The organism is Chryseobacterium sp. JUb7 (assembly GCF_024806495.1).
Lineage (GTDB): Bacteria > Bacteroidota > Bacteroidia > Flavobacteriales > Weeksellaceae > Chryseobacterium.
Map to the genome: position 1 here is coordinate 57,672 of NZ_JANUFF010000007.1, position 57,671 is coordinate 115,342.

61 protein-coding genes (2 of these 61 cut by a window edge) are annotated in these 57,671 nt (G+C 34.2%); 27 read left to right on the plus strand and 34 right to left on the minus strand.

Annotated elements, in window-relative coordinates; all coding sequences use genetic code 11:
* From M2373_RS13990 to M2373_RS14035, 10 genes are all read left to right on the plus strand, one after another.
* Positions 1-373, plus strand: the 3' portion of a protein-coding gene (locus tag M2373_RS13990; RefSeq protein WP_259111666.1) for a M3 family metallopeptidase. It extends 1,685 nt beyond the left edge of the window; only the last 373 of its 2,058 coding nucleotides appear in the window; its start codon lies beyond the left edge, outside the window; the stop codon is at positions 371-373.
* A 246-nt stretch (positions 374-619) separates the two neighbouring features.
* A complete protein-coding gene (locus M2373_RS13995) occupies positions 620-2,104 on the plus strand; it encodes a T9SS type A sorting domain-containing protein (protein WP_259111667.1) in 1,485 nt (494 codons plus the stop codon).
* Between the two features lie 122 nt (positions 2,105-2,226).
* Entirely contained in the window at positions 2,227-2,427 is a 201-nt protein-coding gene (locus M2373_RS14000; RefSeq protein ID WP_259111668.1) for a YqaE/Pmp3 family membrane protein, read from the plus strand.
* A gap of 68 nt (positions 2,428-2,495) precedes the next feature.
* Positions 2,496-3,227, plus strand: a complete 732-nt coding sequence (locus M2373_RS14005) for a bifunctional 2-polyprenyl-6-hydroxyphenol methylase/3-demethylubiquinol 3-O-methyltransferase UbiG (RefSeq protein WP_259111669.1) — start codon at positions 2,496-2,498, stop codon at positions 3,225-3,227.
* Positions 3,228-3,281: 54 nt separating this feature from the next.
* Positions 3,282-3,947 carry a hypothetical protein gene (locus tag M2373_RS14010; protein WP_259111670.1) on the plus strand — a complete coding sequence of 222 codons (666 nt, stop codon included), beginning with the start codon at positions 3,282-3,284 and terminating at the stop codon, positions 3,945-3,947.
* Between the two features lie 51 nt (positions 3,948-3,998).
* On the plus strand, positions 3,999-4,382 hold the full coding sequence (locus M2373_RS14015; protein ID WP_259111671.1) for a hypothetical protein: 384 nt from the start codon (positions 3,999-4,001) through the stop codon (positions 4,380-4,382).
* Between the two features lie 93 nt (positions 4,383-4,475).
* On the plus strand, positions 4,476-5,561 hold the full coding sequence (locus tag M2373_RS14020; RefSeq protein WP_259111672.1) for a serine hydrolase: 1,086 nt from the start codon (positions 4,476-4,478) through the stop codon (positions 5,559-5,561).
* 47 nt (positions 5,562-5,608) lie between these two features.
* Complete coding sequence (locus tag M2373_RS14025) at positions 5,609-5,986, plus strand: VOC family protein (RefSeq protein ID WP_259111673.1); 378 nt, start codon at positions 5,609-5,611, stop codon at positions 5,984-5,986.
* A gap of 121 nt (positions 5,987-6,107) precedes the next feature.
* Entirely contained in the window at positions 6,108-6,725 is a 618-nt protein-coding gene (locus M2373_RS14030; protein WP_259111674.1) for a hypothetical protein, read from the plus strand.
* A gap of 128 nt (positions 6,726-6,853) precedes the next feature.
* On the plus strand, positions 6,854-9,238 hold the full coding sequence (locus tag M2373_RS14035; RefSeq protein ID WP_259111675.1) for an outer membrane beta-barrel family protein: 2,385 nt from the start codon (positions 6,854-6,856) through the stop codon (positions 9,236-9,238).
* Between the two features lies 1 nt (position 9,239).
* Here M2373_RS14035 and M2373_RS14040 read toward each other — a convergent pair whose 3' ends face one another.
* Both M2373_RS14040 and M2373_RS14045 read right to left on the minus strand, forming a co-directional pair.
* Entirely contained in the window at positions 9,240-9,596 is a 357-nt protein-coding gene (locus M2373_RS14040; protein WP_259111676.1) for a hypothetical protein, read from the minus strand.
* On the minus strand, positions 9,596-9,733 hold the full coding sequence (locus M2373_RS14045) for a hypothetical protein (RefSeq protein ID WP_259111677.1): 138 nt from the start codon (positions 9,731-9,733) through the stop codon (positions 9,596-9,598). The genes M2373_RS14040 and M2373_RS14045 overlap by 1 nt, the downstream gene beginning before the upstream one ends.
* Before the next feature lie 90 nt (positions 9,734-9,823).
* Between M2373_RS14045 and M2373_RS14050 the strand changes: the two genes are divergently transcribed.
* The 6 genes from M2373_RS14050 to M2373_RS14075 all read left to right on the plus strand — a co-directional run bounded on the left by M2373_RS14050 (position 9,824) and on the right by M2373_RS14075 (position 14,525).
* Complete coding sequence (locus tag M2373_RS14050; RefSeq protein WP_259111678.1) at positions 9,824-10,450, plus strand: TetR/AcrR family transcriptional regulator; 627 nt, start codon at positions 9,824-9,826, stop codon at positions 10,448-10,450.
* A gap of 298 nt (positions 10,451-10,748) precedes the next feature.
* Positions 10,749-11,948 (plus strand): tyrosine--tRNA ligase, encoded by a 1,200-nt coding sequence (gene tyrS / locus M2373_RS14055; RefSeq protein ID WP_259111679.1) that lies wholly within the window; start codon positions 10,749-10,751, stop codon positions 11,946-11,948.
* 53 nt (positions 11,949-12,001) lie between these two features.
* Positions 12,002-12,547 carry a hypothetical protein gene (locus M2373_RS14060; protein WP_259111680.1) on the plus strand — a complete coding sequence of 182 codons (546 nt, stop codon included), beginning with the start codon at positions 12,002-12,004 and terminating at the stop codon, positions 12,545-12,547.
* Between the two features lie 162 nt (positions 12,548-12,709).
* Positions 12,710-13,177 (plus strand): DUF2628 domain-containing protein, encoded by a 468-nt coding sequence (locus tag M2373_RS14065; protein ID WP_259111681.1) that lies wholly within the window; start codon positions 12,710-12,712, stop codon positions 13,175-13,177.
* A 423-nt stretch (positions 13,178-13,600) separates the two neighbouring features.
* On the plus strand, positions 13,601-14,071 hold the full coding sequence (locus M2373_RS14070) for a hypothetical protein (protein ID WP_259111682.1): 471 nt from the start codon (positions 13,601-13,603) through the stop codon (positions 14,069-14,071).
* A 16-nt stretch (positions 14,072-14,087) separates the two neighbouring features.
* Positions 14,088-14,525 carry an N-acetyltransferase gene (locus tag M2373_RS14075; RefSeq protein WP_259111683.1) on the plus strand — a complete coding sequence of 146 codons (438 nt, stop codon included), beginning with the start codon at positions 14,088-14,090 and terminating at the stop codon, positions 14,523-14,525.
* Between the two features lie 29 nt (positions 14,526-14,554).
* On the opposite strand, the gene M2373_RS14080 is transcribed toward M2373_RS14075, so the two are convergent.
* The 4 genes from M2373_RS14080 to panD form a co-directional block, all read right to left on the minus strand.
* A complete protein-coding gene (locus M2373_RS14080; RefSeq protein WP_259111684.1) occupies positions 14,555-15,223 on the minus strand; it encodes a TerD family protein in 669 nt (222 codons plus the stop codon).
* 3 nt (positions 15,224-15,226) lie between these two features.
* Entirely contained in the window at positions 15,227-15,802 is a 576-nt protein-coding gene (locus M2373_RS14085; RefSeq protein ID WP_259111685.1) for a TerD family protein, read from the minus strand.
* Between the two features lie 176 nt (positions 15,803-15,978).
* A complete protein-coding gene (locus tag M2373_RS14090) occupies positions 15,979-17,055 on the minus strand; it encodes a lysylphosphatidylglycerol synthase transmembrane domain-containing protein (protein ID WP_259111686.1) in 1,077 nt (358 codons plus the stop codon).
* Between the two features lie 3 nt (positions 17,056-17,058).
* The gene (gene panD / locus M2373_RS14095) at positions 17,059-17,409 is read right to left on the minus strand and encodes an aspartate 1-decarboxylase (RefSeq protein WP_055984500.1); all 351 of its coding nucleotides are present in this window, start codon (positions 17,407-17,409) and stop codon (positions 17,059-17,061) included.
* A 399-nt stretch (positions 17,410-17,808) separates the two neighbouring features.
* Between panD and M2373_RS14100 the strand changes: the two genes are divergently transcribed.
* Positions 17,809-18,123 (plus strand): HU family DNA-binding protein, encoded by a 315-nt coding sequence (locus tag M2373_RS14100; protein ID WP_259111687.1) that lies wholly within the window; start codon positions 17,809-17,811, stop codon positions 18,121-18,123.
* A gap of 198 nt (positions 18,124-18,321) precedes the next feature.
* On the opposite strand, the gene pdxH is transcribed toward M2373_RS14100, so the two are convergent.
* Positions 18,322-18,963: a pyridoxamine 5'-phosphate oxidase gene (gene pdxH, locus M2373_RS14105; RefSeq protein ID WP_259111688.1), complete on the minus strand. Its 642-nt coding sequence runs from the start codon at positions 18,961-18,963 to the stop codon at positions 18,322-18,324.
* A 24-nt stretch (positions 18,964-18,987) separates the two neighbouring features.
* On the opposite strand from pdxH, the gene M2373_RS14110 reads away from it, so the two are divergent.
* Positions 18,988-19,536, plus strand: coding sequence for a YqgE/AlgH family protein (locus M2373_RS14110; RefSeq protein WP_259111689.1), 549 nt, complete (start codon positions 18,988-18,990; stop codon positions 19,534-19,536).
* A gap of 113 nt (positions 19,537-19,649) precedes the next feature.
* A complete protein-coding gene (locus M2373_RS14115; RefSeq protein WP_259111690.1) occupies positions 19,650-20,231 on the plus strand; it encodes an N-acetylmuramoyl-L-alanine amidase in 582 nt (193 codons plus the stop codon).
* Positions 20,232-20,316: 85 nt separating this feature from the next.
* Here M2373_RS14115 and M2373_RS14120 read toward each other — a convergent pair whose 3' ends face one another.
* The 10 genes from M2373_RS14120 to M2373_RS14165 form a co-directional block, all read right to left on the minus strand.
* A complete protein-coding gene (locus M2373_RS14120) occupies positions 20,317-21,126 on the minus strand; it encodes an aminotransferase class IV (protein ID WP_259111691.1) in 810 nt (269 codons plus the stop codon).
* Positions 21,127-21,203: 77 nt separating this feature from the next.
* Positions 21,204-21,590: an START-like domain-containing protein gene (locus M2373_RS14125; protein ID WP_089737601.1), complete on the minus strand. Its 387-nt coding sequence runs from the start codon at positions 21,588-21,590 to the stop codon at positions 21,204-21,206.
* 280 nt (positions 21,591-21,870) lie between these two features.
* Entirely contained in the window at positions 21,871-23,046 is a 1,176-nt protein-coding gene (locus M2373_RS14130) for an aspartate aminotransferase family protein (protein ID WP_259111808.1), read from the minus strand.
* A gap of 455 nt (positions 23,047-23,501) precedes the next feature.
* On the minus strand, positions 23,502-24,083 hold the full coding sequence (locus M2373_RS14135) for a hypothetical protein (RefSeq protein WP_259111692.1): 582 nt from the start codon (positions 24,081-24,083) through the stop codon (positions 23,502-23,504).
* A gap of 8 nt (positions 24,084-24,091) precedes the next feature.
* The gene (locus tag M2373_RS14140; protein ID WP_259111693.1) at positions 24,092-25,843 is read right to left on the minus strand and encodes an OstA-like protein; all 1,752 of its coding nucleotides are present in this window, start codon (positions 25,841-25,843) and stop codon (positions 24,092-24,094) included.
* A 3-nt stretch (positions 25,844-25,846) separates the two neighbouring features.
* Positions 25,847-26,320, minus strand: coding sequence for a Fur family transcriptional regulator (locus M2373_RS14145; RefSeq protein WP_048511068.1), 474 nt, complete (start codon positions 26,318-26,320; stop codon positions 25,847-25,849).
* Between the two features lie 69 nt (positions 26,321-26,389).
* On the minus strand, positions 26,390-28,381 hold the full coding sequence (locus M2373_RS14150; RefSeq protein WP_259111694.1) for a KUP/HAK/KT family potassium transporter: 1,992 nt from the start codon (positions 28,379-28,381) through the stop codon (positions 26,390-26,392).
* A 122-nt stretch (positions 28,382-28,503) separates the two neighbouring features.
* Entirely contained in the window at positions 28,504-29,484 is a 981-nt protein-coding gene (locus M2373_RS14155; RefSeq protein WP_259111695.1) for a pyruvate dehydrogenase complex E1 component subunit beta, read from the minus strand.
* 109 nt (positions 29,485-29,593) lie between these two features.
* Positions 29,594-30,013 carry a DUF2147 domain-containing protein gene (locus tag M2373_RS14160; protein ID WP_259111696.1) on the minus strand — a complete coding sequence of 140 codons (420 nt, stop codon included), beginning with the start codon at positions 30,011-30,013 and terminating at the stop codon, positions 29,594-29,596.
* A 171-nt stretch (positions 30,014-30,184) separates the two neighbouring features.
* Positions 30,185-32,116, minus strand: coding sequence for an LTA synthase family protein (locus tag M2373_RS14165; RefSeq protein ID WP_259111697.1), 1,932 nt, complete (start codon positions 32,114-32,116; stop codon positions 30,185-30,187).
* Between the two features lie 114 nt (positions 32,117-32,230).
* Here M2373_RS14165 and M2373_RS14170 point away from each other — a divergent pair, with 114 nt between their 5' ends.
* The 5 genes from M2373_RS14170 (at position 32,231) to M2373_RS14190 (ending at position 35,784) form a co-directional block, all read left to right on the plus strand.
* A complete protein-coding gene (locus M2373_RS14170) occupies positions 32,231-32,944 on the plus strand; it encodes a phosphatidylcholine/phosphatidylserine synthase (protein ID WP_259111698.1) in 714 nt (237 codons plus the stop codon).
* Between the two features lie 93 nt (positions 32,945-33,037).
* Positions 33,038-33,802, plus strand: coding sequence for a 3'-5' exonuclease (locus M2373_RS14175; RefSeq protein ID WP_259111699.1), 765 nt, complete (start codon positions 33,038-33,040; stop codon positions 33,800-33,802).
* A 4-nt stretch (positions 33,803-33,806) separates the two neighbouring features.
* Positions 33,807-34,205 carry a DUF2007 domain-containing protein gene (locus M2373_RS14180; RefSeq protein ID WP_259111700.1) on the plus strand — a complete coding sequence of 133 codons (399 nt, stop codon included), beginning with the start codon at positions 33,807-33,809 and terminating at the stop codon, positions 34,203-34,205.
* A 475-nt stretch (positions 34,206-34,680) separates the two neighbouring features.
* The gene (locus M2373_RS14185) at positions 34,681-35,286 is read left to right on the plus strand and encodes a fumarylacetoacetate hydrolase family protein (RefSeq protein ID WP_259111701.1); all 606 of its coding nucleotides are present in this window, start codon (positions 34,681-34,683) and stop codon (positions 35,284-35,286) included.
* Between the two features lie 60 nt (positions 35,287-35,346).
* The gene (locus tag M2373_RS14190; protein WP_259111702.1) at positions 35,347-35,784 is read left to right on the plus strand and encodes a universal stress protein; all 438 of its coding nucleotides are present in this window, start codon (positions 35,347-35,349) and stop codon (positions 35,782-35,784) included.
* An 81-nt stretch (positions 35,785-35,865) separates the two neighbouring features.
* On the opposite strand, the gene M2373_RS14195 is transcribed toward M2373_RS14190, so the two are convergent.
* Positions 35,866-36,099 (minus strand): DUF6341 family protein, encoded by a 234-nt coding sequence (locus tag M2373_RS14195; RefSeq protein WP_259111703.1) that lies wholly within the window; start codon positions 36,097-36,099, stop codon positions 35,866-35,868.
* 42 nt (positions 36,100-36,141) lie between these two features.
* On the opposite strand from M2373_RS14195, the gene M2373_RS14200 reads away from it, so the two are divergent.
* Both M2373_RS14200 and M2373_RS14205 read left to right on the plus strand, forming a co-directional pair.
* Positions 36,142-37,047, plus strand: a complete 906-nt coding sequence (locus M2373_RS14200) for a DUF6427 family protein (RefSeq protein WP_259111704.1) — start codon at positions 36,142-36,144, stop codon at positions 37,045-37,047.
* 5 nt (positions 37,048-37,052) lie between these two features.
* On the plus strand, positions 37,053-37,637 hold the full coding sequence (locus tag M2373_RS14205) for a DUF3109 family protein (protein WP_259111705.1): 585 nt from the start codon (positions 37,053-37,055) through the stop codon (positions 37,635-37,637).
* 130 nt (positions 37,638-37,767) lie between these two features.
* Here the strand turns inward: M2373_RS14205 and M2373_RS14210 are convergent, their stop codons facing one another.
* The 7 genes from M2373_RS14210 to M2373_RS14240 form a co-directional block, all read right to left on the minus strand.
* Positions 37,768-40,623 carry a pitrilysin family protein gene (locus tag M2373_RS14210; protein ID WP_259111706.1) on the minus strand — a complete coding sequence of 952 codons (2,856 nt, stop codon included), beginning with the start codon at positions 40,621-40,623 and terminating at the stop codon, positions 37,768-37,770.
* Between the two features lie 167 nt (positions 40,624-40,790).
* Positions 40,791-41,489: a hypothetical protein gene (locus tag M2373_RS14215; protein WP_259111707.1), complete on the minus strand. Its 699-nt coding sequence runs from the start codon at positions 41,487-41,489 to the stop codon at positions 40,791-40,793.
* Between the two features lie 106 nt (positions 41,490-41,595).
* Positions 41,596-42,930, minus strand: a complete 1,335-nt coding sequence (locus M2373_RS14220; protein WP_259111708.1) for a trigger factor — start codon at positions 42,928-42,930, stop codon at positions 41,596-41,598.
* A gap of 140 nt (positions 42,931-43,070) precedes the next feature.
* Positions 43,071-43,661, minus strand: coding sequence for a hypothetical protein (locus M2373_RS14225; protein WP_259111709.1), 591 nt, complete (start codon positions 43,659-43,661; stop codon positions 43,071-43,073).
* Positions 43,662-43,712: 51 nt separating this feature from the next.
* Positions 43,713-46,097, minus strand: a complete 2,385-nt coding sequence (locus M2373_RS14230) for a TonB-dependent receptor (RefSeq protein ID WP_259111710.1) — start codon at positions 46,095-46,097, stop codon at positions 43,713-43,715.
* 171 nt (positions 46,098-46,268) lie between these two features.
* The gene (locus tag M2373_RS14235) at positions 46,269-46,625 is read right to left on the minus strand and encodes a hypothetical protein (RefSeq protein WP_259111711.1); all 357 of its coding nucleotides are present in this window, start codon (positions 46,623-46,625) and stop codon (positions 46,269-46,271) included.
* Between the two features lie 284 nt (positions 46,626-46,909).
* On the minus strand, positions 46,910-48,838 hold the full coding sequence (locus tag M2373_RS14240; RefSeq protein WP_259111712.1) for an ABC-F family ATP-binding cassette domain-containing protein: 1,929 nt from the start codon (positions 48,836-48,838) through the stop codon (positions 46,910-46,912).
* Between the two features lie 218 nt (positions 48,839-49,056).
* On the opposite strand from M2373_RS14240, the gene M2373_RS14245 reads away from it, so the two are divergent.
* Positions 49,057-50,220, plus strand: a complete 1,164-nt coding sequence (locus M2373_RS14245) for a histidine decarboxylase (RefSeq protein WP_259111713.1) — start codon at positions 49,057-49,059, stop codon at positions 50,218-50,220.
* A 66-nt stretch (positions 50,221-50,286) separates the two neighbouring features.
* Here the strand turns inward: M2373_RS14245 and M2373_RS14250 are convergent, their stop codons facing one another.
* The 9 genes from M2373_RS14250 to M2373_RS14290 form a co-directional block, all read right to left on the minus strand.
* Complete coding sequence (locus M2373_RS14250) at positions 50,287-51,624, minus strand: DUF2235 domain-containing protein (RefSeq protein ID WP_259111714.1); 1,338 nt, start codon at positions 51,622-51,624, stop codon at positions 50,287-50,289.
* Positions 51,625-51,779: 155 nt separating this feature from the next.
* Entirely contained in the window at positions 51,780-52,457 is a 678-nt protein-coding gene (locus tag M2373_RS14255) for a response regulator transcription factor (protein ID WP_259111715.1), read from the minus strand.
* Positions 52,441-53,163, minus strand: a complete 723-nt coding sequence (locus tag M2373_RS14260; RefSeq protein WP_259111716.1) for a sensor histidine kinase — start codon at positions 53,161-53,163, stop codon at positions 52,441-52,443. The genes M2373_RS14255 and M2373_RS14260 overlap by 17 nt, the downstream gene beginning before the upstream one ends.
* Positions 53,164-53,204: 41 nt before the next feature.
* A complete protein-coding gene (locus M2373_RS14265; RefSeq protein ID WP_259111717.1) occupies positions 53,205-53,744 on the minus strand; it encodes a hypothetical protein in 540 nt (179 codons plus the stop codon).
* Positions 53,745-53,833: 89 nt separating this feature from the next.
* Entirely contained in the window at positions 53,834-54,574 is a 741-nt protein-coding gene (locus M2373_RS14270) for a hypothetical protein (protein ID WP_259111718.1), read from the minus strand.
* Between the two features lie 80 nt (positions 54,575-54,654).
* Positions 54,655-55,275: a DUF5715 family protein gene (locus M2373_RS14275; RefSeq protein WP_259111719.1), complete on the minus strand. Its 621-nt coding sequence runs from the start codon at positions 55,273-55,275 to the stop codon at positions 54,655-54,657.
* A 127-nt stretch (positions 55,276-55,402) separates the two neighbouring features.
* Positions 55,403-55,948 (minus strand): hypothetical protein, encoded by a 546-nt coding sequence (locus M2373_RS14280; protein WP_259111720.1) that lies wholly within the window; start codon positions 55,946-55,948, stop codon positions 55,403-55,405.
* Between the two features lie 92 nt (positions 55,949-56,040).
* Positions 56,041-57,030 carry an acyl transferase gene (locus tag M2373_RS14285; RefSeq protein ID WP_259111721.1) on the minus strand — a complete coding sequence of 330 codons (990 nt, stop codon included), beginning with the start codon at positions 57,028-57,030 and terminating at the stop codon, positions 56,041-56,043.
* Between the two features lie 164 nt (positions 57,031-57,194).
* A protein-coding gene (locus M2373_RS14290; protein WP_259111722.1) for a UDP-2,3-diacylglucosamine diphosphatase crosses the window boundary here: on the minus strand, positions 57,195-57,671 show its 3' portion. It continues 336 nt past the right edge of the window; the window shows 477 of its 813 coding nt (coding positions 337-813); the start codon falls outside the window, past its right edge; it ends in the stop codon at positions 57,195-57,197.

Here is a 57,671-nt window from a genome sequence, read left to right on the forward strand (position 1 = left end):
CGGATTGCTTGATATGAATTACCATACTAAAGTTGATGAACTGGCAGGTAAAACGGTGAAAGAATTTGAGGATCATTACACAAAAGCGACCCAATTGTATCCTGCTAACCCTGAAACAGCGATGAGTCCTAGTTTCTCCCATATCTTCCAGGGTGGATATTCTGCGGGATATTACTCTTACAAATGGGCTGAAGTTCTGGATGCCGATGCTTTCCAGTATTTTAAGGAAAATGGAATTTTTAATCCTGAAATTGCCGCAAAATATAAAATCCTTCTTTCTTCTGGCGGAACAAAAGATCCGATGGAGCTGTATAAGAACTTCAGAGGAGGTGAGCCTAAAGTGGAAAGCCTACTGAAAAGAGCATTTGGATAAATACTAATAGGGTTAGTATTTTTAATCTTCAGCAGATTTTGCACAAATAGGATTAAAAATTACTAAAATGAATGCTCAAAATAAATATTAAAAAAATGAAGTCTTTCCGGGCTTCATTTTTTTTGATTATTGCATTTCTATTATGCTAATAAATGTAATATTTACTGTTTTAATACGTAGACTTTTCCCTATTTTTGCACCTTAACATTAGCTTCTGCTAAAAAAAAACACTTATATTTTTTAACCATGAATAAAAAACTATTTTCTGCAGCGTTTGTTGCACTGTTATCACTTCATTCTATAAAAGCACAAATCAATTTAATCAAAAAATTTTCTGATGTTCAGGTTCCTAGTGCATTTTCTGTACATAAAGGAAAACTATATTTTATGGGAAGAGAAGAAAACACGTCCAATACAGAAATGTGGGTATATGATTCCAGTCTGTCTGTTTCTGCCACCAATCCTAAACTTTTGGTAGATCTTGACAATGATCCTGCTACCGGGACTTCTCCGAAAAATTTCACCACTTATAATGGAAAACTGTTCTTCAGCAATAATCTGAATACCTATTCGTACGATGATACATTACCCATTTCTGCAACAAATCCAAGAATAATAGGCCCTCGAGGAAATTCACTACGTGTTTTTGATAATAAATTATTTTATGAAGAGGCCGTTAACAGCCCTATTTCAATCTGGACTTTTGATGATAATTTACCGGTAAGCGCCACCAATCCTAAAAGACTTGTCGAACCTAATGTGAACGCAATCATGACCAATTTCGGTTTTGTCAGTGCTGTTTTTAATGATAAATTATACTTTAACGGCAGAACAACAAACAACAATAATTCTGAGCTTTATGTGTATAATCCGGCAGTAGCAACCTCCGCGACGAACCCGAGCAGAGTTTACGATATCAATCCCGGAAACAACGGATCTTTTCCCGGCGGTTTTATTACATACCAGAACAAACTGTATTTTACGGCAAATGATGGAACAGGAGAAGAACTTTGGATGTATAACGGGATAAATAATCCGTCAAAAGTATATGATTTTGACACCTCACCTTACGGAGGGCTTGCCTATTATAAAACATTGTACAATGACCAGATGTATTTTGCTGCTCATAACAATACAGTCGGAACCGAGCTTTGGAGATATAATGGAGTCAACACGCCACAGCTTGTAGCAGATATCTATCCCGGAACTGAGTATTCGATTCCAAGAAACCTTACTGTATTTAACAACAAGCTTGTTTTCGATGCTACTAATGGAGTCAACGGCCGGGAAATCTGGGTTTACGACAGCACACTTGCAACCTCTTCTTCGAATCCTAGACTGATAGATATTTTCCCGGGATCAGGAAATGGATTTGATACGGCAAGTACTTTTGTAGTGTATAATGATATTCTTTATTTCGGAGCAAGAACAAGCAGTTCCAATGCCGGGCTGTTTTCTATTCAGGCAAGCTATTTGTCTACTTCGGAAACAGAGTCTGTTTCAAAAGCAGACATTAAAATTTATCAGAACCCATCCAGTGAAGAAGTCACTGTAGAAAGTGCCGAAAACCTACAGGAAATACAGGTTCTTAGCGCTATCGGACAGAATATTATGAAACTGGCTCCTAACAGTAAAAAGGAAACAGTTTCTTTAAGCAACAAAGGCTTATATTATTTTGTAATCAAAACTGCTAAAAATAATAAAATTGTAAAGAAAATTATGGTTAAATAACCTTCTTTGATCTTTTCAAATACAATACAGTCTCTGGAGTTTTCAGAGACTTTTTTATGTCCAATAGTATTAATTTGTAAATTGCATCTTAATTAACAATATAATAAACTCAATCATCGATCATGTTACTAGCCATCTTACTTCCCTTTCTGTCTTTCATGTTTCGTGGAAAAGTTCTTACAGGAATTATTTGTCTGATTTTACAAATCACTTTAATTGGGTGGCTTCCGGCTGCTATCTGGGCTGTTTTGTCTTTAAATAACGAAAGAGCCGACAAAAGAAACGAAAGATTAATCCGAGCCATGAGGGAGAATAAAAGATAATTTGTTCCGTAAACAATGAATGGTAAAAGCCTTAGCCGATGCTCATACAATAAGCTAATTATCAAATTATGAAAGAAAACAAATACGATAATCCATCATTTTTTGAACAATACAGTAAAATGCATCGTTCTCAAAAAGGTCTTGAGGGTGCCGGAGAATGGCATGCTTTAAAACGGATGCTGCCCGACTTTTCAGAGAAAGAAGTCCTAGATCTGGGCTGTGGATTTGGATGGCATTGCCGATATGCAATAGAAAACGGAGCAAAATCGGTAATCGGAATTGATCTTTCGGAAAAGATGCTTGAAAAGGCAAAGGAAATAAACGGTCTGGAAGGCATTACTTACGAAAGAAAAGCATTAGAAGATCTTGATTATTCCACAGAAAAATTTGACCTTGTTTTAAGTTCTCTTACCTTTCATTATATAGAATCATTTGATACGATCGCAAAAAATGTCTATCAATGGCTTAAGCCAAACGGGCATTTTGTATTTTCGGTAGAGCATCCTGTTTTTACTGCTCAGGGAAATCAGGATTGGATTTACAATGAAAATGGTGAAATTCTTCATTGGCCCGTTGATGATTATTTTATTGAAGGAATGAGAAATACTTCATTCCTCGGGGAACATGTTGTAAAATATCACAGAACATTAACCCATTATCTTATGGCTTTATTAAAGCAAGGTTTCACCATCAAAGAAATTATAGAACCTGAACCCAGTAGAGAAATGCTAGCTGAATTTTCCGGAATGAAGGACGAACTGCGCAGACCCATGATGCTCCTGATTTCTGTAGAAAAATGATATCATATTACGGATTGAAAAATAAAATATTCAAATAAAAAACCATCAGCCATTATGTTTAATTTTTTCAGGAAAAAAAAAGCAAAGGTAACTATCAATTCTATCTCTATTCCACATTTCGGGTGGAATAAAGTAGAAGAAAATGACTCCAGAATTGTTTGGGTAAATCCTGAACAAAGTGCTTTAATCTCTTTAAATTTTTTCGATATTCAACCTGATATACCGACTGTAAAAGATCTCGGTTTTTTGAAAAAATTCTACCGAAGAAACATTTCTACTTCCAATAGCGGCATCATTGAGGTTGCTCTTCTTGATGTACATCATATTCCAGGTGTAAAAACTATTTTTAAAATTCCCCAACCTGAGGGCGGAATGACCTATATTTCCTCCATCACGATTCCTTTTGAAAACTGTAGCTTCGTCGTAAAAGTACAGGCTGCTGAGGTTGATGTAACAGGTATCAGAGATGCTTTCGTTTTAGAAAAACTTTTGAGTTCAGGTGAAATAAATTTTGAAAATGACCAGCTTCAAAACTGGTTCGAAGGTCCTTACGATCCTACTTTTAAAGAAGGAACTCCTATGAACCGATCTGAACATGAACAATATGATGTAGAATTTCCTCAACATCCTTTATCTATTGCTCGGGCTTTGATCAATCAGGCAGGTCGTGAGATCATTTTCAAACCTGAAATCAAAGAACTTGCAGCTTTCAGGAAGTAAAAAGACGACCCTAAAACCATACAAAAAATAAAAAATCAGCAATTTAAAAAAATGAATAATATAGTTCTAAGATTAGAAAACGTAAAAAAACTTCAGGCAAAAAGATGGGAAAATGAAGATCACTGGGATGAGCTGAATGATCTTTTAATCAAAGAATTAGATGAAATTTTACTGATCGAACCTGAAAATACCCCAGCATTAATCAATATCGGAGCGATCTATTCTGATATGGGAGAAAACGAAAAAGCTTTAGAATACTTAAAAACTGCATTAAAACTGGGATCTAAAGATAAAAACCTTTATATCAATCTGGCTATTGTGATGGTTTATATGGAAAAACATCAGGAAGAGTATCACGAATATCTTGAAGAGTCTGAAGATAAAACTGAAGACCCTCTTACTTTTAAAGCCTATTTCGATCCTCAGTCACATTAAAAAGTAACATTTACACATAAAAAACTACCAATCCTTTAAGAAATTAAAGGATTTTTTCTTTCCTAGTTTTTAATAAACCAAATTATAATAACCGTGCAACCAATTACCAAATCAGCCTGCTTAGCGACCTTGCTATTATTTCAGATCTTTTATTCTCAGAAGATATCTAAAAAACTGGAATATAAAATTGACAGTACTATTTTATCTGAATTTAAAGATAAAGACGAACCCGGTGGAGTTTTTATGGTAGCTCAGAAAGGGAAAAATCTGTATAGAAAAGCATTTGGAAAGGCTAATCTTGAACTGGAGGTGAATATGACTCCGGATCATGTTTTTCAGATCGGTTCCATGACAAAACAATTTACGGCGATTTCTATACTGATTCTGGAAGAACAGGGAAAACTTAATGTAAATGATCCCATTTCAAAGTATATTAAAGACTATCCTTCAGGCGATAAAATCACCATTCACCATTTGCTGACCCATACTTCCGGAATTAAAGATTTCACAAAAATGAAAACCCTCTCATCGATTGCCCAAAAAGACATGAAACCTGAAATAATGGTAGATTTCTTCAAAAATGAACCTGTTGATTTCGCACCAGGAGAAAAATTTGAATATAATAATTCAGGATATGTGGTGTTAGGCTATATCATAGAGCTGATTTCGGGAGATTCTTATGAAAGCTTTATCAAAAAAAATATTTTCGAAAAAGCAGGAATGACCCATTCTTATTATGCAACCGATCGACAGATTGTACCTAAAAGAGCCTATGGATATCATAAAAAAGAATCTGGATATGTGAATAAAACAATGATCAGTTTCAGCATTCCATTTTCTTCCGGGTCCCTTATGTCGACTGTTGACGATATGCTGAAGTGGCAGAATGCTTTATCACAAAATACCTTATTAACCTCAATAGAATCACAAAAAGCCTTTCAGAAATACACATTGAATAATGGTGAAAAGTTTACCTATGGATATGGATGGCACCTTAAAGATATCAACGGAATATCTACCAGAGAACACGGTGGAAGCATTTTTGGATTTAAAAGCATGGGCGTTTACATTCCTGAACAGGACATCTATGTCATTGGATTCAGCAACTGCGACTGCCACTCTCCCACTGAGATCACGAGAAATATAGCAAAAATGGTTTTGGAAAATATGAAAAATTAATCACAATTAATTAAATTAAAAACAGTCTGAAAAATTAAAAATCACCTATGAAGACCAACCCTGTTATTTATTTTGAAATACCGGTTCATGACCTGATTCGTGCCGAGCAATTTTATACTTCTGTTTTCAATTTTAATTTTGAAAAGGAGATCATTGATCATTATGAAATGGCTTTATTTCCATTTGAAGAAACAAAAAGCGGAATTACGGGAGCATTAGCAAAAGGAGATGTATACCAACCCACAAAAAAAGGAATCATCATTTATTTTAAAACTGAAAATATCGATCTTACTTTAGAAACAGTCTTAAAACATGGTGGAAAAATTTTATATCCTAAAAGAATCGATGAAAAATATGGCTTTGCTGTAGCAGAATTTGAAGATTCTGAAGGAAACAGAATTGCGTTACATGAAACGATACATTAAAAAAAACAGAATATCATCATTTGACTTTGATGAAACAAATTAAATAATATACTCAATTTATGTAAAATTTTTCGCTACCTTAGTCTGAGAAATCACCAAAAACAAGGCATTACATAACATTATGGCAGAAGAACTTTTTTTCATAAAAACCAACCCTGTTGCTGCAAAAATTAATTTGTACAATAAGATTTGTCGTGAAGAAACTCAGGTTCTTAATTTTTTAAAAAATGATAAAAAAACCAGCCTGGAAATTATTAAAAACAAACTGACTGAGTCCGTTGAAAGCCTTAATAAGGAAGAACTCATATCAATAATAGACTGGTTTGAAAACGAGTATCAATCCGACAAAGAAGAAATAAAAACTCAGCTTTTCATTAATGGAATTGATGTTTTTTATGAGATTCCCCAGAAAGATCATGTGGATAATTTTCAAAAAATACTGTCTGATTACGAAAAAAATGCTCAATGCCATTTAAACTTCACGTTCAATTGTGACAGTTTTAATCAGTTTTTGATTTATGGAATATTTTATACAGGAATGGTCATTCAGGGTGAAGAAAATATTTTATCCCGGTATCTGAAATACGATCATCAGAAATTATTCTCTCTTGCGGAAAATCAGTTTAGTCTCAATGGTGTAGACAAAGGAAATACAGATCATCTTTACCGCTATTTTACTGACCTTTATGACTTAACCAAGTTTTATAAAGGAAATATCATGAAACTTCATAATGATTAAAAATCTCTCTCATCAGAAGCCATTCTTCTAGTTTTTTATCCATTATTTTTTTTAAGATTAATAAAATTATTTTCATCATAATGTAACATCACTCACCATTGAATTGTCATTAGAGTAAAACATTACTCATGAATAAAAAACTCGTTTTTCTTTTAAGCTTGGCATCTTCACCTTTTCTTTTAGCTCAAAGCATTGAAGGCACCATTACTGACAGAGAAAATAAACCATCTGCAGAAACTGAGATTCTGGTCACAAAAGATGAGTTAAAGTTTTCTGCTATTACAGATGAAAAAGGGATTTTTAAAATACCGCTTAAAGAAAATGGAAATTATTTACTTGAAATTATCAAGGACGGAATAAAAACCAACAGCGAAAAAATTTCAGTTACCGGAAATACGAAAAAAGATTTTACCCTAAAAGAAGAAGCTCCTGCAACCGAGCAGAAAATAGAAGGAGTAACTATCACCGGGAAGAAAAAACTCTTTGAAAGAAAAGTTGACCGGTTGGTTTTCAATGTCGAAAATTCTGTTGCTTCACAGGGAATCGATGCGATTGAAGCATTGGCAAAGACTCCGATGGTACGGGCTACCGATGATGCCATTTCTATTGCAGGAAAAAGTAATGTGGCCATTATGGTCAATGACAGACTTTTGAATCTATCCGGCCAGGAGCTCATCAATTATTTAAAAACATTACGTTCAGACGATATTGCAAAAATTGAAGTCATCACAACCCCGCCGGCAAAGTACGAAGCGGAGGGAAAAAGTGGACTTATTAATATCATTCTGAAGAAAAACACCAACTTAGGCTGGAATGGCTCCCTTCAGACTTCAGGAAGCTATTATTGGGGAAGACCTGCTGTTTCTACGAGAAGCGGGGTCAGTTTTAACTATCAGGGAAATAAACTTTCTGTAACAACAAATCTATCTTTGGGAGACAATTTCTGGGAAAATACCTCTTATAATTACCTTAGTGGAACCAACGGCTACAACAATTACTGGAACACCGATACAAAAAGCTCCAGTAATTACCGCTATAAAGGCGGAAATGTAAAAGCTGAATACAAGCTGAATGATAAAAACCTTGTCGGAATCAATTACAATTATTCCTATAGCAACCCTTTAGAAAAAGGAGAAAGCCGCTCAAAAATTTTCAGTGGGACCGATCAGAAAGATGTAGCTTCCAACTATCAGAATTTAAACAAAAGAAATGTTCATAACGCTTCCGCTTTTTATGATCTTAAACTTGACACACTGGGAAGTAAGTTAAGCTTATCTGCTAATCTGATGCTGAATAATTCTGATGCCCGGAATTTTTATAATACCATTACAAACACTACAATTTCAACCTTTGCCAACCCAATCAGTAAGTACAGAATCTACTCCGGTCAGGCAGATCTTGAGAAAAATTTTAATAAGATCAAAACAGAATGGGGGGCAAAATATACAAAGATTAAAAACGATTCAGAATTTAATTTTTTTAATATCGAGGATAATCATTTTATCATCAACGAAGGACGAACCAATACTTTTCTTTATGATGAAGAAAATTACGCAGTCTATGCTTCTGCAGGATTTAAAATCAGCGAAAAATGGGATGCTAAAGCAGGAATCCGTTATGAATATACTCGACTTGAAGGAGTCTCTATGAATGATGATACATCAGCAAAAATAAAGTATGGTAAATTTTTTCCAACCGCTTACATAAGCTATAAAGCCAATGATAACAATACTTTTTCACTCAACTATTCCAGGAGGATTAGCCGTCCGTATTTTGGAAATTTAAATCCTTTTAAGTTTTATACTTCCGAATTTGAATACAGCACCGGAAACCCGTATTTATTACCTTCTTTCTCGGATAATTTTGAATTTGGATATGTTTTTAAGAATAATTTTAATGTGACACTTTATTATAATTATAACAAAGACAACTGGGACCGAATTCAATATTTGGAAGGAGCCGATCTGAAATACAGCATCGTAAAGAATTTTTATAATGAAAATCAGGCAGGAATTAATATTAGTTATAATTACAACAAATTAAAATGGCTTGAATCCAATGCTTTCGTCAATGGTTTTTATGCCAAATCAAATTCTTATGATCCGGATGCTCTGGCAGCGCCGGCCGGTTATGGTGCCAACTTCAATCTTGACAATAATTTCTTCCTGAACAAAGAAAAAACACTTACTCTGATGCTTGGACTATGGGGAAATATCCCCAACCGAAGCGGAAATACTTATTTTAACGGAAATGCATCTGTATACACAGGCATGAAACTGAATCTAATGCAAAAGAACCTGATGATCAATCTTTACATGAATGATGTTTTCAACACCAACAGATCAAAAGGAACAGAATATTATGCGACTTACGATGCAGTTTATTACTACAAGGGCATTACAAGAAACCTTTATCTTTCTGTAACCTATAAATTCGGAAACAACAATATCAAGGGAGCAACAAAACAGGTAAAATTTGAAGAATCAAGCAGAGCCGGGGGAAATGGAAATTAACCTAAGAAATGACTGAAGTTTTTTTTCTGAAAAAATAATACCCCAATCCACCGATGGAATAAGCAACGATATCAAAAACATCTCCCGTAAATCGATCTGAAATCATCGGACAAAAAACTTCAAATAAAAAAGATATATACAAAATTGATGTCAGTATAAATTTCAAATCGGGTTTCCATCGGAAGCCCGGTATTTTGTTGACAATATACTCAATAAGATACGCATACATTGGTATGGTAATCAAATCCGTCAAATAATTATTGATAACGGGAATAATTATTCCGTTTTTTCGCAATAGAAATATAATAAGCCACATGGAGAGCCCTGATAAAAATCCGATAGAAAATTTTCTGTCCATTACATATGAAAAATAGCCATAATAATTCCCACAATCACCTGAACTATTTTTACCACAATTTCCTGAGGTTCTTTTTTACTGTTTTCTGACTGTTTCCCATCTTCTTTTTCATAATTAAACATTTTCTTCCCTTCCATATTTTAGATTTATATGGACAAAGATATTAAAATTAGAACAATTGTTCTAATTTTAATATTATTATTTAAAACTCTCTTATATTTGGGGGCATGAAAACCAAGGAAAAGATTTTAATAACAGCTTTACGTTTATTCAATGACAAGGGCTACCATGCGGTTACAACGAGGCATATTGCTACAGAATTGTCGATGAGTCCGGGAAATCTGCATTATCATTTTAAGCATTCTGAAGACCTTGTCAAACATCTTTTTAATGATTTGAAAGTTAAAATGGATCATCTTCTCGAAAATTTAAAAAACATAGAATATAAAGATCTTGAAACCCTTTATCATTATATAATTTCTACTTTTGAGATTTTGTATTCTTATCGATTTATATTTCTAAACTTTGTTGACATCCTAAGACAAATCCCCGAAATAGAATCTCAATACAAAAACTTAAATATCAGCAGAAAAGAAGAATTCCAATCTATTTTTTCAGATTTTCAAAAAAATAAAATCTTTAAAGAAAATATCCCCATCTTTATTTTAGACAGCCTCGTTACCCAAATTTTTATCATAGGAGATAATTGGATTGCATATAATAGCTTAACTCTAAAATTAAACAAAGAAAAAGCCCTTCAACAATATTCTGTAATTTTTTTAAACTTATTTTACCCCTGGCTGAATGATGATCAAAAAAAAATATACGAACTGAAATACATCACAGAAAAATAAAAGGTATTTATTTTATTCATTGCAAAGTCCCCGTCAATAAAAATCATATAAAATTATGACAGCAAAGGAAGCCCTTATTCAATCCCGTGATGTTTGGATGTAAATAAATCTTTATCTTTGCAAAACAATGAAGCACTTAAATAACATATTACGTCTTCCATTTTTCAGCGAATATTATAACCCGTTCTATCGTTCGGGAATATTTTCTATAGCTGCAATTCAGTAAAAATTTAATCTAAATTTATATAGAGCCCGGACATTTGTGTTCGGGCTTTTTTATGTCTAAAAACTTATCAAAATGCTCAATCAATTAAAAGAAAATGTAGAAATTATTCTACCGGAAAACGGCTTACAACAGAAAATTCAGCAAGCCGAAGAAGAAAACAGAAAACTTATCATCAAACTGGGTTTTGATCCTACCGCTCCGGATTTACATCTGGGTCATGCCGTGGTATTGAAGAAATTAAAGCAATTTCAGGATCTAGGACATCGGATTATCATCATCGTAGGAAGCTTCACCGCAAGAATCGGTGACCCTACCGGTAAAAACAAGGCACGAAAACCTTTAACAGGAGACGAAGTTCAGCATAATGCCCAAACCTATATCAACCAGCTTTCAAAGATCATTGATGTAGAAAAAACAGAAATTGTATTTAATTCCGACTGGCTGGATGCATTGAATTTTTCAGAGGTCATTCAGCTCATGTCGAAAGTAATGGTCGCTCAGCTCATGCACCGAACAGATTTTAATAAAAGGTATACAGAAAACACTCCCATTGCCATGCATGAACTCGTTTACCCTATTTTACAGGGATTTGATTCTGTTCAGATTAAATGCGATATTGAAATGGGCGGTACTGATCAGCTTTTTAACTGTACCATGGGAAGACAGCTACAGGAAAGCCATCATCTGTCACCACAGATTGTCATGTGTATGCCTTTACTGAAAGGGCTTGACGGCAAAGAAAAAATGAGTAAATCTTTGAATAATACCATAGGACTGACCGATGAGCCTAACGAAATGTTTGGAAAAACCCTATCAATCCCCGATTCTTTAATTAATGAATTTATTGACCTGGCAACAGATTTTTCATCTGAAGAAAAGCAAAACCTGAAATTAAAAATCGAATCCGGAGAAAACCCAATGAATATAAAAAAACTCATTGCTAAAAATATCATTTCTCAATATCACACATCGGAATTGGCAGAGAAAGCAGAGGAATTTTTCAGTAACCAGTTCCAAAATAAAAATTTTGAAGAGAAAGTTTTTGAGCCCGTCTTTATTAATTCATTGTCTCATATAAACAATAAAATAACATTAATAGATCTTTGTCAGCAATTAAAAAACAACGAGAGTAAATCATTCATCCGACGGTTGATTGAAAATGGCGGAGTTCAAATCAACAACCATAAAATAATCAATTCTAATGAGGAAATAGAAGTAATACAACACACAAAAATCAAAATTGGAAAAAGAAGTTTCTTTGAACTTTTGTAATAATGAAAAATAAAATAGATTTTTTAATATCTTAGTCAGAATAAGGAAATCCAATGACCCAAAAAGAAATTTTCAGAATTATAGAAGAGGAACTTCATGAGCAGAATGTAAAAACGACCATTTCTGAAGATGAAATCATATGGCTGGATCATTATGGTGCCGAGAACTTGGTATCTGGTTTTGCCATTGCTATTGGAAATAATGAAATGCTTGCCTGGTGGCAGCAGAATGAAGTGGGTAATGATCAGGTAAAAATGAGAATAAGAAAAGATCTCATTGTGACTTGGCGTCCTCCGCTTAATACGATGTCTATGCCCTCATCAGGAGCTTCTTTTATTGAATTCTGTGGTAATTCTTTAATTTTGAAATATAGAGATAAGCATCGCGCAAGAATTTTCATTTTCAATATCAATACATTAAGAGCAGAAGAAATTTTTTCAGAAGGATTTCAAAAAGTTATAAAATTAATTGGCAACGAATTATTTATCCGTGATTATCTTGGTGATGAAATATTGAAAATAACCATATATCCTGAATATTTTGAAAAAGAAAATATTGATCATGATTATTTAATTACAAGAAATATTAATCTGGACTAAAACAATAAAAATATAACAGAATATAGTTCAAATTATGGTAGATATTCCTCCAGAAGACTCTCTGATCTTTATTGTGGATTAGAAAAAACACTTTTGCCTGGAAGAACTTGAGAATTGGGTTGAAATAATACATTTTCTTATTTTTGCCATTCAAAATTATCCATGAAAAACAATATTGAACTATACGAAACCTTTTTCCAGGAAAGAAAAGATTATTACATCAACAAACTAAGTAAATTTGAAAATAATGAAAAATTAACGTTCAACTATGCTACTTTAATTTTTGGATTTTTTTGGTTTCTTTATAGAAAAATGTATTGGGAAGCAATATTCATTTATTCATTTATCCTTATAGAAACATTATTTGAAAAATACTATTTACTTCGTATTATTGGGGAGGACAAGACTAATGCTTTCAGTATTATTTTTACAATTACTTTTTTAATCTGTATCGGATTTTCTGGAAATTATTTGTATTTAAGAAAAGCTAACAGGATTGTTAATAAAGCTACTGACAAATACAAAGAGACAGATCAGCAGACGAAATTTGTTTTAAAGAAAGGAGGAACAAGTTTTGTATTTATTGGGATTATACTAGCATTAATAGTAATAATTTTCATTTTGCAGTAGAAGTGAGCTTTAATCTTAAATATTGTAAAGCACAGAAAGTGACAGCGACTTCTTAACCTTATGCTTGAGTATTTTCAGGCTTCGGCAAAGAAGAATCTTATTTTTAATGATCATAAAGAGGTAATGTCTGAATTTAAAACCTGGATTAAAGAAAATTCTAAATAAAAGTCTACCTTTATATGTGATAATGATGGTTTTGACTGGATATTTATCTATTCGTATTTTTCATTATTTCACGGGAGAAATGCTTTTGGCTATTCCTTGAGAAAACTCTTTTATTTTTATTTTGGATTAGAAAAAAGATACATTTACATCTGAGAAAACAGGACACACCTACCATCCCGTTGATAATGCCGAATGAAGGGTTTATTATATATGCAAAGAGATGGTTGAAAATTAGTTTGGGTTAAAAATTAGTATGTTATGAAAAAATTATTACCAATTATGTTTTTTATCGTTTTTTTCACCTTAAGTAATGGACAGGTTGATAAAGAGAAAACAATCAATAGAATTGAGCAAGAAATTAAAGGAAATCGTATTTTAAAATTAGAAGATTTAAAAGAAGATCAAAGTCCTATTTACGAAAAAACTACGATTTATCTGAATGAAAAAACTCCCATTTTAATCATCAAAGAAAGTAATTCGATTATCAATGCTCGTAATGCAGATGGTACAAGGTCTTCAACAATCACTAATACTTCTGCTAAATTTTATATCACTAACTGGGAAAAAGATGGATACATAAGAGTTGGAGAAATCAAGCATGAATTTAAAAAGTATGATAATACAGTCAACGGAAAAACTAAAACGTCTCAAATTCCGATGCCTGAAGATTACACATTCAGCTTTGATAAAAAAGAAGTTGAAACGGTTATAAATAACCATAACTTTTAAGCTTAAATATTATTCAATGAGCTTTAATCTTCAATATCGTAAAGCCACAGAAAGTGACATGAATTTTTTAATTCATTTAAGGGAAAAAACGATGAGTGAGCATTATATCAGCTCGAACCTTCCTGCAACAAGAGAAGTTCATACTCAAAGAGTTCTGTATGAATATGATAAAGCAAATATTGTTATTTTTAATAATGAGCCGATCGGGTTGCTGAAAATCAACAGAAATAAAGATACTATTTATATTATTCAGCTACAGATTGATCCGGGCTTACAAGGAAAAGGTATTGGAAGATTTATTTTAACCGAAATCATTGAGGAAGCTAAAAACAGTCAGAAAACAATAACTTTAAGTGTACTGAAAACCAACAAAGCCCAACATTTATATTCAAGTCTGGGATTTGTAATCATCGATGAAAACGACGATTCCTATTTTATGGAGTTTCAAAAATAAAAAAGTATGCTTTTCAGCATACTTTTTCTTTATTTATACGAATAAGGAACGAGAACATCAATAAAATTATCGGTTCGATGAGGTTCGCCCAAAGCTCTGAATTTCCAGTCTCCGTCATGCCGGTATGCTTCTGCAAAAACCATAGAACACATTCCATTCATACTGGCATCACCTGACAGGCTGAATTTTGTAATCTCTTTTCCTCTGGCATCAACGGCTCTGATAAATGCATTTTCTATCATTCCAAAGTGTTGCCTGTTGGTATTTCCCTGATAAATGGAAACTACAAAAACAATTTTCTCATACCGCAGAGGCAGCTTATCCAGCTGAACAATAATCTGCTCATCATCGCCATCTCCTTCTCCGGTTCTGTTATCTCCCGTCAGCCAGATATTTCCGCTTGGATGTCTCATGGAATTAAAGTAAATAACATCACTTTCGTACAGAACGATATTCTTTCCGTTTTGTCTTTGCAAAGTTTTTCCCATATTGGCTACTTTGCCGTTTTTATCAAGAAGAAACGCAATGGCATCAAGATCATATTCCGGGGCACTGCCAAACAGTTTACCGAAAAAACCTCCTGATTTCCGGACATCCCATCCCAATCCTATGGTAACTTGTGAAAGGTCGTATGCATCATCTCCTTTCTCATTCTTTCTGAGATTGATCGTCTGCCCTTTTTGTAAATTTATAGCCATATATTATTTTATGATTTGTCCTTTGTAATATTTTTCAAGGAAGAAACCAAGATCAGCTCTGTAGCCTATTCCTGAAGCTTCAAATTTCCAGCTTCCACCACGTTTGTACAGCCTTCCGAATTCCACTCCTGTTTCAATGGAAAAATCTTCATCCAGCTCGTATTTTGCAATTTCCTGATTGGTAACATTGTCGATAATTCTGATATATGAATTCCTCACCTGTCCGAAGTTTTGTTTTCTTCTTTCAAAATCTTCGATAGTGACTACAAAAAGAATCTCCTCTACTCTAGAATCTACTTTTTCAAGATCAACAACGATGGATTCATCGTCATCTCCATTGCTGTTTTTACCGCTTGGATCATCACCTGTATGTTGTAACGCTCCATCGGGAGACTGCAGATTATTGTAAAAAACAAAATACTCTTCACTTACCAGTTTTCGGTCTCCATCGATCATAATTGCTGAAGCATCCAGGTCAAAATCATATCCTACTCCATCATTAGGATCCCAACCCAAACCGATTGTCATTTTTGTAAATCCAAGTTCAATTCTTTGTCCTTTCTGTAAGTTAATTGCCATAATAATATTTCTGTTGTTTCCTCTAAGATAGGGCAGATTTGGGAAATTTCCAAAATATTTCAGGGTAAAAATAATGTGAATTGTCAATTATTAAAAAATAAATTAACCGCCATCTGTCCAATGAAAAAGTCCGGTCTTTATGACCGGACGCTATATATTATAATAAAGTTTAATGTTTAAATTTTGTGATCGGTAACCACTTTATTTCTTTCCTTTGCCAGCATGGGAATAGAAATTAATCCCATCACAAGCATAATGGTTATCTGCAGTGGCAATGAAATAAATGAATAAGTCAATCCAACCTCACCCCCAATTTCGCCACTTTTTCCCATAGAAATAAATAACGCCATAAAGCCATATTTCATCGCTAAGTTAAAAGCTCCGATTCCGCCACTTGCCGGAATAATCATCCCGAATGTCCCAACTACAAGAATCAGAAACCCGTCTGCAAAAGCAAAATCTGAAGTTTCAGGAAGGGCAAAACATACTAAATATGCCGCAAAATAGTAAGAAACCCAAATTGCTATTGTATAAAAAATAAACTTAGCTTTCTGCTTTAATTTAAAAATTGAAGTCAGTCCCTGGAAAATACCTTTTCCAAAATTAATTAAACTTTCTTTTTTGTATTTATAAAAAATGATTAGTCCTACTATTATTAAAAGACCTATAATAATTTTTAAAGAAGAATAAAATGTATCAAAATCATCAACTCCGATTTTAATCATTTGTCTTTCAAAAAAGTTAGGTTCAAATTTTTCCTTTTTATCTTTTTGTTCAGTCACAAAATTGTAGAAAGAAAGAATAGCATTAAATTTAAATACTAAAGTCAATCCCAAAAAACCAACCATACATACAAGATCCACGACTCTTTCCAGAATAATTGTCCCGAAAGATTTATCAACCGGAACTTTCTCCACTCCGTACAAAGCTGTCGCTCTTGCCACCTCGCCACTTCTTGGAATGGTAAGATTCATTAAATAGCCAAACGAAATTGACCATAGTGAATTAGAATTCGAAATTTGGTGTCCCATGGGTTCCAGCATCAGATTCCAGCGTATCGCCCTGAACCAGTAAGCTGAGATTCCAAAACATGCTGCCAGCAACACCCACCAATAATTGGCCTTAGCCAGTGATTTCTGAATAACTTTAAAATCCAAACCCTTAAGGGCAAACCATAAAAAAAAGCCTGCAAAAGCAAGCGATATTACTATTGTTAAAATTGATTTTAAAGGACTCTTTGATTTTTTCTCCATCGATTATGTCAAAAGGTTTGTTTTTTCATCCGGAAAAACAATCTTTGGCTGGAAAGTTTGTGCCTCCTCGGGAGTCATCTGAGCATAGGCAATGATAATAATGATATCATCTCGCTGCACTTTTCTAGCTGCAGGGCCATTCAGACAAACCTCTCCGGATTTTCTTTTTCCTTTGATAACATACGTATCAAAACGTTCTCCATTGTTTACATTAACGATATAAACCCTTTCTCCTACTACCAATCCAGCAGCTTCAATAAGGTCTTCATCTATCGTGATACTTCCAATATAATTAAGATCCGAAGCCGTAACTCTTACCCTATGAATCTTAGACTTAAAAACTTCTATTAACATGGTGCAAATTTATTAATAAAAATTTATAAAATGAGCTTTTACCATGATTTTAAAACTACCAGATACACAGGAGTTTATTTTTATTAAAAACATTATTTTCAAATTTTAATTACAAAATCAATAACCATATCGGTAAAAACATTAATACTTTATACAAAATTCAGGATTTAATAAATGTAAAAAATAAAATACATTTTTTGCTAAAGTCAATACACATAAGCATTTGGCACGATTTTAGTAAGCTGTAACGTAGATTTTTCGTGAAAAGCCAAATTATCATATTTTAATTATTTTTCGCAAAAATTACAAAAATTGTACAATTTTTAATAAAAAAATTGCACAATTAGAAAATAGTATTATATTTGCTATAATTACGAACTAACTTTAATATTAAAAATTATGAACAAGTCTGAATTAATCGACGCAATCGCAAAAGATGCAGGTATCACTAAAGTTGCAGCTAAGGCTGCTTTAGAATCTTTCATTTCTAACGTAACTTCTACTTTAAAGAAAAAAGACGGAAAAGTTTCTTTAGTAGGATTCGGTACTTTCTCAGTAGCTGAGAGAGCTGCTAGACAAGGTATCAACCCTGCAACTAAAAAGCCAATCAACATCGAAGCAAAAACTGTTGCTAAGTTCAAAGCTGGAGCTGATTTATCTACTGCCGTTGCTACTGCTAATGCACCTGCTGCTGCTGGTAAGAAGAAAAAATAATCATTCAGATTACAAAAAATTCAAGGCTGCTTCTATTGAAACAGCCTTTTTTATGTTTTTATAATTTTTATCATCAAATTATACCTTTAGATTATCAACGATTAAAGTTTAAACGAGTTGTTATTATCAAAAATGCTCTGAAAACTCAGCATTACATTTCTAATACGAAGTATAAATATTAGTTTAACCGTTGTTAAATCAAGGTGCCAGGCGTGAGATTTCCCAGTCCAAATCATCTAAAGTATAAATAATTCTGTCATGAAGTCTGTTTGGTCTTCCCTGCCAAAATTCTATTTCATAAGGTTTTGCAATATAGCCACCCCAGTTTGCAGGTCTTGGCACTTCGGTATTTTCAAACTCTTTTTCCAATTCCTTTAATTTTATTTCTAGGTATTCTCTATTTGGAATAATCTTACTTTGCGGAGAAACTGCAGCCCCCAGCTGACTGCCTTTCGGTCTTGAATGGAAATATCCGTCACTTAAATTTTCAGCAACTTTTTCCAAATCTGCTTTAATGATAATTTGTCTTTCAAGGTTGGGCCAGAAAAAATGAAGACAGGCTTTATGATTCTTTTCTATTGCTTTTCCTTTTCGGCTGTCATAATTGGTATAAAAAATAAACCCTTCATGCGTATAAGCCTTTAACAAAACCATTCTTGTACGTGGACAGCCGTCGTTTTCCAAGGTAGAAACGGCCATTGCATTGGCTTCAGAAATATTAGGATTCTCACTTGCTTCCAGAAACCAATCTCTGAATTGTTCAATGGGATTTTGTTTTATCTCACTTTCAATAAGTTGGGATTTCTCGTACACTTTTCTTTGGTCGTGCAGGTTTTCCATAAATATTTTTTATTAAATTTGAGTATGAATTACTCATACAAAGGTAAAATATTAATTTCCACGCCTGACATTTCCGGAGATATTTTTTCCAGATCAGTTGTCTTGATGATTGAGCATAACGAGCATGGAGCCTTCGGATTAATATTGAATAAAAAAAACAGCCAGATGAGTAGCAAGTTCAAAAATTTCTTTGATTTCAAGATTGAAGTTTACGATGGCGGTCCTGTAGAAAATGACAAGGTTTTCTTTATTGTAAAAGGTAAAAAAGTAACCGAAATTTACACTGATATTTCCAATGAATTCTATCTTACAGAAGATATTGAAAACATCATCAGCGCTGTTCTGAGTCAGGAACTGAATATTGATGATGTTAAGATTTTTTCAGGCTATTCCGGATGGTCTGCAATGCAACTGGATAATGAGGTTCAAAAAAAGTTCTGGACGGTAGTAGACGTGTATAATCTTGACTATACTTTACCCAATGATCAAACTCTTTGGAAATCTATTATGCAGAATCTTGGTGGTGAATACCTTCTATGGGCGAATTCTCCTGAAGATATTTCATTAAATTAATTTCAAATATTACTCAATTCAGCGGGATATATAAAATTAACAAACTTTAAGAATCCGTTAACCAATTTTCACAATATAATTCCCGTTATTTGATAAACCAAAAATCACTGAAAATGAAAGGAATCAAATTACTTGCATTATCTCTTTTTTCAACAGCTTTTTTATCATTTACACCTGTTAAAAAGAAGTATATTGTAGTAGATGCCGGTCATGGAGGAAATGATTTGGGTGCCAACGTTAATGGAATCGCAGAAAAGGATATTGTTTTAAATATCGCAAAGCAAATCCATGAGATCAATGAGAGTCAGGAAAAATATGAAGTTTTCTTGACAAGAACTTCCGATGAATACAAAACTCTTACCGAAAGAACGGATAAAATCAACGAACTGAGCCCGGTTATGGTAATTTCTCTTCATATGAATAGAACACCAGAAAATGACACTCAGAGACAAGGTCATGAGCTGTTTATTCAGCAATCTGAAGATTCTAAAAAAATTGCTGATAAAATCACTCAGAAATTAGGAAGCTGCAGCGTTGCAGAGCGTGATCTCCATATGTTAAGAGAATCTAAGTCTCCTGCAGTTTTAATAGAGCTTGGGTATCTTAACAACAAAAAAGACAGAGAATATCTGTCGAGTGAAAAAGGACAAAAAGAAATCGCACAAAAATTCGTCGATCTTTTCAACGAATACTAAAATAAAAAACAAATTCTGATCTATTCAGAATAAAACCCGGTAAAGGACTTTTGGAACTTTGTTGTTTACCGGGTTTGTCAATTTTCTAGAAACTTTTTTTCCATTTTTTTACCATTTCTAAAAAACGGCTGTTTCCGAAAGTTTTATTTCTAATCTTTCCTACAGAAAATATACCCTTCTCTTCGGAAATCAATAAAATTTCTTCTGCTTTCTGAGATTCAAAAGCAATAATCTCGTGCTCCTGAATGTCTGCCAGTTTATTTTTATGTAAAAAAGTAACAAAATTTTCCATAAAAGGAGAAATGTAGGCCCCTTCCGTTTGTTTCGGAACTTTAATAACCTCGCCTTCTAAAAATAAAAGATTTCCTGAAGTAGCGCGTGCTATCCTCTTATTTGGATTAAGAAGAATAACGTCATCAAGATCATTTTCCTGGGCATAAATTGCACCGTAAATATTTTCCGGACAATGAACCCTGATATTGCTTAAAAGATTGTTATTTACATTAATTTCTTTAATTAAATCCAGCTCCAGAGGTCTTTGGTGAGTTTCCAGCACATCTTCTATTTCCACGACTTCATAAAAGTAGGAAACAGAAGATTTGGACAGCGTAATCCCATCCGAATTTCTATACACCTGAAAATTGATAATCCCGTTTTTTATTCCTTTTCCGTCGATAATATCTTTTTGAAAAAGTGACTGAAAAAACTCCAGTGTATATGTTAAAGGAATATTCATTCTTATCTTTCTCATAGAAGCCATTAAGAAAAAATAGCATTCCTCATCCATAATGAGTTTAGCCTCTCTGATAAAGAAAGAAACCTTTACAGCATCTCCCAAAAGAAACGCTCTGTTCTGAACATTTAATTCACCTGATGTAAAATATTGATTTTCCAATTTTTGATCTGATTTATTTATAAAAAAATAATGAACGATAAATCGTTCATCAGTTTTACCATTTAATACAGTTTATATTAAGCTGCACCTAGTTTTATTCTAAGGTTTTCAATAAGATTCTCCCAATACATTGCATTTTCATCTTCATCACCTTCTTCACAGAAATCTGTAATATTTAAAGCTAAATCTTCTGTAATATCATCAATTGTTATCGTCATTTCAAAGAAGTTTTTTGTTCCTTCATCTTCTTCCCATCTGAAACGTACGAAACCTTCAGGCTTATATCTAATTAAAGTGGCCTTCTCAGCAGGTCCTCCTCCCCAGCTGAAAAAGAAGTCATCACCTTTCTCTGTCACCTCATCCGCAAACCATTCAGACAATCCTTCTGCAGTCGCCAGATATTCATATAAAATCTCTGATAGACAATGCATTGGAAATTCGTAATGGACTTTATGTTTCGCCATATAATCTTTGTTTTTATCGTCCCGCAATATATAAATTAATTTTTTTATTACACAAAAATGTGTTTACTTTTTTACATAATCTTCATGATATTTGTCAGAGATTTTTAAATGCTTGTTTAACTTGTATTTTAACAACATAAGTCTACTTTCAAGCCTAAAAAAAACTCTTCAGACTGAAGAGTTTCTATGCTTGAAATTCCGTTAATAACCGCAAAACTAGAGATTGAAATTTTACTTTTTAGAAATGAAAAATTAATTCTTTACTTCGATCACCAATTCATTATATTTCATTTAAAACCTCCAAAATAATTTCACAGCCTTCTCTTATCTCTTCTTTAGAAATTGTCAATGGAGGAGAAATCCTCAGATATTCATTACGGTAAAGCTGCCAGAAAACAATCAATCCTTTCTCCATACATCTTTTGGCAACTTCAAGAGTATAATCCGGAGTTCCAAGATTTACTGCCAACATCAGTCCTTTCCCATTGATATTTTTAATTTTCGGATGAACAAGAAGTTCTCTGTATAATTTTTCCTTTTCATTCACTTCGTTCATTAATCCACTTTCCAGGACTTCTTTTAAAGTAGCATAACTTGAAGCAGCAATTAAAGGATTTCCGCCAAAAGTTGTAATGTGTCCTAATTTTGGAGAATGTGCCAGGGTTTCCATAATTTCGCGTGAACTCATAAAAGCTCCTACCGGAACACCGCCACCCATTCCTTTTCCCATCACCAAAATATCAGGAACAATCCCGAAATGTTCAAAAGAGAATAACTTTCCGGTTCTTCCGAATCCCGGCTGAATTTCATCAAGAATTAAAAGAGCTCCCACTTCCTCGCATCTTGTTTTCAATCTGATCAGATAGTCATCATTCGGAACTAAAAAACCGGCTGCCCCCTGAATTGTTTCTAAAATAACACAAGCAGTCTTTTCAGTAATTTTATCGAAATCATTTTCGTTATTAAATTCAATAAAACTGACCATGGGTAATAAAGGACGAAATTCTCTTTTATGAGTCTCATTCCCTGAAACACTTAGTGCACCATGTGTATTTCCGTGATACGAATCTTTAAAAGAAACGATTTCTTCCCTTCCGGTATATCTTTTAGCCAATTTTAAACTTCCATCGATTGCTTCTGCTCCACTGTTAACCAAATAAGTAATTTCTAACGAATCCGGAGTAGCTTCTGCCAGAAGTCTGCATAATGCTACCGGTTTTTCCTGAGCATATTCTCCGTAAACCATGACGTGCAGATATTTGTCTGCCTGTTCTTTAATAGCCTGAACAATTTTCGGATGCGAGTGTCCCAGAGTATTTGCAGAAACTCCGGCTACAAAGTCCAGATATTTTTTACCGTTTGTTCCATAGATATAGCTTCCTTCAGCTTTTTCCACTTCAAAGCCTGCAGCAAATTTGGTAGTTTGTGCCTGGTATATAAAAAAGTCTTTTTGCATTTCCATTTTCCTGAAAAATTTTAGCAAAACTAAAAAACATTCGTCAAACGCCGAAATTATACCGATAGAATAAAAAAATCGCTCTCAATAAAGAGAGCGATCCACCAAATCACAAAATATTAATTAGATTTCAAATCTTAACCTGATATAAATATATAAAATAAAACAATTCAAAATAACAATTTAATAAAATTTTAATAAAAACTTTAAACATAATGGAATCAATACAATGTGATATAAAATTAAACCTAATTAAAACTCAATTCCAGTATGAATTTTGTTTTCACCATTTTTAGAATAAAAAATTTATTCATATTGAGAAAAACTTCATATGTAAGTAACTGAAAGGTTCCATTTTAAACAAAAAACACCATTTTCGATTTTTGAAAATGGTGTTTTTTTGATATTCCATAGCTATCTTTAGACAAAAATATTTAAAAAAAATTAGTTCCAGACTACCCTTCAGTTTTCTTTATCTTAATTTTTACTGTATTATTATAGTCAAACTCAGAAAGATCTTTCAGCTCATTATCTATTTTCTGCTTCCATCCGTTAAGCTTTTCAAAATCGAATCCGTAATTAGTTTCTTCATTCATTAAATTCTGTGCTTTCTGATACTCTGAAACCAAAGTGCTGAATGTTTGTTCAGCATAATCAAAGCCCTTCCAAAGTTTACTTTTATTTATGAGAAGCTCTCTACGCATTCTTCTTGCATAAACTTCTGATAGATCAAAATTCACTTGCTGATAATCTACAAGAGCTGCAATATTGTTTGCATCAGGATTTAATACAGAAGCATTACCGGAAAATTTATTGATAATGTTTTTATTGAGATTATTATTAAAAACATTGAAACCTCTTAAATGATAAGAAAAACTGATAAATGATTTTATCTCAACATTCATATCATGCGTAATCAATTTATAATCTTCTTTTTTTAATTTTCTATCCTTACTCCATAAAAGCTCGTCTGCTTGCAAATTTTGTGATAGAATCATTAAAGGAAAAAACATAAGCAGTAATAATACTTTTTTCATACTATATTTTATCTTCTTGTTCTTTTCGGTTTCTTGGCTTCTTCTTTTTCCCTTTCTTTTTCGGCAGCTTCCTGAACCTGATCGTAAAGTTTATTATCGGATTCATACTTTATTTCTTCGTAGTCTGGTGTATCTACGAGAATATCCTGCCATTTCCGTATCCTGTCTTTGGTATTCCAGTTAAAATCTGAAAATTTCCGTTTGGAAGGCTCTATTTTACTCATAGGGTAAGTGTCTGAAGTAGCTCCGATATTACACGAAACAATCTGTAAAGCTTTTTCCTCAAAAAGGGCATCAATAATACCACAAGATGTAAGAGAAATACCTATTCTCTCCGGCTGTTTTGTTTCCTGATTTACATCATCAGCATAACTGATCGCCTGAGCATTTCCGATTACTGTAGTTTCTTTGATATTATTGTCCTGATAATGTACTGTCATGTATCGGCCTTTCACCTGATTGAATTCATCTTTTAAAGTTAATGAATCCACTTTACTGATCGCAAAGGCATTTCCGATCACTTTCAGAGAATCGAGATCTTCTGTTGTCGTGTTAAAATAAGCTTCCACTTTATCACCCGTCACCTGCTTTTCACCACTCCAAAGTATTGGCTTGGTAAACATATGCATTACCCCATCCGTTTCATTAAAAGCGATGGAATCTGCTCTTCCCTGTGCATTTGATTTATAGAATCTTGCTTTTTTAAAGGCCCTTAAAAAACTTTTCTTTTTGGTAGCATCAGCCGAATCAGGTTTTTGATAGGAAATAATTTTTTCGGAAGCAAAATAGATGGAATCCTTTTCGAAAGCCTTTACAGCATAAGGATTTTTGGTCATCATCGCAGAGTCTTTCTTTTCATAAATTTCTCCGTAGCCCCCTAAAATCCATCTTCTTTCCTTTGGATCATCAAGTTTAACATTTCCCGTTCCTTTTCCGAACCCTGTAAGCTGATTATAGTAAAGATCATCCCCTGTAAGAATCTTGTCATTATAGTGAATCCTTGAGTTTTTGTTGAGAAAAGCCTCTTTGGTATTCATTCTGTAAGTTCCTCTCTCCGTGTATACGTAGTTTTTGGGATTATCACGTCTTGTAATAGTCGTAGGACCGAAAAACTCAGCAACCTTTGTATTCTGATTTTGTTTGATATTAACACCTTCAACAATATAATCCGGATTATCAATTCTTACGTTTCCGACAAAATCGATCAGTTTGGTATCCAGAAAATAAGTAGCTGATTTTGTATACATCTTACTCTGACCGTCTGTGATTGTACCTCCCGTATTAAAATAGGCCTGATTGGCAAGACGATCATAATACATTATCTCTGTACGGATGGTCTGTTTCGGATCGGTAAGAACAACATTTTTTCGGGCAACCCCTTTTTGAGTATTTCCGTCGTATTCCATTTCTCCGGCTGTAATGACAGAACCATCTGTATTTTGAAGTCTGGTGTTTCCTATTGCCTTGACAAAGTTTTCCTCATCATATAAGACCACTTCATCTGCTGTAAGAATAGACCCCTGGTGTTCAATTTTTACATTCCCTACCAGGTAACGATTACCGTCATACTTTTTCGGGTCTTTTATAATTTCATCAGCATTGATAATATGAACCATATCTTCGGGCTTCAATGGCTTTTTTACCTGCTGCGGATTTTTCACCGGATTTTGTAAATACGGATCCCTTTGCGCAGGGGTCTGTTTGTCTTGCGCAAAAGTAAACGTTGAAATAAAAACTAATAGAACAAAGATCAGTCTCATTGATTAGTCATTCTTGGTGCCATAAAAATACAGCGAATGAGAATCAATTTTTACGCCAAAAGCATCTTCGATAGCTTCTTTAATACCTTGAATTCTTGGGTCGCAAAACTCGATAATTTCTTCAATTTCTTTGTCAGAATCTTTTTTGTAAATCACCAAATGATCATGCTGTTTATCAAAATAAGATTTTTCGTAAGAAGATGAAGTCAATGTTTTTTCACCGAACTGGTGTTTACGGATTAGCCCTGCATCCAGGAAAATCTCAATAGTATTGTAGATTGTCGCTTTAGAAACATGATATTTCTTCTGCATCATAAGAAGATACAGATCATCAACATTGAAGTGATGATCCATATTATAAATCTCTTCTAATATCGTATAACGTTCCGGAGTATTCCTAAAGCCTTTTTCCAGCAAATAGTTTCTTAAAACGTCTTTAATTAAAGCAATATTTTTTTCTTTTTGTAAAGTATCCATCAAAAAAATTATCTACAAATTTATTGATTTTTATTTAAATAAATACTAGACCAATCTGTTAAAAGGATCTTAACTATTATGTCTTAAAAAACCTGCCTGTTCAATTTTGTTATCGTAAACCGTCAGTTCAGTAATCGGTGCAGACTCCACTACCACGTTGTGTGACGTGACTCCCCAAGACTTGAAATCATCACTTCCGATGTACTTCACAAAGTTGTAGATATTCAGTGTAATCTTCTGTTTAACAGTCAAAAGTATATCATTGATATAGGTGTTATCTATGATTACATATTTCAGATCCGGCGGGATATTATGTGCTCTCAATGATGGATGGCTGCTTCTTGAAGGAATTGTTCCGTCAGCCATCAGATCTTTAAGGACCATATTAAAATAGTCATTAATTCTGCGGTCAACTTTAAATCCTAACAAGAAATTAATTTTGTAAACCGTTCCCGGTAAAATTTCATCAACAGTATATTTAAAAGTATATGGATCTTCCTGATTAACAATACTTAAAATAAAATAATGATCTGCTCTTTTCGGTTGTTTTTTAATGATAGAATAGATAATTTTTGATTCTACTTCATCATTCTTTTTTGCTCTGCTCAGGTAAGCAAGATTGGTACAGTACTTAGGAATGGTTTCATCCAGCTTCATGTCTTTGATGATTGAAACGTACTTATCTATTTTTACATATTGTGTAAATGTAGATTTAATCAATCGTCCGTTATACCAGGCATACATACATACAGCAATAAATCCACCCAAAACCATAGTAAGCCAGCCACCATCCATAAATTTGATAACATTGGCGTAGAAGAATCCTGATTCAAGAGCAATATATACTAAAGCGAAACCAACGAGGAAGATTTTACTTACTCTTGTTCTGCTTAACCAGTATAACAGCAATATGGTGGTCATTAACATCGTAATGGTAATTGTAAGTCCATATGCAGCTTCCATTTTCTCAGATTTCTGGAAGAAGATCACCACGATAAAACAGAATGCCATCAGTCCCCAGTTGATTCTGGGAATATACATTTGTCCTTTTACCCCTGAAGGATATTCAATGTGCTGATTGGGCCAGAAAGAAGTTGACATCGCCTCCGAAAACATGGTAAACGACCCCGTAATTACAGCCTGACTCGCAATAATTGCTGCTGCAGTAGCCAAAATCACACCAGGTAATACCGCCCATTCAGGCATTATTCCAAAGAATGGATTCACTCCTTTATGAACCAGTTCATGATTATCCAACAACCACGCTCCCTGTCCTAAATAATTAAGAATCAACATTGATTTAACAAAAACCCAACTGATTCTGATATTTTTTGCACCACAGTGTCCCAAATCAGAGTATAAAGCTTCAGCTCCCGTTGTACAAAGGAAAACCGCTCCCATAATCACAATAGCACTTGATGAATGCGTGATCAGATTATAAGCATAGATTGGATTGAAAGCTCTGAAAATTTCAACGTGGTCAAAAATATGCACAGATCCGAAAATTCCCAATACCAAAAACCAGGTTACCATAACCGGTCCGAAAAACTTTCCGATAGAGGCAGTCCCAAACTGCTGCACTACAAATACAATAAACAGAATGAATAATGTAATAATTACAACAGGAGTTTCAGGATTGTAAATCTTAAGCCCTTCAATAGCTGACATTACCGTTAAGGAAGGTGTAATAACACTATCTGCCACAAGGGTAGATGCTCCGATAATCGCGACGACATAGAGCCACTTTTTCTTAAGCTTCTTGACTAATGAATACAAAGCCAGAATTCCTCCTTCACCTTTGTTATCAGCTCGTAAAGCTATTATCACATATTTAATGGTAGTCTGGAGTGTTAATGTCCAGATAATACAAGATAGGGCTCCCTCGATGTATTCATCAAAAGGCATACCTGCGCCGTCTTTTCTGGCATTGACAATCGCTTTCATTACGTAAAGCGGTGATGTACCAATATCCCCGAATACAATCCCCAAGGATACAATAACTCCTACAAATGAAAGTTTTTTAAGGTCAAAATGATGACCACCTTCTGTAACATCTGCCATATCAGCAATTTTAAATTTAAACGCGCAAATTTATACTAAATTTATGACCTCAAGAACTTTTCTTCATGAATATAATAAATGAAAAAACTTCCTTTCGGAAGTTTTTCTCTATAATCATTAAATTACTTAACGTACATCGCTTTTTTGATTTCCTCTTTTACTTTTTCAAGTTTTGGGAACCATTCTGCAAATAATGCAGCTGAGTAAGGTGCAGGTGCATCAGGAGTAGTTATTCTCTTGATTGGAGCATCCAGATAATCAAATGCTTTTTGCTGTACCATATATGTAATTTCAGAAGATACTGATCCAAATGGCCAGGCTTCTTCTAAAATAACCAATCTATTTGTTTTCTTTACAGATGCCAAAACGGTATCAAAATCTAAAGGACGAACAGTTCTAAGATCAATCACCTCAACAGAGATTCCTTCTTTCTCCATATCTTCAGCAGCCTGTATAGCCAGCTTCATGATCTTACCGAAAGAAACCAAAGTAACATCTTTTCCTTCTTTTTTGATATCTGCTTTCCCGATTGGTAAATAGTACTCTTCCTCAGGAATTTCCATTTTATCACCATACATCTGCTCAGATTCCATGAAAATTACCGGATCATTATCCTGAATAGCAGTTTTCAGCAATCCTTTTGCATCATAAGGATTTGAAGGAACTACCACTTTAAGGCCCGGAACGTTGGCAAACCAGTTTTCAAAAGCCTGAGAGTGCGTAGCACCCAATTGTCCTGCCGAAGCAGTAGGACCTCTGAAAACGATAGGACAGTTCCACTGCCCGCCACTCATCTGACGGATCTTTGCCGCGTTATTAATAATCTGATCAATACCTACCAATGAGAAATTGAACGTCATATACTCTACAATTGGTCTGTTACCATTCATCGCAGCACCTACAGCAATACCTGTAAAGCCCAGCTCAGCGATTGGTGTATCGATTACTCTTTTAGGACCAAATTCATCCAGCATTCCTTTTGAAGCCTTATATGCACCATTGTATTCTGCAACTTCCTCCCCCATTAAAAAGATGGATTCGTCTTTACGCATTTCCTCGCTCATTGCCTGTGCAATTACCTCACGAAAAGTATATTCTGCCATATTTATTTGAAAAATTTAGACTACAAAAATAGTGTTTTTTTATTATTAACATAACAAAAACGACATCTCATTTATTGAAATGCCGTTTTATTAATTTTATTTAACTTGATTAATTAACTTTCTGCCAAGTTTGAGTTCTTCCCAATAAAGATACTCCTACATATCCTCTTACACTAAGCTGGTCTCCGCTTTTGGTGATGGTACATTTGTATGTTTTACCTGTTTTAGGATCTGTAATCGTTCCACCGCTGAACTCATCCCCATCTTTTTTCAATCCTCTGATGATCTCAAGACCCAGAATAGGTTTTCCTTTTCTGTCATCTTTACAGGCACTACAGTTTGGATCTGCAGGCTTGATAAGTAGCTGAGATACCTTTCCGTAATACTTCCCGTCTGATTTTTTATAGATCTCAACGATAGATTTCGCCTGTTTGGTTTCATCATCTATAGTCTTCCATTTTCCTTCAATCTGAGCAAATGATAATACTCCGAATAGAGAAAGAACGAATGTTAATAATAATTTTCTCATATTTTTTATAGTTTTAATTCAAATAAAATATTTTCGTTGTCTATTTACTGTTAAAAATATAAATTAATTTCAAACAAACAAAAATTTTTATTATCCTAGGCATATATAACAATAGACATACCAAAAACATTGTCTAGAATTTATCCAGCTCAGTTTATCCGGTTCTCAGATTTAATACATCTTCCTGTTAATAACTCTATTCATATAATCCTGATACCAGGCTTTACAAATCTGCTTCCCTTTTTCTACTTCCGGATTGTTTTTCAGCTGGTCCATCAGGTTTTTTTCGAGTCCTAAATCTGTTTTATCAAAAATTCCGACCACTTCTTTTCCGTCAAAACGATAAATATATTCTCCGATGATAAACTGCTCTACTCCACCATCTGAATTGGCAATAATAGCAGGATATTTTTTATCACTTACCAAACTTCTTCCCCAGCTTCTTATTTTTTTATTGTATCCGATCAAATCAGCCAATGTAGGATAAATATCAATCTGCTGGGCGAATTCCTGATTTACGCCTTTTAAGTTGTATTCAGGGTTAGGTGAATATAATATAATAGGAACAGCAAAACGGTTCATCGCTTTTTCATACTCAGGATAATAAATTTCATTCGTATGATCTCCTGTGAAAACAAAAATAGTGTTATTAAACCAAGGTTGCTTTTTCGCTGTCTCAAAGTATTTTTTAATAGAATAATCGGTATACTGAATCGGTTCATGCATTTGGTTGGTTCCTTTTTTAAACTTGCCGTTGTATTTTTCCGGAATCTTAAAAGGGTGATGAGAAGACGCTGTAAAAACAGTTGCCATAAAAGGTTGTGTTTTTCCTACATTTTTCGCAAAATACTGTAAAAACGGTTCATCCCAAATCGCCCACATTCCGTCGAAATCTTTATCATTATTATATTCTGTTTTTCCAAAATAATGTTTAAACCCAAGAATATTTCCAAAACCTAAAAATCCCATAGATCCATTCGGCGCACCATGGTAAAAAGAAGTATCATAACCCAGTTCATTACAAATCGAAACAATCGACTGAATTTTCTGATTGGAATATGGCGAACTTGTAAAAGCATCTGTCAAACTGGGAATTCCAGCCAAAACAGAGCTCATCCCATGAATTGACTGTCTTCCGTTGGCAAAAGTATTGGGGAAAATTAAACTTTGCCCAGCCAAACTATCAATAAATGGAGTGTAAGAAACGTAATCTTTAATATTTTTATCTTTATTAAAAGCTCCCGAATACTCTCTGCTGAACGATTCTACAATAAAAATAACAATATTTGGTTTGTTTTCTACTTTTCTGTCATATTCTTTATAAGGCTGAATATTTTCATCAATAAATGGTTCATCTACAAAATGAACTTCTTTAAAATTGTTTGTTCCCAATGTTCTGAAAAAAGAAAAAGTACTGTTCAACACCATATTTCCCTGAGAAGGAATTTTTGCGAAACGGTTGGCATCCACCAGATTGATCGGTCTTGTGCTGTGTTTAAAATCCCCACGAATTCCGCCAACTGCCAGAACCGCAGTGATACACAACGTAAGAACTGACCATATAAAATACGGAACCAGTTTTATCGGTTTGTTTTCTGTGATTTTTACCCTTTTATAAAGAAAAACCCAAAGCCCCATTAACACCACAAACCAGATCAGAATAAAAGGATGCTGCATCATAGACGTTGTGAATACTTTAAAGATATTCGATTCATGCTGAGCTACCTGAAATGCCGCTGAAGTAAGCCTCGTCTGTGAAAATTTGAAGTATACAAAATCACCGAAATTCATGGCATAGGCAATTCCGTTGGTTATAAAATAAATCCAGAACAGAATTTTCTGATATCCCTTTTTCGTATTGATAACAATAGGAATAATACTTAAAAGAATAAATAATGCATTGACGTATAAAATAGCTGTGGTATCAAATGCAATTCCGTGATATGACAAGCTGAAATAATCTGCTACAGAATCAACTTTAATTAATTCTTTATTAAAATACCAGAATAAAAATCTTGCAATCTGATAAAAAAAGTATGCTAAAAAAATTCTGTACAATAAAACCAGAACTTCCTGTTTTCTAAATTCTTTAAAAAATTTCATGTGCAAATCTACCAAATTAATGTAATAATTTAACAATGTCCCGATGTAACAATTACTGGTACATTGTTAAATTCTTACATTGTTAAACTGATTTATTATTTTAATTTTGTGGCTATGAACTTTATTAAAAATAATCTTGCCAATGCTATCACACTGGGAAATCTTTTCTCAGGATGCGTAGGAGCTATCCATCTTATTCTTGGTGATTATCAGACAACTGCTATCTGTATTATTCTTTCATTGATTTTAGATTTTTTCGATGGTTTTGTGGCCAGAGCATTAAAATCCAACTCTAATTTGGGTGTACAGCTTGATTCTCTTGCTGATATGGTGAGTTTTGGTTTGCTTCCCGGATTAACGATGTATGCCGCTTTAGAACCTTTCGGAAAAATATTTCTGGGAATGGAATTGCCTTTTGAGATTAAATATTTAGGATTAATCGTTACTTTATTCTCATGCTTAAGACTTGCTATTTTCAACCTGGATGAAGATCAGAAATACTATTTTAAAGGACTGAACACACCTTCCAATACCGTTTTAATATTCGGATTATATTATGCCTTTAAAGAAATAGGAGCTTTTGCTTTTTTATTTGAAAACTCATTATTTTTGGTATTATTGACAGTCGTTTGTTCATGGCTTTTGATCAGCCCGATAAAAATGATCGCTATGAAGTTCAAATCAATGAAACTACAGGACAATTATCCGAAAATAGCCCTTTTAATAGGTTCAGTTATTATTTTGATTATTTTTAAAACCGTCGGTATCCCGATAGTGATTATTTATTATATTTTAACATCAGTTATTTTTCAAAAACAGCTTAATTAAGTTATACGTTTTGAGTTATTCGTGATAAGTTGAAAAATATGCAACTTTCTTTTAACTCATAATTCATAACTTTCAACTCATAACTTACAAAAAATGAATTTAAAATTACATAAACCGCTTTGCGTCTTTGATCTCGAAACTACAGGAACGAATATCGGAAAAGACAGAATTGTAGAAATCTGCATCTTAAAAGTAAACCCTGATGCATCGAGAGAGAGCAAAACATGGAAAGTAAATCCCGAGATGCCAATCCCGAAAGAATGCAGTGAAATCCACGGAATCTACGATGAAGACGTAAAAGATGCCCCTACTTTCAAAGAAATAGCTTCAAAAGTAATGGAAATGATTACGGGTGCAGACCTGGGTGGTTTTAATTCAAACAGATTTGATGTTCCGCTTTTAGCTGAAGAATTATTAAGAGTAGGAATGGATTTTGATTTAAGTAAGTTCAAATTAGTGGATGCACAAACCATCTTCCATAAAAAAGAACCTAGAAACCTGGGTGCTGCCTATCAGTTTTATTGTGGAAAAGTATTAGAAAATGCACACTCTGCAGAGGCTGACGTAATGGCTACTTTTGAAGTTCTGGACGCTCAGGTAGGCAAATACGATGATATTCCGAAAGAAATTGCAGCATTAAGTGAGTTTACCTTCCATAATAAAAATGCAGATTTAGCAGGTTTCATCGGATATAATGATAAAAATGAGGAGGTTTTCAACTTCGGAAAATATAAAGGACAAGGCGTAAAAGCTGTTTTCCAGAAAGATCTTGGATATTTCGGATGGCTACAGAATGCAGACTTTCCTTTGTATACGAAGAAAGTTTTCACAAAAATCCAGCTTTCTGGTAAATTTTAAAAAAATGAATGATTTAGTTAAATTTAAATTCTACGAAACCGCTCTTCAGGCTAACAGAGATAAACAAATCCTGGCTGAAAACGGCATCAACAGCTTTATTGCGAATGAGCAGCTTATTCAGTCTGACTGGCTGTTGGCTCAGGCAGTAGGCGGAATTCAGCTGCAGGTTTTTCAGGAAGATCTTGAAAAAGCCAAGCAAACTTTGGAGGATTATAAACAAAATGAAGAATTTTCACTGGAAGTAGAACATACAATTGAAAATTCTGAATTTGATTTTGTCTGTCCAAAATGCGGATCAAACCATATCTACCGGGACGACAGTGCCACAAGTTTTTTCGGAGTTTCAATTTTAACGAGTCATAAATTTATTTGCTATTATTGCGGGAATGAGTTTACGCGTTAAATAAATGCTTCGACAAGCTCAGCATGACATCTCGGACACGAATGTTCTCATTGAAAAAACAAAGTGAGGTGGGAATTTGAGTTTAAACGCAAAGGTTTTTAAAGTACCATGACTGTCTTTTGATCGCAAAGGCGTTTACTCAGCAATTGTGCAGTACGTTTTTAAAGAATCTAAACTTCACGTGTCTTTCTGAAGTATTAAATTAACAAACGAAATTCCCCTCCGGAGGGGTAACGAAAATTTCAAAGAAATTTTCGCCGGGGTGGTTTTCAACAACATGAATCTCTAGCCCCGATTGCAACGGCATCCTTTTGTGCAGCTTAGCGGAACAAAAGATATAGTGGAAAGCGGGAAACAGCTCCTAGAAAATAAATAAAACTATTCAAAATAATTAAAGAGTTCAAAAAAATAAAGTGAAAATAATTGTGAGATTGCTTCTGCGCACTCGCTTCTCGCAATGACAAAATAAAAAGTTATGAAAATTATCTGCATAGGAAGAAATTATAGTGAACATGCAAAAGAACTAGGAAATGAAATCCCTGAAAAACCAGTGATTTTTATGAAACCGGATACTGCCGTTCTGAAAGGAAATGATTTTTATATTCCTGAATTTTCAAATGATGTACACTATGAACTGGAAGTTGTAGTGAAAATCTCAAAGGGTGGAAAATACATTCAAAAGGAAGTTGCCCATAAACATTATGAAGAGATTAGTTTAGGCATTGATTTTACAGCAAGAGATCTACAGAGTGAACTTAAATCAAAAGGTCTTCCATGGGAACTGGCCAAAGGTTTTGACGGTTCAGCAGTGGTAGGAAATTTCTTTAAAAAAGAGAATTATAACCTTGAATCTTTAGGGTTTTCATTATTAAAAAATAAAGAAACAGTTCAGGACGGAAATACAAAAGATATGATGTTTACGATTGACGATATCATCGCTTTTGTATCACAGTATTTCACATTGAGAGTTGGAGATTTAATTTTCACAGGAACTCCGAAAGGAGTCGGAAAGGTTGATGAGAATGACATTCTTGAAGCTTACCTGGAAAATGAAAAAATTCTTGACATCCGAATATTATAAGTAATTAAATTCTGATTTTTGGCATAATTTTCCTATCTTTAATTAACAAAATTAAAGGTTATGATAAATATTGTATTGCCCGTAGATTTTGGGGACAAAACGGAACAGCTTGTAGATGGTGCAATAAAATTTGCAAAACAGGTACAGGGTAAACTTTTTCTGATTCATGTAGCACCTTCCGATATTGGTTTTGCCATAGGTGACATGGGATTCCAGTATTTCCCTGAGGTGGAAGAAAATGAAATAAGAGAAGAACTTGTTCAGTTAAATAAAATCGAACAAAGAATTATAGCTCAGAATGTAGATTGCGAGCATCTTCTGAAACAAGGTATTGCAAAAGACATTATTTTGGAATATGCCAAATCCAATAACGCAGACTTTATTGTCATGGGTTCTCACGGCAGAAGCGGTATTTATGATGTTTTTGTAGGAAGTCTCACCAAAGGAATTACCAAAGATTCCAGTATTCCTGTTTTAGTACTTCCGATTCACGAATAAACGTAAGAAATTTTAATCGTTAATATAAAAAAACCGACCAAATAAAATATTTGATCGGTTTTTTACTATATAACCAATTAATTAACCTTCTTTTTTGTAGATGTTTGGATCGTAGTAAGGGTGTTTCCCTTCCGTTGGAGAATAGTAGTCTTTATCTTTATCGCCACCCAGCGTTACTACTAATACGTAGCACCAATAAGTAAACAGCACACAGCATACGATAAATAAAATCCAGTTTAAAACGTTTCCAAAGGTATCGTAAAAACCGAAAGACCATTTGAAAACTTTACTTAAGAATAGAAAGAAAGACGTCATTATTTTCCTTTTTTAAATTAACTTTGTACAAATTTATAAAAAATGTTTAAATTACTTTCAAAAGAAAGCAATATTTTTTCAATTCCTGTTTATATTGGTTTTCTTCTTTTAGTAGTAATAATATTTAACTTCCTGAACTTCAATACATATGAAGGAATTATTGCCGGAATTACTTTTCTGGGAATTGCTTTGGGATATTTTTGTTTTCACAGTATTGCGCTTAATTATCAGACGCATCTGCCTTTATTCTTATATACTTTTTTTATTTTCGGACTTTATCCCGGAAATATGGATATAGGAATTGCTGTTTCCCTGCTTACCAATTCTTTTCTTTTATTGCTGCTCACAAGTACCAATGAGGATCTCAGAAAGAAATCGTATGTTTTGGTAGGGTCAATTGTAGCCCTGAACTTTATCTTTCTACCAACGACCTGGCCAATGGCCGTTTTTGTGATCGTACACGTTATTGCGACTTCAGAAAGAATCAGTTTAAACATTTTCAGATTTTTACTAGGTATCTTATTAATAGCATTCAGCTATTTTTCTATCATGTTTTTCCTTGATTTCACTTCATGGAATATTGATTATTTTCCTTTTGGAAAAATGAAACCTGTAACAGATTATACGGATGTAATACCATTAATCCCGATTGTACTGCTGCTTATTTACGCAGTATATGACCATTTTAAAAACTATAATAAAAAGAGCCCGATCAGCAGATACAAATACACCTTTTTACTGGTATTCTCTGTAGCTCAATTGATTACTATTATTCTTTATATGAATAAAAGTTATGAATATTTACTACTTTTGGCATTTCCTTCCAGTATTATTTTAAGCAGAATGCAAAGGTTTTTGCCTAAATACTGGATGCAGGAGGTAAGTTTATGGCTTATCATTATTAGTTTAATTACTTTTAAAGCAGGTACTTATTTCGATTTATTTTAAAGATTATGATTCAGATTGACGATAAATTAATTTCTGAGGATATATTTTCCGAAGAATTCGTTTGTAACCTTACAAAATGTAAGGGTGCATGTTGCGTGGAAGGAGACGTAGGTGCTCCGCTTGATAAGAATGAACTGGAAATTTTAGAGAATATTTTTGATAAAATTAAACCTTATCTGACTCCGGAAGGCATTAAAGCTGTAGAGGAAATAGGAACATGGACTACCGATCCGATGGATGGAATGTATGTGACCCCCATGGTAGAAGATCGTGAATGCGCTTATGTAACTTTCGATGAAAAGGGCATTACAAAATGTGGAATTGAAAAAGCATACGAAGACGGTGCGGTTGACTGGCAAAAGCCTATTTCGTGTCACCTTTATCCGATCCGTGTAACAGAATACTCTACATTTACAGCTTTAAACTATCATGAATGGGATGTCTGTAACGACGCCTGTGCTTTAGGAAAAGAATTACAAGTTCCGATCTATAAATTCCTGAAAACACCTCTAATCAGAAAATATGGTGAAGAATTTTACGGTGTTCTGACAGGAGCAGCCGAAGAATGGAAAAAAGAATACGGATCTTAAGGAATTTAAGATAATAAAATAAACAGGCTTCCCGACGGGAAGCCTGTTTATTTTATTATTTTTTAGCCTGGATTGATACCCAACCTTTATTTAAACCGTCTTTTCACGACTTTCTTGGTATTTATTAACATTAATTGGATGCACCTGCTTTGATGACAGCTGGTTGAGTCTCCTCCTTTTTAGTATTTTCCCAACCATCTTCAGGCATCAGTGTTGCCACGATTTTGCCTTTTGAAAGATATTTCTTAGCTACATCCTGAAGATCTTTTACGGTTAACGCCTTTACTTTTTCCTCATAATTCAGAATTTCATATTTATCACTGCCGTCCAGTTGATTTTTGGTAAGTGCATTTAACCAGTAAGAATTATCTTTCAGGCTTGTCTTATGATCATTGAACTCCCCTTCTTTGTATTTATCAAGATCTTTCTGCTCAGGACCTTTATCAATTAATTTTTGAAGCTCAGCCAATGCACTTTTTGTCAGTTTATCAGCATTTTCAGGACCACATGGGAAATTGATGCTGAAACTGTAGTTGCTGTAAGGAACTTTATACATTCCGCCTCTGGCGCCGCCTCCATAAATTCCACTTTCATCTTCTCTCAGCTTTTCAATTACTTTAATCGTTGCTACTTCCCCCAAGGCTTCCAGTGCCAAAGCTTCTTTTTCATTATAAGGAGCTTCTCCGCTATAGGCAATGGTTACCATACTTTTAGGATCTTTCCCTTTCTTGTATACTTTGCTGTAATCCCCGTTTATTTGTCTGTATCCGGTATCTTTAAAGGCCGAAGCTTTCCCGGTTGACGGTAGGCTTGCAATATATTGTACCACTTCATTTTTCAGGGTGTTGGCATCTACATTTCCTACAAAATAAAAATGGAAATTACCGGCATTGGCAAATTTCTCTTTATAGATGTCATATGCTTTCTTATAATCTGTATTTGCCCAGTCTTTATCCAGAGGTACAATTCCGATAAATCTCGGATTTTTTTGATTCATAAACTTAGCATGCTCACTTGAAAAATAAAACTGAGGATTCGACAGCAGATTATTCAACATGGCAGACTGTTTTGTTTTGTATGCATTAAAAGCATCCGGACTGTAATTTAATCCTGTGAAATAAGCATATACCAATTCCATTGTCGTTCCTAAATCTTTCCGTGTAGTTCTTCCCGAAATACCCTCTGTAAGATTTCCTATTGAAGGATTTACAGAAACCTGCTTTCCTGCGAGATAATTGGTGAGATCAGCTTTTGAATATCCACTTACTCCCGCTTCGGTTAATGCCTGAAAAGCAAACTGTGTTTTATTGTAATCCGCATCAGAAATTAGAGAACTTCCTCCCAGACTTCTTGCTGTAAATACAATTTCGTCATCTTTAAAATCGGTTTTTTTGAACGTTACTTTTGCACCGTTACTTAAAATCCATGTTATTGTACCTAATTTTTCGTCGGTTTCGGTTTTCGCAATTTTGCCTTCAGATTTGAAAGGTTTAATCAAATTTTTAATGGTTGCTTTTTCCTCATAGGGTTTAAGATCAGCTATTTTTACGCTCTCAAATGTATTTAAAACCATTGCTTCCGTAGGCATGGCCACATTATCTTTTTTAGGTCCAGTCATGATAATAACACGGCTGTCGTCTTTCACCATTTTTTTGATGATCTCATTGGTCTGAGCCAATGTTACTCCCGGGAGGAATTTTTTATTTTCTTCATATTCCCACGAAACTCCAGGCATCGGTTCATGCTCCAAAAAGTTTCTCACATATTCATCTACCAACATATCACTTTCTGTTTTGTCGCGATTGTTATAAGACCTTTCAAGATTTGATAATACCTGAGATTTTGCTCTGTCTAATTCTGATTGAGTGAATCCAAATCTTTTTGCCCTTTCAACTTCGGTCAGAAGTACATTAAGCCCATTAAGCTGATCTCCCTCTTTGGTCATTGCAAAACCCTGAAAAGCCTCTTTACTTCTCGCATAGGTTCCTCCATGATAAACAGAACCAAATGTGAAGGGCGGATTATTGGAATTGATTAATTCTCTTAACCTGTTATTCAACATTGTGGTGGTAAGATTTTCGATGAGGCTTTGATTATACTGCTCTACTGTTATATCCGGCTGATAGGCTTCTGCATCTTTCATTACAAAACGTACCATCGAATTTGTAGCATCAGGATCTGTCTCAATTGCAACCAGTGTCTGCTTATGATTAGGAAGCTCAAAATTCTTTCTTTCCCTAGGTTTGGAAGGATTTTTATATTTACTGAAATTATCTTTAATTTTTTTCTCCACTTCATCTACATTGATGTCGCCTACCACCACGATCGCCATCAAATCCGGTCTGTACCAGTCCTGATGAAACTTTCTGATCACATCCGGTTTAAAATTCTGGAGAACATCCTTTGTTCCGATAGGAAGTCTGTTTGCATATTGAGAATTATACAAAAGCTTAGGCAGGTATTTATCCATCATCCTTTTATCAGCGCCTAACCCCAGTCTTAACTCTTCTAGAACCACTCCTCTTTCTTTATTAATCTGTTCATCTGAAAGTGTAGCATTGAAAGCCCAGTCTTCCATCACCTTAAGGCCGGCGTCAAGGTTTCCGGGTTTATCTAATGGTACCGGAAGCATATAGACTGTTTCGTCAAAACTTGTATAGGCGTTAAGATGCTGCCCGAATTTCACACCGATTGACTGTAGGAAATCCACAAGCTTATTATCCGGAAAATTCTTCGTGCCGTTGAAATTCATATGCTCCATAAAATGGGCAAGACCTCTTTGATTTTCATCCTCAAGAATAGAACCGGCATTGATAGCCAGTCTGAAGTCCACCTTTTTCTCAGGCAGTGTATTTTTCTTGATATAGTACTTCATTCCGTTTGAAAGAGTACCTGTTTTTACAGAAGGATCTGAAGGGATGTTCTGTGCGAAACCATTTGCAGAAATCAAAAAGACAACAGCAAATGACAAAAGCATTTTTCTCATATTGTTTTGGTTATTAATTTATTATGATAAAAGTATCATTTATTCACAAAACGAAGAAGTGTTTAAAATATTATTTAAAGTTAAATTCAGTTAAATGAGTGTTAAATTTTTCTTCAACAAAAAGGCCGGATAAAAATCCGGCCTTGGTATATTATATTTACAATAGATTATTTGAAATCAGCATCTGTAACTCCTGAGTTAATCGTAACTTTCGTTGTTTTGATTTCTACTTTCTGACCATTTCCTTCAGCCTGAATTTCTGACGGGAATTTAATCCCATCTACCGTCATATAGCTTTTCATAACTGCACTTCCTTCTGCAGAAGTAGATTTATACAATAATCCTGTAGAAGCATCAAAATAATGTTTCCCTTTATCAGAATTCAGTACATTATAATCTTTACCATCCACTTTCTCAATCGTAACAGATGTAAAACTTGCAGGATCGAAACCTAGAGCATCAATTGTTCTGCTTTTTTTAAGATCAGCAATTTTATCTGCAGGAATAGGATTTTTTGTACCCATCTGATCAAAATATCCTTTTTCACCGTCAAAAAGCTGAACCATTTTCTGTCCCATTACAGACTGCTCAGATTTGAACTTATTGCCCATTTTTTTTGTCGTCATGGTCACCTCCATTCCCTGTACAGTAAGAGTATTATCAACAACAGTAGTTTTTATAGCTTCCAGTTTATCTTTTCCACCCAGAGCTTTAAGATAATTATCAATAACTTCTTTAGGAGTAAGTTTAGATTGTACAGCTTCAGTTTTTGCGGGTGCAGGAGTAGCTGCAGCGGCTGTTTTTTGTGCTGCAACCGATGTTGAAAAAAGTACGGCACAGAAAAACGGAATGATGATCTTTTTCATATACTAAGTTTAGAACGTAAATATATGAATATTGACGTAAATAATAATTGTCAATAAAAAAAACCGTCAAAAATTTGACGGTTTTCAAATATTTATATAAAATAAATTATTTTTTAAGTTCTTCTAAAAACTCATCGTGAGAAATCACAGTTTCTTTTTTAGTCGCTTTTTCTAAGATAACATCTTTTAGCTTAGTCATGGCAACTTCAGAAGAAATTTGTCTTACCTGCTCTTGGTCTTTCAACATCTCAACAGCATATTTCTGGATTTCCTCATCACCTAAGTGGTGGATTCCATAGATAGCCAATTGATTTCTAACCAATTGTTCAGCTTGTGCCAAAACATCAGCATAGTCTAATTGAATTTCGTTATCAGTCATCAATTTTCCTTCGATGATTTGATATTTCAATTGGTTTTTCTCTGCTTCAAGGATTTCTTTAGCCTGCTCTTCAGATTGGATGTTCTGATTTGAGAACTGTAACCATTTCACCAAGAAAGTTTCAGGAAGTGTAACTTCTTCTTTCTCAGAAACCTGCTCCAATACTTTATTTACAAAGTGAACATCAGCATTCTGTTGGAAATACTCATCCAGTTCAGACTTTACTTTTTCTTTCAATTCTTCTTCAGACTTGATGTTTCCTTCACCATATACTTTATCGAAAAGCTCCTGGTTTAGCTCAGCTAAGTTTAAAGAATAGAAATCTTTTACCTTAACCTCAACTTCGTTGTGGTGTAAGTGCTCAACTTCTTCTTTGCTGAATCCTAGTTCTTTAGCCAATTCTTCATCACCAGCAAGAGTTTCTTTAGAAACCTTTACAGATCCGTCCATTTTCAAAGACTTTACCAGTTTGAAAGCTTCTTTGTTTTCAGCGGTAATAGTAGCGTTCTTTGGGTGGTGGTGGTGCTCTCCTTCAGCATCTTCCTCTACAACCTGAGTGATTTCTAAAGCGATGTAAGAATCTTTAGTGATTTTATCCTGAGGAACCTGCTCAGCGAAACGCTTCTGCATGTTTTCAATACTCTTGTTGATTTCTTTTTCAGAAGCTTCTACTTTGTAGTGAGGCGCTTCATATTTAGCTAAATCTATTGTGAATTCAGGCTCGTACCCAACTTCAAAAGCAACTTCTAACTGATCAGCATTGTAATCGAATTCGTTTACCGGCTGAGGAACAGGCTGTCCAACTAATCTTAGTTTGTTTTCATTCACATACCCGTTCAAAGCATCAGAAACCTGCTTGTTGATTTCTTCAAAAGCAATACCTGCCTCATATTGTTTTTTAACCATACTCAAAGGCACTTTCCCTTTTCTGAAACCAGGAACTTGTGCATTTTTAGCATAATTAATCAATTGTTTTTCAACTTTTTCCTTATAGTCAGATTTTTCCAATGTCACTGTAAGCAATGCACTTACATCATCATGGTTTTTTGCAGTAACCTTCATTATTGATTAAAATTTTAGGTTGCAAAAATATGAAAATTTTATGAAAATCACTCAATTAAAAACAACTTAAAACGCCAAATATTGTTAAATAAAAACCCACCGAAAAATTCAGTGGGTTTTTATTCCGGTTATAAGGATTATTAATTCGTAATCTTATAGTTAGCCTGAGCATCAGTTTCACCTCCTGTCTGAGTTCCGAATACTACTCCGTTTCCGCTGGCCTGAGAATCTTCAGAAACGCTAGCCGGCTCATGGTATAAAGTAAGCACCAATTGACTTGTTGCCGAAGTATTCTTCACCGCTTTAGTTACCACCCATTCAGTTTTTAATCCAACACGTTTTCCGTCTCCTCTTGTAGAGCTGGCATCGTCTGTACGGGTTAAAGCAATGTCTGAATTAGGGAAATTAAATACTAAAAAATGCTCATCTTTTGCATCTTTAATTTCCTGTGTAGCATCTTCGTTTCCATTTTTAAATTCGACTTCCACCTGGTAAGTTTTCCCATCCTGTAATACGATAGGCTGAGAACCTCCCGCTCCCATGCTGTAGTTATATGTAGTTGTAGTTTGCGCTGCAACATCTTTTACCTGTAAAAGAATATTCGTAAGATCTTCCTGAGGAATGTCATCTTCTTCTGCAGAACCGTCTCTCTGACAAGAAACCACTGTGATTGCAATAAATAAAACAGCTAATAATTTGATAATATTTTTAGTATTGAATAGTTTGTTCATTTTAAATAATTTTAAGGTTGTAAAATTTTAACTTAATAAATTTCGAAGTCTTTAGAATCTGTATCTAAAGTTTAAAATAAAATTCCTTCCTGCCTCATCCGCAAAAAATCTCATCCTGTTTAAATAATCTCTGTACGAAACATTGAAAAGATTATTTACGATAAGTCCGGCAGAAAGATTTTTGCTGATGTTGACTCCTGTCTGAATATTCCAAAGAGAATATCCTCCCGGCGGAGTACTGAAATCAACTGTTTTCTGTACCTCATCTCCGTTTTCATAAACAGGTATTGTTGCATTATGAATCGGAAATCTGGTTTGTGTTAAAAACGTTTGGTTTTCAACGGTGAAATAGAAATTATTCCATTCTGTTTTGCTGAATTGCAATGCATTGGAAAAATTAGGCGGCATCATTAAAATCAGCGGCTCATGATGGGTATCATCCTGACCATAAAGGTAGCTTCCTCTTCCTACATAAGTAAAATTGTCCGTCAGTTTCAGGCTGACATCCAAATCTACCCCATACATTTTCGCATCAATCTGCTGATATGACCAAACAGGAAATACTCCTCTGATGGTATTTTGTACTCCGGTAGGAATTTCATTAATGAAATTTTTAGTAATGAAAAAGTAAGGATTCACAGAGACATTCAATCCTCTGAGAACATTGAATTTTGCATCCGCTGTAAGGTTAAACTGATGTCCCTGCTCATTTTTCAATCCCATATCACCAATTTCAATGACTGCGGCAGAATGATGCAAACCGTCTGAGAACAGCTCAGCAATATTCGGAGTTCTTCCTACTTTAGCATAATTAAACTTCAAATCAAAATTTGAATTCGGACGATACTCCAAGCCGGCATTGAAAGAAACATTGTTATAATTAAGCTGAGGACGCGTCAGAACTCTGTTCTGATTTGTTCTCACATAAAACTGAGGATAAGTATCCGCATATAATTTATCCCAATCACTTTTATCATACCATTTTGTAACATCATAACGGGTGAAATCATATCTGGCACCAGCTTCAACATTCAAACTGCTTGATATTTTATATTTAAAAATAGAATACACCCCTGCAGAATATTTATCATAATTCGGTATCAGACGTCGTGCTTTTGTTGCCGGATCTGAGTAATTATTTTGAAAGCTGGCATCAATTCCTGTTTCCAAAGACCACTTTCCTCTTTCCAGTAAATCATTAAGATTAAGCTGATGCGTCATTAGTTCCAAATCCAGAGACGGAACTTCATTCAATTCACCTCTTCTGATATCATATTCCTGTCTGTGATTATACTGATAGCTGTAGGTAGCCGATAATTTTCCTATATTTTCAAATCTTTTGAATGCGGAAATCTTTGCAATATGATGCTCAATAACCTGTTTTGGATTGTCGATATCATAACTGAAGTTTCCGGTATAAATAGGGATTTTTGAAGTCGTTGCATTATAGAAATCTTCATTATTTCCAACGTGGGAACCTCTGTAAATTCCTATATTCTGGTTTGTTAAATAATAATCAAATGAAATTCCCCTCTCATAAGTATTATTCTGAACCGTAAAGTTGAATGAAGAAAAATCCATTCCGGTGTTCATCAGATTATAATCCGGAGCATGCTGATCTCCCAATTTTTTGATGCTTCCCCCTGACTTTACAGCCCATCCGTTTTTCCATACTTTAGCCACATCTACGTCCAATCCCAGACCTCGACCATTGGAAATCCCGGAAAGTCCCACTGAACCTTTGATGGTATCTTTTTTAGGAAAAATCTCTGATTCCATGACTACGACTCCGCCAATGGCATCGCTTCCATATTTCAGAGCAGATGCTCCTTTTATCACATCGATATGCTGAAAATTATTGATATCAACATTCGGTGCGTGCTCTACTCCCCATTCTTGTTCGGCCAGCCTTACTCCATTATTCATGATGTTGATACGACTTCCATAAAGACCATGAATAATAGGTTTTGAAATATTATTCCCCGTCTTTAGAGCAGTAACTCCCGAAATTTTTGATAATAAATTCCCCAGATTATCGGTAGAATTTTTTTCTATTTCAGATTTATCGAGAGTTTTAACGACCAGAGAGCCGTTCTTTTTATGATTCCCATGTATCGTCACAGTTTCAATATCCTGGCTATGATGTTCCAGAACAATAGATACGTGAAGATCCTGAGTAACTCCTACATTTTCAGTATAATCATTACAATCAGGATGTTTAGCAATGAGAATATAGTTTCCTGCAGGAATTTTATTAAAGGAAAATTTTCCTTTTTTGTCTGTTTTTGTTGTAAAATCTCCAATTTTAACTTCTGCATTTTCCAGCATCGTTTTGTCATGAAAATCCTGAACAGTTCCTTGTACAGTGTAAGTCTGCTGTGCGTTTGTAATCGCCAATCCGCAAAAGATCAGCAATAAACTATAGATCAATTTCATTGTAAATAGATTGATTGCGTACCCTTATAATAAGGTACATTTTTTCGTGAAAAATTTGTTGAATGGGTTTATCATGTACACATAAAATGTACAAGTGTAATAATGCCAATAGTTTAGGTTAAAAAAAAATTAACCTTAAAGCATTAAACTTTAAACCAAAAAAATCTATAATTATGAAATTGAGGGAGGTCCCCTAAGTTGAAAATTGAATTTTGTCTGAGACCAGATTCTTTCCTGAATGTCAATGATAAGTTCTACTTCATGGGTATAACTTTCAAAAGTAAAACTAAATTCTTCAGGAACTAATGTATGTCCGGTCGCTAAGAAATGACACGCCAAACAGTCGCCGGCTTTTTCTTTCGCAATATTTTCTGAGACTGAATGTTCTGATTTTTTAAAATTAAAATTCTTAAAATAATCTACAGAATCATGATGGTGAAAACTTTGAGAAAACAGCGCAATAAAGTATATCCCAAACAATAGCTTGGAGATAAAACTCTTTAGAATTCTGCTTTCTTTAAAAATCATCGTTCAAAATTATGAAAATAAATTAAAAACTTAGATTAAAGTTTTATTAAAATGCTTTATGTAATGTGTAGAAATGATTGGAGTTTTGTTACATTTCTTTTTAAAATATGCTTGAAGATCCTTCGACAGGCTCAGGATGACAATGCTAATACTAATTGCAATACTCCATGTTTTGATGCTTCGATAAGCTCAGAATGACATCGTTAAAAATTCACCACTAATAAAAATAATTAGTATTAAAAATATTATACTGAGCCTGTCGAAGCATCTATTATTTTCAAAAATTAATTCAGTTGGGATCCTAAATGCTCCCATTCCTGTAATGCAAGATCCAGGTCTTCTTTAATTTTATTATATTTTTCCAGTGTTTCTTCAGAAGGATTTTCTTTAGCAAAAGAAGCTTCCATTTCTTCGATCTTGATTTCGAGTTCAGAGATTTTTTCTTCTACTTTTTTTAATTTGTTCTGAAGGTTTTTTTGTTCTTTGCTTACAATAGTTGACTGTTGGCTGTTGGCTACCGGTTTCTCTTCAACTTTCTTTACTTCAGCTTTGGGCTCATCGCTGTGAAGTTTTGCTTTTTCTGCTGAGATTTCTCTGATGCTTTCTTTCTGTCTGAATTCCAGATATTCATTGATATCTCCTAAGAATTCTTTCATTTTACCATCACGGAATTCATAAATCTTATCACAAAGTCCTTGTAAGAATTCTCTGTCGTGAGAAATTACGATAAGCGTACCCTCAAATTTCTGCAGAGCCAGCTTGATAATCTCTTTAGACTGAATATCCAGGTGATTGGTAGGTTCATCCATAATCAACGTGTTGAAAGGACGCAAAAGCAATTTACAAAGAGCCAGACGGTTTCTCTCCCCTCCGGAAAGGACCTTTGTCTTTTTATTTACTGCTTCCCCCTGGAAAAGGAAAGATCCTAACAAATCTCTTACTCTGGGTCTTGTTTCTTCAGTCGCCGCATCTTCCGCCTCTTCCTGAACGGTTTTATTAGGTGTAAGAACTTCTTCCTGATTCTGTGCGAAATAACCGATATTAACGTTGTGTCCAAGATTCCAGTTTCCGGAATAATCTTTAATATCTCCGGCAAGGATTTTTGCCAATGTTGTTTTTCCCTGTCCGTTCTGTCCCAAAAGCGCAATTCTGTCTCCTCTCTGAACGATAAAGTCCACATCATCAAAAATCTGCTTTTCGCCATATGCTTTACCCAGGTTTTCAGCTTCGAAAATCACTTTTCCTGGAACCTGAGACTGTACGAAACGGATATTGAATTTTGAAACATCTTCATTATCAACCTCAATACGCTCAATTTTATCTAATTTTTTAATCAATGACTGGGCAAAAGATGCTTTGGTAGCACTCGCACGGAATTTATTAATGTTATCTTCCATTTGTTTGATTTCCGCATCCTGATTCTTTTTAGCCTGAATCAGTTTTTCACGGCGATCTTCACGCATTACCAAATATTTGGAATAGTTGGCTTTATAATCATCCACTTTTCTGTTGTTCACATCAAAAGTACGGTTACAGACTGCCGTCATGAATTGTTTATCGTGACTTACCAAAAGAATTCCTCCCGGATAATCTTTCAGGAAATTCTCCAGCCAGATGATTGACTCCATATCCAAGTGGTTGGTAGGCTCATCGAGAAGCATTAAATCATTTTTCTGAAGAAGCAATTTTGCTAATTCGATTCTCATTCTCCAACCTCCTGAAAACTCATCTGTTATTTTTTGAAAATCATCAGCTTTAAAACCAAGACCAAACAATACTTTTTCAATATCACCTTCCAAATTATAGGCATCATGATGCATCAAAAGATCATTCAGATCGGTCATTCTGTTGATCAAATCTGTGTAAGAATCACTTTCGTAGTCGGTTCTTACCGTCATTTGGTGGTTTATTTCCTCCAATTCATCTTTCCAAGCATTGATTTGCTCAAAAGCCTGCATCGTTTCGTTCCAAACGGTTCTTCCCTTCACAAAATCAAGATCCTGCTTCAGAAAACCAATGGTAATATTTCCTTCAGGAACCACATTTCCTTCATAGAATGTAATTTCTCCGGAAAGCATTTTTAATAAAGTGGATTTTCCCGCTCCATTTTTACCAACCAAACCAATTTTATCATCCTTTTTAATAGTGAAATTCACGTTTTGAAACAAATAGTTTCCTGAATGATGTAGCCCTAAACCTTGAACAGAAAGCATGTATGAATAATTAAGAATTAATACTGAATATTTTTCGGGTGCAAAAATACGGAAAAAGAAATGAATTGTCGAATGTGTCGTAAAAGCATTATAAATTGTTCATTTTCAAAATTCAGTATGCGCTTTATAATATGAATCACATTTAATCTCAACTAGCTGAACGGCATTTTATTATGTTAAATTTTCAGTGTATATTTACTAGACCAAAAACTATTACTATGAATAAAAATTTAACATCAGAAGATCTGGGTAAAATTGACCAGTTAGAGAAATATTTAAGCAATAAAAATAACCATTTTTTGGGTTACCCATGTACGATTGATTTTGATTATTCTATCCTGTATAAGTTCATGAAATATCCTATTAATAATGTAGGAGATGCATTTTATTCCGGTGGTTCTTATCAGATAAACACTCACCCTTTCGAAAGAGACGTCATTGATTTTTTTGCACAGCTTTTTAAAGCTCCTGAAAATAATTACTGGGGTTATATCACCAATGGCAGCACAGAAGGAAACCTTTATGCCCTCTATTTAGCTAAAAGGTTATACCCTGACGGAATTGTTTATTTTTCAGAAGATGCCCATTACAGTATTGAAAAAAATATAGACATTCTAAGCTTAAAATCTCAAAAAATCAAGTCTCAGCATAACGGAGAAATGGATTATACAGATCTTGAAGAGAAACTGTCCAATCATCAAAAATTACCGGCTATTATCGTTGCCAATATAGGCACCACCGTGAAAGAAGCGAAAGACGATATTAAACATATCCATCAAATTCTTGATCATCTTCGTATCAAGAATCGCTATATCCACTGTGACGCTGCATTTTGTGGAAGTTATGCCCAATTTCTGAGTCCAAAACCTAATTTTGATTTTACAGAAGGAGCAGATTCTATCAATACAAGCGGGCACAAATTTATCGGATCACCAATTCCCTGTGGTGTGGTGATTGTCCTTAAACATCACAAAGAACAGGTTTCGCAATACGTTAATGTTATCGACAGTCTTGATGATACCATTACAGGGTCCCGCAACGGCATTACTTCATTAATCTTATGGCATTTCATAAAAACCGTAGGAGTTGAAGGATTGAAAAAAAGACTTAATGAATGTCTTGAAATGACTGATTATGCCTACAAGCAGTTATCTGCAATTGGAATAGACGTTTGGAAAAATCCGAATGCCCTTACCATTCTTATCCCCCGTGTGAGTAAAAAACTGCAGTACAAATGGCAACTGGCTACCCATCAGGAAACCACTCATATTATTTTGAGGCCGGGGATTACAAAAAAAATGATTGACCGTTTGGTAAAAGATCTGGAGAAAGAGATTCATAGCCACCTGACAACGGCAGAAGAATCAAAAGCCGGATTGTAAAAAAACAAAAAAGAGCTGTCCTAAACACTGGACAGCTCTACACCTAAATTTAAAACTGAAAAAGTACTAACATTTATTATAAAAATTCTCTTTGATCAATATTGAACGACTCCAGGTGTCGTTATTCGGGATGTTACTTCCGTAGGCATAATCTATAATGGAACCGTCTGCCAGCAGCTGGGTATCGGAATGGAACTTTGAATAATCTGCCTCAGCTTTGTCGACATTCGCATTACTCGGAACATTCAGACCATTGTTGATCACTTCAACATTTACCTGGTCTTCTGCCTGCTTAAATAAGACACTCGGATACAGACCGAAATTCGCGGAAATATGGGTGTAGTCTGAAAAGTTCTGATAATGATAAACAGGTTTTAAACTTGGTGAAAGATCCTTGGTATACGCTTCCAGTTCATTTGAAAAATGAATCAGAAAAGAATGCTCAGAAGCATTGATTTCGAAATTGGACTCATTAAAATCTGTACTGAATATTGCCTCTACGACATTCGTTTCAGCCAACATCAGTTTTCCGTATACTTTTGCAAGGTCATTATAAACCGTATTCCTCTCCACATAAGCCTGCGAAAAGAATGCGCCCTCATCTATTTTATAATCTTCCAGAAGAAAATTCCAAATCTTATTTCCTTCCGAATCTTTAGCCGTATTCTGTACATTTTCAACATATTCATCTACCTCTTTGTTATTCGTATAATTTGCAGAAACATAGACAGACTGTGAACCTTCCAGATAACCTCCGCCGATATCAGCGTGCGCTCCGGGAACAAAAATTTCTTTCCAAACAGAAGTTCCTACATAAGACTTTGCATCTTCCATCTGTTTTGACTCTTCGAAAATACCTGTGAGCGGAAAAAAATATCGGCATTCGTTCACAGCACAGATATGAAGAACATTTTCTATTTCCGGTAAAATACTGACATTATATTCGTTAAAAGGATCAGATTCTACCGTATCAAAAATACCCAGAAATTTAACCTTTACATTTTCTGAAAGATTAAGCTCATTGCATAAATTTCTCGCCAGCATGCTTCCTCTGCTGAAACCATAAATATAGAAGTGATATTCCTTCGTTTGATCCTCCATTTTCCCATTGATAAAATCAAGAGCTTCGGCAAGTTTATCATCAGAAGAATAACCGGTATAACCATAAGGATTTTTGCACGTTACGATGGCAAAGTCACTGTCTTCCTGCCCGCTAACAGTGCCTATTCCTTCAATATATTTTTTTTCATTCCCGTTAAACAATCTGAAAAGTTTATAAATATTGGTTATATCACTTTGATAACTCTGATTATTTTTATTAGGTTTTTGGGAAGAAGTTGCATTAATTCCGTTATTTCCTGTTCCATCGAAAAATATTCCGATTGAAATCATTTCTTTTTCCATGTCAATCCTTTGTATTTTATTTTCAACAGTTTACAATATTCATTGCTGGATATTGCTAAAAACTGTGTCATCACAGACATTTCAAAGTAACAAGGAAAACAACCAGGATACTAGAGTAGAAACTACTAAATAAAAAATTCCGTATTTCTACGGAATCAGATTCTTTCTACAGGATGGATATTATTAATGATTGCATAAATAACAATTCCCACTGTATTTTTAGCGCCAATTTTCTCTACAATTCTCTGTCGGTGGCTTTCTACCGTTCTCGGACTTATGAACAGCTTTTCAGCAATCTCATTATTGGTACATTCCTGACAGATCAGTTTTACAACATCTTTTTCGCGGTCAGACAGCTCATCATCCATTTCAAATAAGGTTTTCTTCTTAGACGAACTGTTCATATAGGAAAATAACATCTGATGATCTTCTGCAGTGAAAAACACACCATTTTTATACACCATGGTAATGGCGTCGATAAATGTTTTTCTGTTTGAGTTTTTAGGAAGAAATGCTGATACTCCTAATTTCACCATATATCCTAAAATAGTTGTTTTGTAATGAGAAGAGAGGATAATTATTTTAAGATCGGGATATTTTTCTTTTAAAATTTCCACCAATTCAAATCCGTTCATCGGCTGCATCTGAACATCTACCAATGCGATATCGGGAAAATCTTCTTTGGATATATTTTCCAGACTTTCTAAGAAATCGGGACCATTGTTTGCTGTAAGTCCTACAGAAATATTCTGTTCGGAAGACAATAGCATTTTTACACCTTCGAGAATCAGCTCTTCATCATCAATGAGGGCTATTTTAATTTGGGGTTTCATTGTTGTACGGGATTTTAATAATTAAACGGCTTCCTTTTTCTAAAATATTTTTCCACTTATGCACCGCATTCATAGATTTGATACGGGATTCAATGTTTTTTATACCCATTCCTTTTTTTACGGCTTCATATTCAAAACTTTCACCGTTATCCGAAATTACAACTCCCAGACTGGTCTGATTGTCTTTGATATAAATCCAGATTCTTGTTGCTTTGGAATGTTTCAGAACATTGGTCGTAAATTCCTGTATGATACGGTATAACTGAACTTCAATAAAAATATCTTTCTTCTGAAATTTCGGACTTACCGTAAGGGAAATATTAACTCTTGTCGCCAAATTAGCAATTAACTCTTCAATATACAGTACGAGCCCTACAGATTCTAGATTTACAGGATATAGTGAGTGGGAAATACTTCTTGCAGAATCAATAAGCGATGACATCTGCCCCGAAATATTTTTCTTAATCAGCTCATCCCCTTTTGTATCTAAATTATTGAGCCATAGCGAAAGGATATTTAAACGGTTCCCGATATCATCATGAATCATTACCGCAATTCGTCTTCTTTCCGCTTCCTGAGCTTTAATATTTTCTAAAGCAAGGTTTTTCTGATGCTGAACTTCTGCTTCGTGCTGTGCATTTTTCTCTTTGATAATTCTCTGAATAAAACTTCTGTAAGCCAGCAAAATAAAAGATACAATAATCACCAGTACGACAATTAAAGTAATAAAAAAACTGATATTTAGGGTTATTTCTTTAATTTTAAAAAGGTATAAATGATTGATATATAAAGGAAACAGCAAAGAATATTATTGATATTCCAGATCAGGAACATTTCTCCTTTCGAAAAATTTTCCATCTGACGAAGAAGGAAAAATACAAATACAGAAACGGCATAATATAAAAATATCAAACTGTCAGCAAGGATAAATCTGTTATTGATATTATTATTTTTAATCTCTGTCAGAAGTGCGTAGCCCGCAAAACAGATAACAACAATATTGGAAACCACTTTCTTTATATCATTGGTTTCAATTTTACTGTCTATAAAAAAGTATCCCACCAAAAGAACTACCGGAATGTAAAAATAATACGACAGGTTCGATTTTTTTATAAACAGACTCGCCAGAAGCAAAAGCTCCCCCGAAACATAATATGGAAACAAAAAGTTGACATCATCATGCTCAAAAACATAAAGAGAGACCTTAACAACAGCTTCTATCAAAAAAAGAAAAATGATATAATAAACATACCATTTTTCTGTATTTTTAAAAAATTTGTACTTCAAAATGCCTATTAAAGCACAAATGACAAGTAAACTATTATTAAGATAAAGTATTACTTTGTATGTATCCACAATTAAGTTTAGTTAAAAAATTATACTCTACAGATCGGAGGACAAGGCTGTGACCAATCATATGTGTTAGAAGAAATCGGAGTACTTCCGCTACCATTCTCCAACAGATCGTCATAAAAAGAAATGAAAATAAGGGTAACAAGCATTTTTTGATAAACATCAGAAAATTTAAGCCCGAAAGAACACACGAAATGATCCAGTACTTTTCCCGGCTCATGAGGAGTAAGGTTTAGAGAAGGTACATAGAATTGCTGAAAAACGCCATTACCTCTGAATTCTGAACATTCTCTGTAAAACCAGGTCATCCCTTCATCTCTCCAGCGCTCAATTGCCTCCAAAGCTTTATCCTGTTCCATTACCGGCTTATTAGACACCGGAAAATACATATCCGAATCGCTGTCTACTTTTCTCAAATCTGAAGAAAGAACAGCATTATTAATAACCGTATATTCTCTTTGTTCTACAAGGGTAAGTTCTCCTTTCAGTGTTTCTAAAGCACTGCATGGGTAGTCTCCCGAAAGAATTTCTTTTCCATTTTCATCAAGCCCTACCAAAATTAAAACGATTTGATCACTGTAAACTCCTATTTTAGCACAAAACTCTTTGTAGTTATTTACTTTTTTGATCTGATCAACCTGAGCGGCTGAAATTTGAAAAATTTGGGTTGTTGAAATTAATTTTTGAACTGTAGAATAATTTACACGGCAATTTGTCCAGTCTGCAATCGCCAGGTCATATTGTTCTTGGTTTAAATTTGTCATATTTTCACGGTATATTTAGTTGGATAAAATTAAATAAAGTAAACTACTTGTGCAAGTATTCACTCATAATTGAAATGTGTTTAATAATTTCTTACCGTAATGTGATAACAGCTTTGCTGCTTTTCTTTGATGTAATAAATCATTCCGGCATTCGCATAATATTTTAAAACCTTTTCCAAAGCCGCTTCCATTTTGGGATTGTACTTTAAAACATCATTAAACCGTATATAAGAAATATCGAAAGAATTTCCGTAATTGTGGGAGCTTATCCCCAAAGATGCATTGGTATTAACTTTTCTTAATCTACATTGATCTTCCAACGTTCTGGTAATCGATGATACCGTAAAAGTGTGTCCTTTTGTTTCCTTACTGAATCTTGCCCCCATTTTTTCTAAGGTGGCTTTGGCTTTGGAAACCATCCAGGCCCGGCTGTAATCGAGTTTCTGAACCTTATATCCTTTGGCCGATTTTTTTATTTTATGAAATTTCCCGTTGTTAATATACTTCTGAACTGCTTTAGAATCTTTCAGCAATGCTACTCCAAAACTTTTGGAAGCATCCAGGTGCGGTTTATAAAGAGAAGTCGCCTCTACTTTCAATACCTCTCTCAGATCATAGCAAGGTATATGTTTTTTCGGATTCTGAGAATAATGAACATTAAAAATAAAAGGTACAAAAATCACACATAACAACTTTTTCATTAAAACAGACTTTTAAATTTTATAAACTAAAACCAATAAACTGAAGTATTAATTTAACTACAATTAGATTTAAACTAAAAATCAAACACCGAACCAAACAACAAAAAATCCCGTCAAACGACAGGATTTATTTTATTTTCTTGATATCGAAAGGATTTTTAAAGATCAATTCTTCATGCTTGCCTTTAATTTCCATTTTTCGCTGCAATAGGTTCAGCGCCATTTTCCGGATAAAAAGATCTTTATCATTTAAATTCCAATAAGAATCTTCGTGCACTTTTTTTGGTTGACGAAGGCCATAAAATTCAGTTTCCCAGGAATCGACATTATGATAAAATTCGATAATTCCGCAATGTTCAGGAATCAGAGAATGATCAACCATTCCCATCGGAAGCAGGAAACTGAATGCATTGCAAACATAATCACCACAACCAATCTTATCATGTTTTAAAAATTTCTCACCGGTTTTTGTATTGGTATAAGATTTTTTAAAATCGTTTTTGAAATCACTTTTTGAAAGTTTGATTTCAATTTCATGGCTAAAACCGTCCGCACCAATGATCAGAATATCAGCTTCCCAATCGGCCTGAAAATGATTGGTCAATACAACTTCTTTCTCAAAATCGCATTGAGAATGGATAAATGCATGAACTAATTCTTCTATTTTTAACACTCCTTTTTTTATTTTAACCCTTCAATTTTAAATTGACATTAAACTCTTAACCCCAAAAGGTCACTGGAAAAATTTTCTCAGTCTTAAACATACTAGCTCACAAGCAGGCTGCATCCTCGAATATCCGAATGATCTATTCTCCCCAATACCTGAAACTTGCCGCCGGGAAGCGTTTTTCCCAAATCCTGAGTGGCGATGAAAGCACACGAATGGATATTGGCGAGATCAATTATATTAACTGCTCCTGTTCTTCCTTCTTTTTCATAACTAAAAGGGTCTTCGGCATTTCTAACCAGAATCCTCATCCAACCCGGACATTCATAAATATTTTGTCCTAAAGAATAGGCTTGCGAAAGAAGCTCTGTCATTGAATATTCAGAATAAATTTTATCTGTTTTAAAACCGTCCTTTAAAATTTTTAATAATTCATCTTTGGTCATCTCTTCTTTTCTCCCTTTCATTCCTCCGGTTTCAATAACTACGAGATTTTCTAAAAAGTTCAGTGAATCTTCACTCCTTTCAGCCTGACAGTAGTCTAAAAAATCCAGCAGAGCAAAGGAAACTCCAAATAGAATTACTTTTTTATCTTGTAAAGTATTTAACAGTTCAAATAAATCGGAATGATTATAGAGAAAATATCCGTTTTCCGGCTTGGCAGATTTTTTCATTAAGTAATCTACCATATATATTAAGGAAGAATTTTGTTTTTCCAGATAGCTTGGCAATAAACCCAGAAAAATAAAATCTTCGGGCTTTCCTATAAAACGGTCAAAGCTTTTGTAGATACTTTCCTGATAAATACTTTCGTCGGCAATAAAATGTTTGGATAAATTCATCTGTGTCGTTCCGGAACTTTGAAAAAACAGATCTGTTGTCACATTTTTGTCCAAAACCTGATGATTTTTAAACATCTCAATTGGCAGAAAAGGAATTTTTGTCAGCTCATTAATGTCAGTCGGATTAATTTTTAAAAAATCCACAAATTTCCTGTACACCTCAATATTTTCGTATTGATAACGGAATGTTTCCAGACAAATATCTATAAAATCCTGCTCTGTACGTATGTTAAATATACTTTTCAATGGTCTTTAAAATTATTTTCATGCTGTTTTATGGTCTCAAATTGGATTTGATATAAACGCTAAAACAGTCTTTTAATATTTTTTTAATTTAGGAACAAAAATTTTGGTCAAATTATTGCTATTATAATTCCGGAATATGGATTAAAAACAGAATGACATCAAACTCATTCGCAAGTTACCTCTTTTATGGGGTAACTTTTTTTTATGCTTTCTTCAAAAGTTTTCAATTCAAAATCTTTTTCAAAAACACCATACGTAAAGTACGAAATCCAGTCTCCAAGATTGATATATTTTGCGTTTTCATTAAGGTCCAAAACCATCGGAAGATGCCTGTGTCCGTAAATAAAATAGTCGATCTTCTGAGTTTTCAGTTTTTCTTTGGAATAAATGATCAGAAATTCTTTATCCTCCCCTAAAAACTCTTTGTCTTCATCACCAGAAATCATTTTATTTTTCTGTGACATATACAAGGCAATTTTCATGGCAATATCCGGATGCAGCCATTTGAAAAACCACTGGGCAACAGGATTGGTAAAGACTTTTTTCATTCTTTTATACCCTTTATCTCCGGGGCCCAAACCATCACCATGAGCCAGCAAAAACTGCTTGCCGCCCATTTCAAAATATTGTTTCTTATAAAA

Bases quoted from the DNA above. Each gene is read 5' to 3' on its own strand.
- M2373_RS14005 (WP_259111669.1), top strand. From the start codon at position 2,496: ATGAAAGAAAACAAATACGATAATCCATCATTTTTTGAACAATACAGT.
- M2373_RS14275 (WP_259111719.1), bottom strand. From the start codon at position 55,275: ATGAAAAAGTTGTTATGTGTGATTTTTGTACCTTTTATTTTTAATGTT.
- M2373_RS14220 (WP_259111708.1), bottom strand. From the start codon at position 42,930: ATGAAGGTTACTGCAAAAAACCATGATGATGTAAGTGCATTGCTTACA.
- M2373_RS14160 (WP_259111696.1), bottom strand. From the start codon at position 30,013: ATGAGAAAATTATTATTAACATTCGTTCTTTCTCTATTCGGAGTATTA.
- M2373_RS14040 (WP_259111676.1), bottom strand. From the start codon at position 9,596: ATGGACAGAAAATTTTCTATCGGATTTTTATCAGGGCTCTCCATGTGG.
- M2373_RS14025 (WP_259111673.1), top strand. From the start codon at position 5,609: ATGAAGACCAACCCTGTTATTTATTTTGAAATACCGGTTCATGACCTG.
- M2373_RS14150 (WP_259111694.1), bottom strand. From the start codon at position 28,381: ATGGCAGATGTTACAGAAGGTGGTCATCATTTTGACCTTAAAAAACTT.
- M2373_RS14205 (WP_259111705.1), top strand. From the start codon at position 37,053: ATGATTCAGATTGACGATAAATTAATTTCTGAGGATATATTTTCCGAA.
- M2373_RS14245 (WP_259111713.1), top strand. From the start codon at position 49,057: ATGAATAAAAATTTAACATCAGAAGATCTGGGTAAAATTGACCAGTTA.
- M2373_RS14100 (WP_259111687.1), top strand. From the start codon at position 17,809: ATGAACAAGTCTGAATTAATCGACGCAATCGCAAAAGATGCAGGTATC.
- tyrS (WP_259111679.1), top strand. From the start codon at position 10,749: ATGCTCAATCAATTAAAAGAAAATGTAGAAATTATTCTACCGGAAAAC.
- M2373_RS14050 (WP_259111678.1), top strand. From the start codon at position 9,824: ATGAAAACCAAGGAAAAGATTTTAATAACAGCTTTACGTTTATTCAAT.
- M2373_RS14165 (WP_259111697.1), bottom strand. From the start codon at position 32,116: ATGAAATTTTTTAAAGAATTTAGAAAACAGGAAGTTCTGGTTTTATTG.
- M2373_RS14185 (WP_259111701.1), top strand. From the start codon at position 34,681: ATGAAAATTATCTGCATAGGAAGAAATTATAGTGAACATGCAAAAGAA.
- M2373_RS14255 (WP_259111715.1), bottom strand. From the start codon at position 52,457: ATGAAACCCCAAATTAAAATAGCCCTCATTGATGATGAAGAGCTGATT.
- M2373_RS14230 (WP_259111710.1), bottom strand. From the start codon at position 46,097: ATGAAATTGATCTATAGTTTATTGCTGATCTTTTGCGGATTGGCGATT.
- M2373_RS14175 (WP_259111699.1), top strand. From the start codon at position 33,038: ATGAATTTAAAATTACATAAACCGCTTTGCGTCTTTGATCTCGAAACT.
- M2373_RS14135 (WP_259111692.1), bottom strand. From the start codon at position 24,083: ATGAAAAAAGTATTATTACTGCTTATGTTTTTTCCTTTAATGATTCTA.
- panD (WP_055984500.1), bottom strand. From the start codon at position 17,409: ATGTTAATAGAAGTTTTTAAGTCTAAGATTCATAGGGTAAGAGTTACG.
- M2373_RS14195 (WP_259111703.1), bottom strand. From the start codon at position 36,099: ATGACGTCTTTCTTTCTATTCTTAAGTAAAGTTTTCAAATGGTCTTTC.
- M2373_RS14140 (WP_259111693.1), bottom strand. From the start codon at position 25,843: ATGAGACTGATCTTTGTTCTATTAGTTTTTATTTCAACGTTTACTTTT.
- M2373_RS14115 (WP_259111690.1), top strand. From the start codon at position 19,650: ATGAAAGGAATCAAATTACTTGCATTATCTCTTTTTTCAACAGCTTTT.
- M2373_RS14155 (WP_259111695.1), bottom strand. From the start codon at position 29,484: ATGGCAGAATATACTTTTCGTGAGGTAATTGCACAGGCAATGAGCGAG.
- M2373_RS14125 (WP_089737601.1), bottom strand. From the start codon at position 21,590: ATGGCGAAACATAAAGTCCATTACGAATTTCCAATGCATTGTCTATCA.
- M2373_RS14015 (WP_259111671.1), top strand. From the start codon at position 3,999: ATGAATAATATAGTTCTAAGATTAGAAAACGTAAAAAAACTTCAGGCA.
- M2373_RS14065 (WP_259111681.1), top strand. From the start codon at position 12,710: ATGAAAAACAATATTGAACTATACGAAACCTTTTTCCAGGAAAGAAAA.
- M2373_RS14075 (WP_259111683.1), top strand. From the start codon at position 14,088: ATGAGCTTTAATCTTCAATATCGTAAAGCCACAGAAAGTGACATGAAT.
- M2373_RS14240 (WP_259111712.1), bottom strand. From the start codon at position 48,838: ATGCTTTCTGTTCAAGGTTTAGGGCTACATCATTCAGGAAACTATTTG.
- M2373_RS14085 (WP_259111685.1), bottom strand. From the start codon at position 15,802: ATGGCAATTAACTTACAGAAAGGACAAAGAATTGAACTTGGATTTACA.
- M2373_RS14210 (WP_259111706.1), bottom strand. From the start codon at position 40,623: ATGAGAAAAATGCTTTTGTCATTTGCTGTTGTCTTTTTGATTTCTGCA.
- M2373_RS14000 (WP_259111668.1), top strand. From the start codon at position 2,227: ATGTTACTAGCCATCTTACTTCCCTTTCTGTCTTTCATGTTTCGTGGA.
- M2373_RS14110 (WP_259111689.1), top strand. From the start codon at position 18,988: ATGAATTACTCATACAAAGGTAAAATATTAATTTCCACGCCTGACATT.
- M2373_RS14130 (WP_259111808.1), bottom strand. From the start codon at position 23,046: ATGCAAAAAGACTTTTTTATATACCAGGCACAAACTACCAAATTTGCT.
- pdxH (WP_259111688.1), bottom strand. From the start codon at position 18,963: ATGGAAAACCTGCACGACCAAAGAAAAGTGTACGAGAAATCCCAACTT.
- M2373_RS14270 (WP_259111718.1), bottom strand. From the start codon at position 54,574: ATGACAAATTTAAACCAAGAACAATATGACCTGGCGATTGCAGACTGG.
- M2373_RS14180 (WP_259111700.1), top strand. From the start codon at position 33,807: ATGAATGATTTAGTTAAATTTAAATTCTACGAAACCGCTCTTCAGGCT.
- M2373_RS14090 (WP_259111686.1), bottom strand. From the start codon at position 17,055: ATGGAGAAAAAATCAAAGAGTCCTTTAAAATCAATTTTAACAATAGTA.
- M2373_RS14145 (WP_048511068.1), bottom strand. From the start codon at position 26,320: ATGGATACTTTACAAAAAGAAAAAAATATTGCTTTAATTAAAGACGTT.
- M2373_RS14250 (WP_259111714.1), bottom strand. From the start codon at position 51,624: ATGGAAAAAGAAATGATTTCAATCGGAATATTTTTCGATGGAACAGGA.
- M2373_RS14035 (WP_259111675.1), top strand. From the start codon at position 6,854: ATGAATAAAAAACTCGTTTTTCTTTTAAGCTTGGCATCTTCACCTTTT.
- M2373_RS14190 (WP_259111702.1), top strand. From the start codon at position 35,347: ATGATAAATATTGTATTGCCCGTAGATTTTGGGGACAAAACGGAACAG.
- M2373_RS14060 (WP_259111680.1), top strand. From the start codon at position 12,002: ATGACCCAAAAAGAAATTTTCAGAATTATAGAAGAGGAACTTCATGAG.
- M2373_RS14080 (WP_259111684.1), bottom strand. From the start codon at position 15,223: ATGGCTATAAATTTACAAAAAGGGCAGACGATCAATCTCAGAAAGAAT.
- M2373_RS14030 (WP_259111674.1), top strand. From the start codon at position 6,108: ATGGCAGAAGAACTTTTTTTCATAAAAACCAACCCTGTTGCTGCAAAA.
- M2373_RS14225 (WP_259111709.1), bottom strand. From the start codon at position 43,661: ATGAACAAACTATTCAATACTAAAAATATTATCAAATTATTAGCTGTT.
- M2373_RS14170 (WP_259111698.1), top strand. From the start codon at position 32,231: ATGAACTTTATTAAAAATAATCTTGCCAATGCTATCACACTGGGAAAT.
- M2373_RS14010 (WP_259111670.1), top strand. From the start codon at position 3,282: ATGTTTAATTTTTTCAGGAAAAAAAAAGCAAAGGTAACTATCAATTCT.
- M2373_RS14070 (WP_259111682.1), top strand. From the start codon at position 13,601: ATGAAAAAATTATTACCAATTATGTTTTTTATCGTTTTTTTCACCTTA.
- M2373_RS14235 (WP_259111711.1), bottom strand. From the start codon at position 46,625: ATGATTTTTAAAGAAAGCAGAATTCTAAAGAGTTTTATCTCCAAGCTA.
- M2373_RS13995 (WP_259111667.1), top strand. From the start codon at position 620: ATGAATAAAAAACTATTTTCTGCAGCGTTTGTTGCACTGTTATCACTT.
- M2373_RS14215 (WP_259111707.1), bottom strand. From the start codon at position 41,489: ATGAAAAAGATCATCATTCCGTTTTTCTGTGCCGTACTTTTTTCAACA.
- M2373_RS14045 (WP_259111677.1), bottom strand. From the start codon at position 9,733: ATGGAAGGGAAGAAAATGTTTAATTATGAAAAAGAAGATGGGAAACAG.
- M2373_RS14200 (WP_259111704.1), top strand. From the start codon at position 36,142: ATGTTTAAATTACTTTCAAAAGAAAGCAATATTTTTTCAATTCCTGTT.